General features: G+C 72.4%; 46 protein-coding genes, 1 pseudogene and 1 riboswitch (1 of these 48 running past the window's edge). Of the genes and pseudogenes, 12 read left to right on the plus strand and 35 right to left on the minus strand.

Annotated features, from left to right (window positions below; genetic code table 11):
• Nucleotides 1-35 precede the first annotated feature (35 nt).
• From IEY78_RS19675 to IEY78_RS19690, 4 genes are all read right to left on the minus strand, one after another.
• On the minus strand, nt 36-221 hold the full coding sequence (locus IEY78_RS19675) for a hypothetical protein (RefSeq protein ID WP_189100079.1): 186 nt from the start codon (nt 219-221) through the stop codon (nt 36-38).
• A 308-nt stretch (nt 222-529) separates the two neighbouring features.
• Nucleotides 530-1,204, minus strand: coding sequence for a hypothetical protein (locus tag IEY78_RS19680; protein WP_189100081.1), 675 nt, complete (start codon nt 1,202-1,204; stop codon nt 530-532).
• Nucleotides 1,205-1,320: 116 nt separating this feature from the next.
• On the minus strand, nt 1,321-3,570 hold the full coding sequence (locus IEY78_RS19685) for an MMPL family transporter (protein ID WP_189100083.1): 2,250 nt from the start codon (nt 3,568-3,570) through the stop codon (nt 1,321-1,323).
• Between the two features lie 300 nt (nt 3,571-3,870).
• The gene (locus IEY78_RS19690) at nt 3,871-5,973 is read right to left on the minus strand and encodes a phosphocholine-specific phospholipase C (protein ID WP_189100085.1); all 2,103 of its coding nucleotides are present in this window, start codon (nt 5,971-5,973) and stop codon (nt 3,871-3,873) included.
• A 322-nt stretch (nt 5,974-6,295) separates the two neighbouring features.
• On the opposite strand from IEY78_RS19690, the gene IEY78_RS19695 reads away from it, so the two are divergent.
• Entirely contained in the window at nt 6,296-8,008 is a 1,713-nt protein-coding gene (locus IEY78_RS19695) for a chitinase (protein ID WP_189100087.1), read from the plus strand.
• A 46-nt stretch (nt 8,009-8,054) separates the two neighbouring features.
• Here IEY78_RS19695 and IEY78_RS19700 read toward each other — a convergent pair whose 3' ends face one another.
• Nucleotides 8,055-8,732, minus strand: coding sequence for a DsbA family protein (locus IEY78_RS19700; RefSeq protein ID WP_229700059.1), 678 nt, complete (start codon nt 8,730-8,732; stop codon nt 8,055-8,057).
• Between the two features lie 489 nt (nt 8,733-9,221).
• Here IEY78_RS19700 and IEY78_RS19705 point away from each other — a divergent pair, with 489 nt between their 5' ends.
• Nucleotides 9,222-10,043 (plus strand): COG4705 family protein, encoded by an 822-nt coding sequence (locus IEY78_RS19705; protein ID WP_189100089.1) that lies wholly within the window; start codon nt 9,222-9,224, stop codon nt 10,041-10,043.
• 45 nt (nt 10,044-10,088) lie between these two features.
• Here IEY78_RS19705 and IEY78_RS19710 read toward each other — a convergent pair whose 3' ends face one another.
• The 13 genes from IEY78_RS19710 to IEY78_RS19770 all read right to left on the minus strand — a co-directional run bounded on the left by IEY78_RS19710 (nt 10,089) and on the right by IEY78_RS19770 (nt 25,640).
• Nucleotides 10,089-10,991, minus strand: a complete 903-nt coding sequence (locus IEY78_RS19710) for an LLM class F420-dependent oxidoreductase (RefSeq protein WP_189100091.1) — start codon at nt 10,989-10,991, stop codon at nt 10,089-10,091.
• 227 nt (nt 10,992-11,218) lie between these two features.
• Nucleotides 11,219-12,727 (minus strand): Asp-tRNA(Asn)/Glu-tRNA(Gln) amidotransferase subunit GatB, encoded by a 1,509-nt coding sequence (gene gatB / locus IEY78_RS19715; protein ID WP_189100093.1) that lies wholly within the window; start codon nt 12,725-12,727, stop codon nt 11,219-11,221.
• A 16-nt stretch (nt 12,728-12,743) separates the two neighbouring features.
• On the minus strand, nt 12,744-12,977 hold the full coding sequence (locus IEY78_RS19720; RefSeq protein WP_168484043.1) for a hypothetical protein: 234 nt from the start codon (nt 12,975-12,977) through the stop codon (nt 12,744-12,746).
• 5 nt (nt 12,978-12,982) lie between these two features.
• Nucleotides 12,983-14,476, minus strand: coding sequence for an Asp-tRNA(Asn)/Glu-tRNA(Gln) amidotransferase subunit GatA (gene gatA / locus IEY78_RS19725; RefSeq protein WP_189100095.1), 1,494 nt, complete (start codon nt 14,474-14,476; stop codon nt 12,983-12,985).
• A gap of 98 nt (nt 14,477-14,574) precedes the next feature.
• Entirely contained in the window at nt 14,575-14,871 is a 297-nt protein-coding gene (gene gatC / locus IEY78_RS19730) for an Asp-tRNA(Asn)/Glu-tRNA(Gln) amidotransferase subunit GatC (protein ID WP_189100097.1), read from the minus strand.
• A gap of 557 nt (nt 14,872-15,428) precedes the next feature.
• A complete protein-coding gene (locus tag IEY78_RS19735; protein WP_189100099.1) occupies nt 15,429-17,537 on the minus strand; it encodes a putative bifunctional diguanylate cyclase/phosphodiesterase in 2,109 nt (702 codons plus the stop codon).
• A 156-nt stretch (nt 17,538-17,693) separates the two neighbouring features.
• A complete protein-coding gene (gene ligA, locus IEY78_RS19740; protein ID WP_189100101.1) occupies nt 17,694-19,910 on the minus strand; it encodes an NAD-dependent DNA ligase LigA in 2,217 nt (738 codons plus the stop codon).
• A 31-nt stretch (nt 19,911-19,941) separates the two neighbouring features.
• Nucleotides 19,942-20,955 (minus strand): methionine synthase, encoded by a 1,014-nt coding sequence (locus IEY78_RS19745; protein WP_189100103.1) that lies wholly within the window; start codon nt 20,953-20,955, stop codon nt 19,942-19,944.
• A gap of 231 nt (nt 20,956-21,186) precedes the next feature.
• Complete coding sequence (locus IEY78_RS19750) at nt 21,187-21,876, minus strand: SDR family oxidoreductase (RefSeq protein WP_189100105.1); 690 nt, start codon at nt 21,874-21,876, stop codon at nt 21,187-21,189.
• A 160-nt stretch (nt 21,877-22,036) separates the two neighbouring features.
• Nucleotides 22,037-22,579, minus strand: coding sequence for an LOG family protein (locus tag IEY78_RS19755; protein WP_189100107.1), 543 nt, complete (start codon nt 22,577-22,579; stop codon nt 22,037-22,039).
• Nucleotides 22,580-22,709: 130 nt separating this feature from the next.
• Nucleotides 22,710-24,086, minus strand: coding sequence for an NADP-specific glutamate dehydrogenase (gdhA, locus tag IEY78_RS19760; RefSeq protein WP_189100109.1), 1,377 nt, complete (start codon nt 24,084-24,086; stop codon nt 22,710-22,712).
• A 383-nt stretch (nt 24,087-24,469) separates the two neighbouring features.
• Nucleotides 24,470-25,162, minus strand: coding sequence for a VC0807 family protein (locus IEY78_RS19765; protein ID WP_189100313.1), 693 nt, complete (start codon nt 25,160-25,162; stop codon nt 24,470-24,472).
• Between the two features lie 232 nt (nt 25,163-25,394).
• Nucleotides 25,395-25,640 carry a hypothetical protein gene (locus IEY78_RS19770; RefSeq protein ID WP_308426928.1) on the minus strand — a complete coding sequence of 82 codons (246 nt, stop codon included), beginning with the start codon at nt 25,638-25,640 and terminating at the stop codon, nt 25,395-25,397.
• Between the two features lie 183 nt (nt 25,641-25,823).
• Between IEY78_RS19770 and IEY78_RS19775 the strand changes: the two genes are divergently transcribed.
• From IEY78_RS19775 to IEY78_RS19790, 4 genes and pseudogenes are all read left to right on the plus strand, one after another.
• Nucleotides 25,824-26,639 carry a helix-turn-helix domain-containing protein gene (locus IEY78_RS19775; RefSeq protein ID WP_189100111.1) on the plus strand — a complete coding sequence of 272 codons (816 nt, stop codon included), beginning with the start codon at nt 25,824-25,826 and terminating at the stop codon, nt 26,637-26,639.
• On the plus strand, nt 26,636-26,890 hold the full coding sequence (locus tag IEY78_RS19780; RefSeq protein ID WP_189100113.1) for a DUF397 domain-containing protein: 255 nt from the start codon (nt 26,636-26,638) through the stop codon (nt 26,888-26,890). The genes IEY78_RS19775 and IEY78_RS19780 overlap by 4 nt, the downstream gene beginning before the upstream one ends.
• A gap of 293 nt (nt 26,891-27,183) precedes the next feature.
• A complete protein-coding gene (locus IEY78_RS19785) occupies nt 27,184-28,041 on the plus strand; it encodes a hypothetical protein (RefSeq protein ID WP_189100115.1) in 858 nt (285 codons plus the stop codon).
• 42 nt (nt 28,042-28,083) lie between these two features.
• Nucleotides 28,084-28,293: pseudogene (locus IEY78_RS19790) on the plus strand (Uma2 family endonuclease); the annotation flags it as partial.
• Nucleotides 28,294-28,299: 6 nt separating this feature from the next.
• On the opposite strand, the gene mnmA reads toward IEY78_RS19790, so the two are convergent.
• The gene (mnmA, locus tag IEY78_RS19795) at nt 28,300-29,430 is read right to left on the minus strand and encodes a tRNA 2-thiouridine(34) synthase MnmA (protein ID WP_189100119.1); all 1,131 of its coding nucleotides are present in this window, start codon (nt 29,428-29,430) and stop codon (nt 28,300-28,302) included.
• A gap of 54 nt (nt 29,431-29,484) precedes the next feature.
• On the opposite strand from mnmA, the gene IEY78_RS19800 reads away from it, so the two are divergent.
• Entirely contained in the window at nt 29,485-30,237 is a 753-nt protein-coding gene (locus IEY78_RS19800; RefSeq protein ID WP_229700060.1) for an N-acetylmuramoyl-L-alanine amidase, read from the plus strand.
• 23 nt (nt 30,238-30,260) lie between these two features.
• On the opposite strand, the gene IEY78_RS19805 is transcribed toward IEY78_RS19800, so the two are convergent.
• The 6 genes from IEY78_RS19805 to IEY78_RS19830 form a co-directional block, all read right to left on the minus strand.
• Complete coding sequence (locus tag IEY78_RS19805) at nt 30,261-31,430, minus strand: cysteine desulfurase family protein (RefSeq protein ID WP_189100121.1); 1,170 nt, start codon at nt 31,428-31,430, stop codon at nt 30,261-30,263.
• A gap of 233 nt (nt 31,431-31,663) precedes the next feature.
• On the minus strand, nt 31,664-35,242 hold the full coding sequence (locus IEY78_RS19810; protein ID WP_189100123.1) for an SAV_2336 N-terminal domain-related protein: 3,579 nt from the start codon (nt 35,240-35,242) through the stop codon (nt 31,664-31,666).
• A complete protein-coding gene (locus IEY78_RS19815; protein WP_189100125.1) occupies nt 35,239-36,255 on the minus strand; it encodes an AAA family ATPase in 1,017 nt (338 codons plus the stop codon). The genes IEY78_RS19810 and IEY78_RS19815 overlap by 4 nt, the downstream gene beginning before the upstream one ends.
• A gap of 72 nt (nt 36,256-36,327) precedes the next feature.
• Nucleotides 36,328-38,493: a VMAP-C domain-containing protein gene (locus IEY78_RS19820; protein ID WP_189100127.1), complete on the minus strand. Its 2,166-nt coding sequence runs from the start codon at nt 38,491-38,493 to the stop codon at nt 36,328-36,330.
• On the minus strand, nt 38,490-38,960 hold the full coding sequence (locus tag IEY78_RS19825; RefSeq protein ID WP_189100129.1) for a CU044_2847 family protein: 471 nt from the start codon (nt 38,958-38,960) through the stop codon (nt 38,490-38,492). Before IEY78_RS19825 ends, IEY78_RS19820 begins: the two co-directional genes overlap by 4 nt.
• Nucleotides 38,961-39,083: 123 nt before the next feature.
• Nucleotides 39,084-39,932 (minus strand): thioesterase family protein, encoded by an 849-nt coding sequence (locus IEY78_RS19830; protein ID WP_189100131.1) that lies wholly within the window; start codon nt 39,930-39,932, stop codon nt 39,084-39,086.
• A 96-nt stretch (nt 39,933-40,028) separates the two neighbouring features.
• Here IEY78_RS19830 and IEY78_RS19835 point away from each other — a divergent pair, with 96 nt between their 5' ends.
• The gene (locus tag IEY78_RS19835) at nt 40,029-40,664 is read left to right on the plus strand and encodes a trimeric intracellular cation channel family protein (RefSeq protein WP_189100133.1); all 636 of its coding nucleotides are present in this window, start codon (nt 40,029-40,031) and stop codon (nt 40,662-40,664) included.
• Between the two features lie 16 nt (nt 40,665-40,680).
• Here the strand turns inward: IEY78_RS19835 and IEY78_RS19840 are convergent, their stop codons facing one another.
• The 9 genes from IEY78_RS19840 to IEY78_RS19880 form a co-directional block, all read right to left on the minus strand.
• On the minus strand, nt 40,681-42,090 hold the full coding sequence (locus IEY78_RS19840; protein WP_189100135.1) for a M1 family metallopeptidase: 1,410 nt from the start codon (nt 42,088-42,090) through the stop codon (nt 40,681-40,683).
• Between the two features lie 97 nt (nt 42,091-42,187).
• Nucleotides 42,188-43,267 carry an ABC transporter ATP-binding protein gene (locus tag IEY78_RS19845; RefSeq protein ID WP_189100318.1) on the minus strand — a complete coding sequence of 360 codons (1,080 nt, stop codon included), beginning with the start codon at nt 43,265-43,267 and terminating at the stop codon, nt 42,188-42,190.
• A 29-nt stretch (nt 43,268-43,296) separates the two neighbouring features.
• A complete protein-coding gene (locus IEY78_RS19850) occupies nt 43,297-44,412 on the minus strand; it encodes an ABC transporter ATP-binding protein (protein WP_189100137.1) in 1,116 nt (371 codons plus the stop codon).
• The gene (locus tag IEY78_RS19855; protein WP_189100139.1) at nt 44,409-45,419 is read right to left on the minus strand and encodes an ABC transporter permease; all 1,011 of its coding nucleotides are present in this window, start codon (nt 45,417-45,419) and stop codon (nt 44,409-44,411) included. Before IEY78_RS19855 ends, IEY78_RS19850 begins: the two co-directional genes overlap by 4 nt.
• 72 nt (nt 45,420-45,491) lie before the next feature.
• A complete protein-coding gene (locus IEY78_RS19860) occupies nt 45,492-47,243 on the minus strand; it encodes an ABC transporter substrate-binding protein (RefSeq protein ID WP_189100141.1) in 1,752 nt (583 codons plus the stop codon).
• Between the two features lie 84 nt (nt 47,244-47,327).
• Nucleotides 47,328-48,326 carry an ABC transporter permease gene (locus IEY78_RS19865; RefSeq protein WP_189100143.1) on the minus strand — a complete coding sequence of 333 codons (999 nt, stop codon included), beginning with the start codon at nt 48,324-48,326 and terminating at the stop codon, nt 47,328-47,330.
• Between the two features lie 399 nt (nt 48,327-48,725).
• Nucleotides 48,726-49,517, minus strand: a complete 792-nt coding sequence (locus tag IEY78_RS19870; protein WP_189100144.1) for an enhanced serine sensitivity protein SseB C-terminal domain-containing protein — start codon at nt 49,515-49,517, stop codon at nt 48,726-48,728.
• 62 nt (nt 49,518-49,579) lie between these two features.
• Nucleotides 49,580-50,377 carry an enhanced serine sensitivity protein SseB gene (locus IEY78_RS19875; RefSeq protein WP_189100146.1) on the minus strand — a complete coding sequence of 266 codons (798 nt, stop codon included), beginning with the start codon at nt 50,375-50,377 and terminating at the stop codon, nt 49,580-49,582.
• A gap of 99 nt (nt 50,378-50,476) precedes the next feature.
• Nucleotides 50,477-51,169, minus strand: coding sequence for an AAA family ATPase (locus IEY78_RS19880; RefSeq protein ID WP_189100148.1), 693 nt, complete (start codon nt 51,167-51,169; stop codon nt 50,477-50,479).
• A gap of 275 nt (nt 51,170-51,444) precedes the next feature.
• Nucleotides 51,445-51,541: riboswitch (glycine riboswitch) on the plus strand.
• Between the two features lie 151 nt (nt 51,542-51,692).
• Between IEY78_RS19880 and gcvT the strand changes: the two genes are divergently transcribed.
• The 4 genes from gcvT (at nt 51,693) to IEY78_RS19900 (ending at nt 56,505) form a co-directional block, all read left to right on the plus strand.
• Nucleotides 51,693-52,820: a glycine cleavage system aminomethyltransferase GcvT gene (gene gcvT / locus IEY78_RS19885; RefSeq protein ID WP_189100150.1), complete on the plus strand. Its 1,128-nt coding sequence runs from the start codon at nt 51,693-51,695 to the stop codon at nt 52,818-52,820.
• Nucleotides 52,821-52,951: 131 nt separating this feature from the next.
• A complete protein-coding gene (gene gcvH, locus IEY78_RS19890) occupies nt 52,952-53,329 on the plus strand; it encodes a glycine cleavage system protein GcvH (protein ID WP_189100152.1) in 378 nt (125 codons plus the stop codon).
• A gap of 98 nt (nt 53,330-53,427) precedes the next feature.
• Nucleotides 53,428-54,687, plus strand: coding sequence for a serine hydroxymethyltransferase (gene glyA, locus IEY78_RS19895; protein WP_189100154.1), 1,260 nt, complete (start codon nt 53,428-53,430; stop codon nt 54,685-54,687).
• 432 nt (nt 54,688-55,119) lie between these two features.
• A complete protein-coding gene (locus IEY78_RS19900; RefSeq protein ID WP_189100156.1) occupies nt 55,120-56,505 on the plus strand; it encodes an L-serine ammonia-lyase in 1,386 nt (461 codons plus the stop codon).
• A gap of 1,037 nt (nt 56,506-57,542) precedes the next feature.
• Here IEY78_RS19900 and IEY78_RS19905 read toward each other — a convergent pair.
• Nucleotides 57,543-57,671: the 3' end of a hypothetical protein gene (locus IEY78_RS19905; protein ID WP_189100158.1), read on the minus strand. Its footprint extends 411 nt past the window's final position; the window shows 129 of its 540 coding nt (coding positions 412-540); its start codon lies off the right edge, out of view; the stop codon is at nt 57,543-57,545.

Raw genomic sequence — 57,671 nt, forward strand, 5'->3', positions numbered from 1 at the left:
CGGCCGGCGCGGTGGGCGTCACGGGCGGCGCCGGGTCAGGCGGTGGCGCGGCGGATCCGCGCCCACCGGTCCCGTGCCCTCACCGGCCGTTCGGGTTCGTCGCCCCCGGGGCGGGCGGCGGTGTCCCGGCCGGCCACCGCCGAGCGCGCCAGGCGCTGCCGGTCGGCCGCGCGGCGCAGCTCTTCGTGACGGACCCGGATCTCCAGCTCGGAGCGGTACATGGTGTCTCCCTGACGACGGTGAGGTGCTGGGGTGCTGCCTCGACGGCTTGCCGAGGTACCCCCAGCCTCGTCGCCAAGGGGGGCCCGCCACATCGGGAAGGTTCCCGATCTCCGCGCCGGCACGGTCCTTAGAATCCGGCGCCGGGAGCCGCGGGGATGCCTAGGGAGGACGGGTGCGTGCCCTAGGGCGCCCGGGAACCGATGGCGGGCGCGGCCTGCGGGCCACTGGCGCCGACCCCCGGAAAACGGCGAAGACCCACCGGCAGAACCGGTGGGTCTTCCGTCGGCGGCCCGTGGGCCATGGCTCCTTACGGGGCCGCGGGGCCGCCGCCGGCTCCGGCTCCTGCTCCGGCGCCCTGCGGGACGGCGGGCATGCCGGCGAACAGGTCGAAGTACATGCCGGCGGAGATCAGGATCCCCAGGACGCCGAGCGCCAGCCCGCCCCAGGCCACGGCCCGCACCCAGGTGGCGCGGCGGCCGGTGAGCACCACCACGGCGGCGATCACGGCGAGCAGCGCGAAGAGGCCGTTGACCAGCGCGGTGGTGTGCCAGGGCGTGCCGTACATGGCGGCGATCTGGTCCCTGGTCTTGCCGGCCTGGAGGTTGATCTGGCCCATCACGTTCTGCCGCTCGGCCATGAGGGTGCCCAGCCAGGTGCCGGTCACGGAGGCGAGGCCGAGCCCCGCGGCGACCACGGCACCGGCGCCGGCGGCAACCGTGCCGGTGGCCCCGGCGGGCGCGGCCTTCCCGTCCACGCCCCCGTCGGCCTCCTCGTCGTCCCGCTCGCTGTCCTCGTCCTGCTCGGCGAGGGCCGCGTTGTCATCGGGCTCTTCGTCCGCCTTGGCGGCGGCCTTCGCGGCCGCTTCCGCCTCGGTGGTCTCCGGGATCGCAGCAGTGTCCGTCGCCGCGTCGGTCCCCGTGGCCGTCTGGGCCGGCACGGTCGTCTCGTCGGTTCGCTTTTCGGTCGTCCTGGTCGTTCCCATGGGCGCGACCGTAGGTGCCGTGTCTGAGAGTCGGATGAGAACGGCTCCGGGAGGCGGCCGACGGGCGGCGGCGCGCCGTCCGGGCGGTCCGCCGCGGCGCGGCCGGCGGCCCTGATTCAGGCTTCCACCAGCGGCTTCTCGCCGTCCCGCGGGTGCCCGGCGGCGGCCTGCTCCGGCGGTGGCTCGATGCTGATCCGGGGCAGCCACCGGCCGAGCCAGGACGGCAGCCACCAGTTCGCGCCGCCCAGCAGATGCATCAGGGCGGGCACCAGCAGCGTACGGAGCACGAAGGCGTCCAGGGCGACGGCGGCGGCCAGGCCGATGCCGAACATGGCGATGGTGCGGTCACCGCTGAGGATGAAGGCCCCGAACACCGCGATCATGATGACCGCCGCCGAGTTGATCACCCGGCTGGTCTCGGTGAGGCCGACCCGTACCGCCCGCCGGTTGTCGCCGGTCAGCTGCCACTCCTCGTACATCCGGGAGACCAGGAAGACCTGGTAGTCCATGGACAGCCCGAAGAGCACCGAGACCATGATGACCGGCAGGAACGGTTCGATCGGCCCGGCGCTGCCCAGCCCCAGCAGCTCGCTGCCCCAGCCCCACTGGAAGACCGCGACGACGATCCCGAACGACGAGGCGACCGCGGCGATGTTCATCAGCGCGGCCTTCACCGGGACGCCGATGCTGCGGAAGGCGAACAGCAGCAGCACCGAGCCCAGGGCGATGACCATGCCGATGAACAGCGGCAGCTTGCCGACGATGATCCCGGCGAAGTCGTCGTAGCTGGCGGTGATGCCGCCGACCCGCACCTGGAGCGTGGTCCCGCGCGCCGCCTCCGGGAGCACCTCGCCGCGCAGCCGGGCCACCAGGTCGGAGGTCTGCCGCGACTGCGGCGAGCTGTCCGGCACGACGGTGATCACGCCGGTGCCGCGGCCGCCGTTGAACTCGGGGCCGCTGACCTGGGCGACGCCGGGCACCTCGCGCAGCCGGTGCGGCAGCTTGTCGAAGGCGATCCGGTCCTTGGCGCCGTCCAGGGTGCCGACGAGCGTCAGCGGCCCGTTGAACCCGGGGCCGAAGCCGCTGCCCGCGTGCGCGCCGGGACCGCCGCCCGCCAGCAGGTCGTACGCCTTGCGGGTGGTGGAGGTGGCCGGGTTGTTGCCCTGGTCGGAGGTGCCCAGATGCAGGCCGAAGGCGGGCAGCGCCAGGACCAGCATGACGACGGCCGCGGTCAGGCCCAGTAGCTTGGGGTGCCGTTCGACGAAGCCGGACCAGCGGGCGGCGATGCCGGAGGCCTTCTCGCGGCGCGGTCCGTGCGCGGCCAGCTGCCGGCGCTCGCGGCGGCTCAGCGCCCGCGTCCCGATCAGCCCGAGCAGCGCCGGCAGCAGGGTGACGGAGGCGGCCACGGTCAGGACGACGGTGAGCGAGGCGGCGAGCGCGACGCCGTTGAGGAAGCTCAGCCGCAGGACCAGCATGCCCAGCAGGGCGATGCAGACCGTGGCCCCGGCGAAGACGACCGCGCGCCCGGACGAGGCGGCGGCGCGGGTGGCGGCCTCGTCGACGGACAGGCCCGCCCGCAGGCCCTTGCGGTGCCGGGTGACGATGAAGAGCGCGTAGTCGATGCCGACGCCCAGGCCGATCAGCATCCCGAGCATCGGGGCGAAGTCGGCGACGGTCATCGCATGGCTGAGCAGCGCGATGCCGGCCGAGGCGGTGCCGACGGCGGCCACCGCGGTGAGGATCGGCAGGAAGGTCGCGGCGAGCGATCCGAAGGCGAGGAAGAGCACCACGGCCGCGGCGCACAGCCCGATGATCTCCGGCAGCTGGGCGTGCGGCGCCTCGGTCACCGCGATCCCGGCGCCGCCCAGTTCGACCCGCAGGCCGTCGCCGGACGCGCGCCGCGCGGTGTCGACGACCGTGCGGACCTGCCCGGCGTCCAGCTCGTCGGTGGACCGGTCGAAGACCACGGAGGCATAGGCGGTGCGCCCGTCCTTGCTGATCTGCCGCCCGCCCGCCGCGTGGGAGGCGCCCGCCGCGGGCCGGTCGTAGGGGCTGCGCACCTCGGCGACGCCGGGCAGCCGGGCGACCTTCTCCAGAGTGTGCGTCATCGTCTTGGTGACCGCGCCGGAGCGCACCGTCCCGGAGTCCGTGTGCCACACGATGGTATCGCTGTCGCCGGACCGCCCGGGGAACTCCTTGGCCAGCAGCGCGGAGGCCTGGCTGGACTCGGTCCCGGGCACCTCGTAGTTGTTGGAGTACGCGGACCCCGTCAGCCCCGCTGCGACGGCGACCCCCGCGAACGCGGCGAGCCACAGCAGCAGCACCACGATGCGGCGCCGGAGGCACCACCGAGCCAGAGCGGTCACGGACCTCGTCTGCTTCCCGGGTCGTGCGTCGATCTCTCCCGAGGACGGGTGGTGCCGAGCGCGGATGAACGATGAAGTGAAAGAGCGGCAAAGAGCAGCGGTGAACGGCGGGGCGGCAGCGGCCTGCCGGGCGCCTCCGGAGAGGGCCCGTCCCACCTGTTCGGACCTGTTCCGAGCAGGGTCGCAGCCCGAAAAGATCCTTTGACGGCTTTGTGGACTTCCCCACAGACGGGGAAAGCGGGAACTCTTCGCCGCGTCCGGGCCTGCCGGGCAGCCACTCGCCCGGCAGGCACCCGCCCCTCAGCCGGTGACCGACTCCTCCCCGTTCTCCAGGTGCCCCATCAGCCGCCGGTGGAAGGACGCGTCCTCGGCGACCGTGAGGCCGAGGTCGTACCAGCCGTGCGCGTCCCGGGTGTCGTGGGCGACGGTGCGCACGGCGCCGGCCCGCACCGTCACGGTGCGCGGCGCCGCCTCCCCGTACGCCAGCGGGCCGAGCGTGAGGGTCAGCGCGGCGCGGCCGGGGTTGGTGACGGTCAGGTGGAGGGTGCGCCGCGCGGCGTCGATCCGGGTGGCGATGCCCAGGGCCGCGGCCGCGCCCCGCGCCGTCCCGGCGAACTCCCGCCGGAAGCCGTTCGGTCCGGTCACGGTGAACTGGTAGGTACCACCCTTTACCGGGACATCCCACTCGCCCGCGCCGTGCACCTCGCGATGCTGCGGCGCGTCCCACTCCTTCGCGTACGGATAGAGCGCCAGGTGCGCCGAGGCCCGCCCGGCGTTGCGCACGGCCAGCCGGAAGACCGCCGCGCCCGGGTCGAAGCCGCCGTCGGCGTCCGGCTGGTAGGGCAGCGCCCTGGCCGGCCGGCTGCCGGGCTCCTGCCGGGGCAGCGCTTGGTGCAGCGGCGGCCACGGCGACCAGCGCCCGGTGAACTCGGGGACCGCGCCCGGCCGGTGCACCGCCGGCTGCCGGCGCCCGCGCGAGAAGTCGAAGGCGGTGGTCAGATCCCCGCAGACGGTACGCCGCCAGGCGCTGATGTTCGGCTCCGCGATCCCCGTCCAGCGCTCCAGGAACCGGGTGATCGAGGTGTGGTCGAAGACCTGCGAGCAGGCGTAGCCGCCCACCGACCAAGGCGAGATGACCAGCATCGGCACCCGGATGCCCAGCCCGGTCGGCAGCCCCTGCCAGAACTCCCCGTCCGTGCCGGGCGGCGGCACCGGCGGCGGCACATGGTCGAAGAACCCGTCGTTCTCGTCGTAGGTCAGGAAGAGGGCGGTGTGCCGCCAGACGTCCGGGTGTCCGCCGAGGGCGTCCAGCACCCGGTAGACGAGGGTGGCGCTCGCGGCCGGGGAGGACGCCCCGGGGTGCTCGGAATCGGCGGCGGACGGGACGAGGTAGGACACCTCGGGCAGCGTGCCGGCCGCCACGTCGGCGGCGAAGGCGGTGGCGGTGCTGCCCGGCGCGCCGCGCCGCAGCGCCCGCTCGAACAGGCTCCGCTCGCCGCGGTCCAGGCCCGCCACGCCCTCCTCCAGCAGCGCCTGGAGACGGGCCCGCCCGGCCTCGTCCGCGCCGGCCGCCTTGGCATAGAAGGCGGTCATGGTGTGCACCCCGTCCGCCTTCCCCAGGGCCTTCCTCGCGACCGCCTTGAAGCCGGCGAAGAACTCCAGGTTGTTGTCGGTGAAGTTGTCCCACTCCTGGTAGACCCGCCAACTGCGGCCGGCCTTCTCCAGTCGCTCGGGGTAGGTGGTCCAGGTGTAGCCGGTGTGGGTGTCCTCCTCGTAGGCGTCGTTGCCCACCGCCCGTGCGCCGCTGGGCTCGAAGCCCGTCCAGCCGCTCACCAGGTGGTTGCGGTTGGGGCTGGTGGAGGAGTGGATGGCGGAGTGGTAGGCGTCGCAGACGGTGAAGGTGTCGGCCAGTTCGTGGTGGAGCGGGATGTCCTGCCGGTCGTAATGCGCCATCGTGGCGGCCGTCTTGGCGGTGACCCAGCCGTTCATCCAGCCGCCGTGCCAGGCCACCGCCCCGCCGAGCCAGCTGTGGTCCAGCGCCCCGATGTACTGGAGGTCCTTCTTCTGCGCGGCGGCCGCCGCGCGCACCGGGAAGGGCAGCACGGTGCCCAGGCCCAGCAGCCCCGGCTGCTCGTACACGCTGCGGCCGCCGGGAAGTTCGACGGCGTTGCGGTCGGCGTAGCCGCGGACGCCGCGCAGCGTCCCGAAGTAGTGGTCGAAGGAACGGTTCTCCTGCATCAGCACGACGACGTGCCGGATGTCCGCCGGACCTTCCCCGCCCCGCGCCGGCCGTGCCGCGTCGGCCGCCAGCGCCCGCTGCAACGACGGCGGCAGCAGCGAGCCGGCCACCGCCGCCCCCGCCGCCGCTCCCAGTACCCGTCTACGAGACCACTCCGCTGCCACTCCCGACCTCCCAGTCGACGGCCCGCGCCGCGCACCCGCCCGTCCCGGTGCGACGCGGCGACGGGGACGGTAGCGGACGGACCCGCCGGAGGACAGGCATACGGGAGGCCAACTTTGCTTCTTTCAGGGCCTGTTGCACCGGATACCGGATATGGCCGATTCCGCGCGGCCCAGAGGGAGGACGGCGGCGCACCACCCAAGTCCCCCGCGCGCCGGACCCCTTGACCGCCCAATTGGTCTGAACCATTCTGTGGCCAGAAGCGGTGGCCACCGTCTCGCAGCAGCTCTCCCCGTGTTTCCCCCTTCGGCACTGGAGACCGCCATGCCTCGCACCGCGCACCCCCGCCCACCCCGCCGCAGACGCCTGCTCACGGCGGCGCTGACCGCCCTCGCCGCCGCCGCGGCCACCCTCGCCGGCTCCGCCCCGGCCACCGCCGCCGAGGTCAACGCCGCCCGGAACGCGGGCTACGAATCCGGCCTGAGCGACTGGACCTGTTCCGCGGGCAGCGGCAGCACCGTCGGCTCACCCGTCCACAGCGGCAGCGGCGCCCTCCGGGCCACCCCCACCGCCGCCGACAACGCCACCTGCTCCCAGACCGTCGCCGTCCGCCCCGGCTCGACCTACACCCTCAGCGCCTACGTCCAGGGTTCCTACGTCTACCTGGGCGCCTCCGGCACCGGCAGCACGGACGTCTCCACCTGGACCCCGTCGGCCACCGGCTGGCAGCAGCTCAGCACCACCTTTACCACCGGCCCCGGGACCACCTCGGTCACCGTCTACACCCACGGCTGGTACGGGCAACCCGCCTATTTTGCCGACGACTTCAGCGTCCTGGGGCCCGACGGCGGGGGCGGCACCGACCCCGGGCCACAGGTCCCGGACGCGCCCGGCGGCCTCACCGCCGGCGCGGTGACCCCGTCCTCCGTGGCGCTGTCCTGGACCCCGGTCCCCGGCGCCACCGGTTACACCGTCTACCGCGACGGCACCCGGTACGCGGCGGTGAGCGGGGCGTCCGCGACGGTCACCGGCCTGGCCGCCGCCACCTCCTACCGCTTCCAGGTGTCGGCCACCAACGCCGCCGGAGAATCGGCCCGTTCGGCGCAGATCACGGCCACCACGGCCCCCTCCGGAAGCGGCGGCTCCCCGTCCGTCCCCCGGCACGCGGTCACCGGCTACTGGCAGAACTTCAACAACGGCGCGACCGTCCAGAAGATCAGCGACGTGCCCTCCGGGTACGACATCATCGCGGTGGCCTTCGCGGACGCGACGAGCACCCCGGGCGCCGTGACGTTCTCCCTCGACTCGGCCGGCCTCGGCGGCTACACGGTCGACCAGTTCAAGGCCGACATCAAGGCCAAGCAGGCGGCGGGGAAGTCGGTGGTCCTCTCCATCGGCGGCGAGCGCGGCACCATCTCCGTCAACGACGCCGCCTCGGCGGCCCACTTCGCCGACAGCGCCTACGCCCTCATGCAGGAGTACGGCTTCGACGGCGTCGACATCGACCTGGAGAACGGCCTCGACCCGACCTATATGAGCCAGGCGCTGCGTTCGCTCTCCCAGAAGGCGGGCGGCCACCTCGTCCTCACCATGGCACCCCAGACCCTCGACATGCAGTCCACCTCGGCCGGCTACTTCCGGACCGCGCTGAACGTGAAGGACATCCTCACCGTCGTCAACATGCAGTACTACAACAGCGGTTCGATGCTCGGCTGCGACGGCAAGGTCTACGCGCAGGGCACCGTCGACTTCCTCACCGCCCTGGCCTGCATCCAGCTGGAGGGCGGCCTCGCCCCCTCCCAGGTGGGCCTGGGCCTGCCCGCCTCCCCCCGGGGCGCGGGCAGCGGCTATGTCGCCCCGTCCGTCGTCAATGCCGCCCTGGACTGCCTCACCCAGGGCACCTCCTGCGGCTCCTTCAAGCCGGCCAGGACCTACCCGGACCTGCGGGGCGCGATGACCTGGTCGACCAACTGGGACGCGGCGAACGGCAACGCCTGGTCGAACGCGGTCGGCCCGCACGTGCACGGCCTGCCGTAGCGGCCCGCCCCGCGCGCGGCCGTCCCCGGAGGCCGGGGCGTGCGGATCACGGCGCGGCCGCCGCGGCGACGCGCCGTGCCTCCGCGTTCACCAGGGAGGTCAGCTTGCCGGGCGTCAGTTGGGCAGTGGGGACGGGAAGAGGGCGGCCGTTGATCCGGACGACCGGAACCTCCCCCAGGCCCGCGGCGGCGAACGCGGACTGCGACTCCGCGACCCAGCCCTTTCGCTCGTTGCGGTCGACACACAGCTCAAAGGTGTCGTGATTGATCTTGCCGGCCTTCTTCGCCAGGTCCGACAGCAGCTTGCGGTCCTTCAGCGCGTCATGGGCGGGAGCGGGCTGGTGCTGCCATATCTGCTCCATGAACGGGGCCAGCCGACCCTGGTCCTGCGCGCAGGCGGCCGCCGCGGCCGCTTCCGCCGCCCCGCTCCCGCCGTACTGCTTGTCGCTCTGCGTGACGAGGTGGTGGTTGATCTGGAGCTGGCCGGACGCGAGGAGCCGGGCGAACGTGTCCGCGTACCGCTGGGCGAATTCCCGGGACTGCGGGCTGCGCGGGTCCTCGTACACCGTGAGCGTCACCGGCACGGTCGGCCGGTCCGGCAGGTCGAGCTTCGTCCCGCCGCTCGGCCCCACCGCGCCCTTCGGCGCGTTCACCGCGGTCCCCTCATGGGCGCGGGCGACCTGGCCGACCGCCGCCGCCACCGCGCAGACCAACCCGAAGCCCACGGCGGTGATCCCGTAAAGGCGCCAGTTCCTCCGCGGCCCGCCAGCACCCTTCCGAGTCGCCTTGCCGCCGTCTTCGCTCATCCCCGCAGAGGACAAAATGCGCCCTTCATCCCTTACCTCCGACGTGCGCGACAAGCCCCTGCCGTCCGCACCGCCGGTCTTCATCAGCAGCCACTGCACCAACAGTCGCCACTCCGGTCACCCGTCGAGTGTGCCAACGGGAAGCCCCGCGACCGCTTGAAGTGTCGCGCGCGACGACATCCCCGGATGCGGACCGCGGCGGGCCACCCCCGAGGCGACGGACGGCCCTTGCGCACACACACTCCGTCACGACGCGACCCTCCCTCCATCACCCCCGCCTCATCGTCTACAGTCCTGTAGACGAAAGCCGGGCGATGTCGCGGCCGCTCACGCGTGGCCGGCTGCCCGGCATCCGACATGCAGAAGGTTGCCGACACGGCGCACCGCGCCGGGAGGGCGGACAGGACGATGGCGCAGCCGAGCAGCGAGGCGCTGACACGGCCGGTGGGCGGGGAGGGGTCCCGCACCCCCGTGCCCGAGGGTGGACCCGGTCCGGGCTGGAGCAAGGTACCGCAGGTCACGGCCCTGTTCTGGGGAGTGAAGGTACTCACCACGGGCATGGGCGAGACCGCCTCGGACTACCTCGGCCGGACGCTCGGGCCGATACCGGCAGGCACCCTCGGACTGGCCGGGCTGGTGGCCCTGCTGGTCCTCCAGTTCCGGACCACCCGCTACCGGCCCTGGGTCTACTGGTCGGCCATCGTCATGGTCAGCGTCTTCGGCACGATGGCCGCCGATGTCGTGCACGTCATGGCCGGCATCCCCTACACGGTCTCGGTCATCGCCTTCTCCCTCGGCCTCGCCGCGCTCCTGACGGCCTGGTACGTGTCGGAGGGAACCCTGTCCATCCACAGCGTCCGCACCCGCCGCCGCGAGACCTTCTACTGGGCGACGGTGCTCACCACCTTCGCCCTCGGCACCGCGGTCGGCGACCTCACCGCGGGCACCCTGGGCTGGGGCTACCTGCCCTCCGGCATCCTGTTCACCGCCCTCATCGCGGTCCCCGCACTCGCCGGCCGCTTCCTCGGCCTCAACGCCGTCGCCGCCTTCTGGTGGGCCTACGTACTGACCCGTCCCCTGGGCGCCTCCTTCGCCGACTGGATGGGCGTCTCCACCACCCACGGCGGCCTCGGCTGGGGCACCGGCCCGGTCACCCTGGCCCTCATCGCCCCGATCGCCCTCCTCGTCGGCTACCTGGCCATCAGCCACAAGGACACGCCGCCCGAGTAACGCACAACGGGCAGCGCCCCTCCAACCGAACCCGTCCGTCCGCCGTCAGGATTCGAGCAACACCGGTGCCAGTTCCCGCAGTTGCTCGATCCCCAGGCCTCCGTCCGCCGCCAAGGGCTGGAGGGCGACGTGGTCCGCTCCGGCGTCGTGGTGTTCCTGAACGCGTCGTCGTACGGCGTCCACGTCGCCCCATGCCACGATCGCGTCCACCAGCCGGTCGCTGCCGCCGTCCGCGAAGTCCTCGTCACCGAAGCCGAGTCGGCGCAGATTGCCGGTGTAGTTCGGCAGCTGGAGGTAGAACCGGGTGTGGTGTGCGCGGGCCAGCGCGCGGGCCGTCGCGGGGTCGGACTCCAGCAGTACGGCCTGTTCGGGCGCGAGCAGCGGGCCGGCGCCGAGGATCTCCCGGGCGCGGGCGGTGTGTTCGGGGGTGACGAAGTACGGGTGGGCGCCGGCCGTCCGGTCCCGGGCCAGTTCCAGCATCTTCGGGCCGAGGGCCGCCAGCACACGCCCCGGCGCCGCAGCGGCCGTCGGGCCGTCGTCCGGGGCCTCGTCCATCGCGTCGAGGTAGGCCCGCATCGCCGCCAGCGGCTTGGCGTAGTCGTGCCCGCGCGCACCCACCAGCGGCGCGTGGCTCGCCCCCAGGCCGAGCAGGAAGCGCCCGTCGTACGCCTCGGCCAGGGCCCGCGCCCCGGCGTGCGCGGCGGAGGCGTCCCGGACCCAGATGTTGGCGATGCCGGTGGCGACGGTGATCCGCTCGGTCGCGGCCAGCAACAGGGCTGCCTGGCTCATCGACTCGTTGACCGGCGTCTCCGCGAACCACAGGGCGCCATACCCCAGTTGCTCGATCTCGGCCGCGGCCCGTCGCGCGACGGCGGCCGGCACCCGGCCGAGCCCACCGTGCCAGACCCCGACCCGCCCGATCCGCGCGGCGAGAGATTCGTGCTGCACCGTTCCTCCCTGAAAAGTGAGGGCGAGGCCCCGGCCGCATCCGGACGGCGGACGGGGCTGCCTGTAGATCACAGCACGGCGACCCGCCCCGGCATTCCCCGGCCGGGCCGACCGGGTGGGCCCCTCGACCGGGCCACTCAGCCGGGCCACTCGGGTGGCCGTACGACGAAACGGCCGCCCCTCCGAAGAGGGACGACCGTTTCGGTACTGCCGGGAGGTGGTGGGGGTCAGCCCTCGACGCCCAGCTTTTCCAGAATCAGTTCGCGGACGCGGGCCGCGTCCGCCTGGCCCCGGGTGGCCTTCATGACCGCGCCGACCAAGGCGCCGGCCGCGGCCACCTTGCCGCCGCGGATCTTGTCGGCGATGGCGGCGTTGGCGGCGATGGCCTCGTCGACGGCGGTGCCCAGGGCACCCTCGTCGGAGACGACCTTCAGGCCGCGCTTCTCGACGACGGTGTCCGGGTCGCCCTCGCCGGCCAGCACGCCCTCGATGGTCTGGCGGGCCAGCTTGTCGTTGAGCGAGCCGTCGGCGACCAGCGCGGTGACCCGGGCCACCTGCGCGGGGGCGATCGGCAGGGCGGCCAGGTCGATGCCGTCCTCGTTGGCGCGGCGGGCCAGTTCGCCCATCCACCACTTACGGGCCGAGGCGGAGTCCGCGCCGGCGTCGACGGTGGCGGTGATCAGGTCGACCGCGCCCGCGTTGAGGATCGACTGCATGTCGTGCTCGGAGATGCCCCACTCCTCGCGCAGCCGGTTGCGGCGCAGCCGCGGCAGCTCGGGGAGCGCGGCGCGCAGTTCCTCGACCCACTCGCGCGCGGGGGCCACCGGCACCAGGTCCGGCTCGGGGAAGTAGCGGTAGTCCTCGGCGTTGTCCTTGATGCGGCCGGCCGTGGTGGAGCCGTCCTCCTCGTGGAAGTGCCGGGTCTCCTGGAGGATCGTGCCGCCGGACGAGAGCACCGCGGCATGCCGCTGGATCTCGAAGCGGGCCGCACGCTCCACGGAGCGCAGGGAGTTGACGTTCTTGGTCTCCGACCGGGTACCGAACGTCTCGGTCCCCTGCGGGCGCAGCGACAGGTTCACGTCGCAGCGCATCTGGCCCTGTTCCATCCGGGCCTCGGAGACGCCGAGCGCCTTGATGAGTTCGCGCAGCTCGGCGACGTACGCCTTGGCGACCTCGGGGGCCCGCGACCCCGCTCCTTCGATGGGCTTGGTGACGATCTCGATGAGCGGGATGCCGGCGCGGTTGTAGTCCAGGAGGGAGTGCCGGGCGCCGTGGATGCGGCCGGTGGCACCGCCGATGTGGGTGGACTTGCCGGTGTCCTCCTCCATGTGGGCGCGCTCGATGTGCACCCGGAAGATCTCCCCGTCCTCCAGCTGCACGTCGAGGTAGCCGTCGAAGGCGATCGGCTCGTCGTACTGGGAGGTCTGGAAGTTCTTCGGCATGTCCGGATAGAAGTAGTTCTTCCGGGCGAAGCGGCACCATTCGGCGATGGAGCAGTTCAGCGCCAGGCCGATCTTGATCGCGGACTCGACGCCGATCGCGTTGACGACCGGCAGCGAGCCGGGCAGGCCCAGGCAGGTGGGGCAGGTCTGCGAGTTGGCGTCCGCGCCGAGGGTCGTGGAGCACCCGCAGAACATCTTGGTCTTGGTGCCGAGCTCGACATGGACCTCCAGGCCCATGACGGGGTCGTACGTCGCGAGGGCGTCCTCGTACGACACCAGGTCAGTGACAGTCACGGTGAAACTTTCCCTCTCAGCCCAGCAGGACGTCGTCGTCGCCCAGGCGCTTCAGTTCGCGGTAGAGGATCGCCAGGCCGGTGACGATCGCCGCGGCCGAGACGGCGGCGTCGACCAGCCGCAGCGTGTCGCTCTCCTGACGGGCCAGCTTCGCCTGCTTCGCGACGCTGATGGCGCCGAACGCGGTGCTGCCGATCGACAGGTACAGACCGCCCTTGGACTTCTTGAAGTTCTTGGCCTTCTTGGTCATGGCGCTCACAGTGCAGGTGCCTCCTCTAGCAGCGGGTGACCCCACTTGTCGGTGAACGCGGCCTCGACCGCGGCACCGACCTTGTAGAGCCGGTCGTCGGCCATGGCGGGGGCGATGATCTGCAGGCCCACCGGCATCCCGTCCTCGGGCGCCAGGCCGCAGGGCAGCGACATCGCCGCGTTGCCCGCCAGGTTGGTGGGGATCGTGCACAGGTCGGCGAGGTACATCGCCATCGGGTCGTCGGCGCGCTCGCCGATCGGGAAGGCGGTGGTCGGCGTGGTCGGCGAGACGATCACGTCGACCTGCTCGAAGGCCTTCTCGAAGTCGCGGGTGATCAGCGTCCGCACCTTCTGGGCGGAGCCGTAGTACGCGTCGTAGTAGCCGGAGCTGAGCGCGTACGTGCCGAGGATGATCCGGCGCTTGACCTCGGCGCCGAAGCCGGCCTCACGGGTGAGGGCGGTGACGTCCTCGGCGGACTTGCTGCCGTCGTCGCCGACCCGCAGGCCGTAGCGCATGGCGTCGAAGCGGGCCAGGTTGGAGGAGCACTCCGAGGGCGCGATCAGGTAGTACGCGGACAGCGCCAGGTCGAAGGACGGGCAGTCCAGCTCGACGATCTCGGCGCCCAGCTCCTTCAGCAGCGCCACGGACTCGTCGAAGCGCTGGATGACACCGGCCTGGTAGCCCTCGCCGCGGAACTGCTTGACGACGCCGACCCGCATGCCCTCGACGCTGCCGTTGCGGGCCGCCTCGACGACCGGCGGGACCGGCGCGTCGATGGAGGTGGAGTCCAGCGGGTCGTGGCCGGCGATGACCTCGTGGAGCAGCGCCGCGTCCAGGACCGTACGGGCACAGGGGCCGCCCTGGTCCAGGGAGCTGGAGAACGCCACCATGCCGTAGCGGGAGACGCCGCCGTAGGTGGGCTTGACGCCGACCGTGCCGGTGACGGACGCGGGCTGGCGGATGGAACCGCCGGTGTCCGTGCCGATGGCGAGCGGGGCCTCGTACGAGGCGAGGGCGGCGCTGGAGCCGCCGCCGGAGCCGCCGGGGATCTTGGTGAGGTCCCAGGGGTTGCCGGTCGGGCCGTAGGCGCTGTTCTCCGTCGACGACCCCATGGCGAACTCGTCCATGTTGGTCTTGCCGAGGATGACGACGTCGGCGGCCTTGAGCTTCTTGGTCAGCGTCGCGTCGTACGGCGGCAGCCAGCCTTCGAGGATCTTCGAGCCGACGGTGGTGGGCATGCCCTCCGTCGTGAAGATGTCCTTGAGCGCGAGCGGGACGCCGGCCAGTGGGCCGAGCTGCTCGCCGCGGGCGCGCTTGTCGTCCACGGCGCGGGCCTGGGCGAGCGCGCCCTCGCGGTCGACGTGCAGGAAGGCGTGCACCTTCTCGTCGACGGCCTCGATACGGGCCAGGTGGGCCTCGGTCACCTCGACGGCGGTGACCTCGCCGGCGGCGATCTTCGCCGCGATCTCGGCGGCGGTGAGCTTGATCAGGTCTGCCATGGCCCTTGCTTCTTCGTTCGCTTCTCCGCCCGCGCGGCGCAGAGGTGCGGCTTTCGCGGTCGAGTGCGGCCCGGCGGCCGCGCGCGCGTCGCTCACGGTCACTCCTCCCCCAGGATCTGCGGCACCTTGAAACGCTGCTGCTCCTGGGCCGGGGCGCCGGACAGCGCCTGCTCGGGGGTCAGCGACGGACGGACCTCGTCCGGCCGCATGACGTTGGTCAGGGGCAGCGGGTGGGAGGTCGGCGGTACGTCTTGGTCGGCGACCTCGGAGACGCGGGCGACCGCGCCGATGATGTCGTCGAGCTGTCCGGCGAAGTGGTCGAGCTCTTCGGCCTGCAGCTCCAGACGTGCCAGCCGGGCGAGGTGGGCGACCTCCTCGCGCGTGATGCCAGGCATGCAGCGATCCTCTGCTGGGTTCTCGGAGTGTTTCTTGGCTGTGGCGATAGTGCTGTAGCGGTATACGCGGGCCAATCCTATTGCGTACCGCAGGGGAATCGCGCAGGGCTTTCCCGCGGGGCGGGCGGGGCCGCCGCGGCGCGGGTGGTGGCCGCCGTCCGGGGCAGGGCACGGCCGGGCTCCGGGCCGGTGTGCCCGCGGCCCGGGCGGCGTCCTCGTCGGGCTCGTCCGCTGCGGGGCCGTGGCCGCCGCCATGCCGCCGGGTGGGGCGGTCTACGGTCGGCCGTCCTCGGGATCGTCGGCCCCGGGATCGTCGGGGACGGACTCGTCACGGGCGGGCTCGGTGGGCTCGGCAGGCTCAGCGGGCTCGGTGGGCTCGGTGGGCTGATCGCTTCGGCCGGGCGGGAGCTGCGGCAGCGGGTGCGGCGGCGCCGGGTGCGGCGGCGGACCCTCCGTGGGGGCTTCCACGGGGGCTTCGGCGGGGGCTTCCACGGGGGCGTCGGCGGTGGTTTCGGGGTGTTCTTCGGAGCGGGGAAGTGGGACGGCCGGTGGCCGGGTCAGTTCAGGACCTGTCCCGAAGGGCGCTCGGCGGCCTTCTCCGCCGCAAGGGCGGCCGTCTCCGATTCACGCTGCCAGCCGCGTTCACCGCGGGCTCTGAGCCAGGCCGTGGTTTCGTCCGGTGGCATCGCGGCGGCCACCAGCCAGCCCTGTACGGCGTCGCAGCCGAGGTCGCGCAGCCGCTCCCAGGTCTCGTCGTCCTCGACGCCCTCCGCGACGACCAGGAGGCCGAGGGAGTGGGCGAGGTCGAGGGTGCAGCGGACGATCTCGGCGTCCTCGGTGTCGACCGCCAGCCGGGCCACGAAGGAGCGGTCGATCTTCAGCTCGCTGACCGGCAGGCGCCGCAGATGGACCAGGGAGGAGTAGCCGGTGCCGAAGTCGTCGAGGGACATCTTCACGCCGTGCGCGGTGAGCCCGGCGAGGGTGTCGGCGGCCCGCTGCGGATCCTCCAGCAGGACATGCTCGGTGATCTCCAGTTGGAGGGCGCCCGGTGGGACGCGGTGCCGGGCGAGCCGGGCGGCGACCGCGCCGGCGAAGCCCGGGGAGTGCACATCGCGCGGGGAGACGTTGACCGCGACCGGCACCTCCAGCCCCATCGCGCGCCAGCGCGCCACCTGGGCGAGCGCGGTCTCCAGGACGTATTCGGTCAGCCGCGGCATCAGCCCGGAGGACTCGGCTATGGCGATGAACTCGTCCGGTGGGACCCTGCCGCGGTCCGGGTGCACCCAGCGGACCAGTGCCTCCAGCCCGGCGACATGGCCGTCGAAACCGACCTTGGGCTGGTAGTGCAGCTCGACGTCGCCGGCGTCCAGGGCGCGCCGCAGATCGCCCAACAGGCCGAGCCGGTCGGGGGTGTTGCCGTCCCGCTTGGCCTCGTACAGCTCGACGCCGCTGCGGTCCCGCTTGGCCTGATACATCGCCACATCGGCGCGGCGCAACAGGCCTTCGGCGTCCAGAGCGTGGTCGGGGAAGACCGCGACGCCCGCACTGGCCTCCAGCACGAGGGTCAGCCCGTCGAGGTCCAGCGGCGAGCCCAGGGCGGCGACGAGATGGCGGGCGACCCGCTGGGCGCTGGTGAGGGAGTCGGTGGTGGGCAGCAGGACGGCGAACTCGTCGCCGCCGAGCCGGGCGGCCTCGGCGCCGCGCGGCAGGGCGTGCCGCAGCCGGTCCGCGATCTGAAGCAGCAGGCGGTCGCCGGCGAGGTGGCCGAGGGTGTCGTTGACGGAGCGGAAGCGGTCCAGGTCGATCAGCACCAGCGCGGAGCGGGCGTTGACGCGCTCGGCGTCGTCCAGCGCGGTCCAGGTGCGCTCCAGCAGCCACTGGCGGTTGGGCAGGCCGGTGAGCGGGTCGCGCAGCTGCTCCTCGGCGCGGGCGCGGGCTATCCACAGGGTGGAGTCCAGCGCGATCAGCGGGACCGCGAACAGCGGCAGCAGCAGCGGGGCGTGGACGGCGCAGACGGCGATCAGCGGGGAGATGCCGAGCAGCGCGATGCCGACGAGTGCCTGGCGTACGACGGCCGTCCGGGGGATGGCGGGCAGCTGGCCGGTGCGCGGGGTGAGGCTGAGCCAGAGCAGCCCGCGGCTGACGGCGAGATAGCTCGCGGCGGTGACGACGACCTCGGGGAGGACGGAGAGGTTCCAGGACGCCGGCGACCACGGGTGGCGGACGCTGGAGGCCACCCCGAACGCGGCGAGGCCGAGCGCCGCGGCGCCGATGCCGAGGACGTCCACGGCGCCGTGCACCACGGCCTGCCGCCAGCGGTGGCGGCGCGCGGCGCCGACCAGGACGACGACGGAGAGGCTGACGAGGGCAGCGGGCACCCAGCCGAACAGCAGCAGGACGGCGAGGGCGAGCGCGGCGCCGGAGCCCGTGCCGCCCCACCAGCGGTCCCGGCCGAGGGCGACCAGATGGCCCACGATGATGCCGGTGAGGAGCGCCAGCGACCAGCCTATGGAGCCGCCGGGGAACAGTGCGTCGCCTTCACCGAGGTTGACGAGGACGCCCGCGGCGAGCGCGAGGCCCGCCGCGGTGACGATGGTCGCGGGCAGCGCGGGCACGACGAGCAGCCGGAGCCGCGACGCCGGAGCGGCGCTGTCGGTCGGTTTCATTCCGATCCCTCTCACAGCCGGCTGTGCCCGCGCCACGGCAGGCGCACTCCTCAACAGTAGGCCGCGGAAGGCCGCCTCGGGCAGCGATCGGTGACGGTTGCCCGAATGCGACCAGGCGTCGCGGATCAATCTGGTATGCGCCGATGGAATGACACCTCACTCCTCCTCAGGCGGAGTGACAGCTACCGCTCGTGCCGCGTCGGGACCCTGTTCCAGCAGCACCGCGAAGCCGTCATCGTCCAGCACGGGGACCTTCAACTGCATGGCCTTGTCGTACTTCGAACCCGGGTTGTCGCCCACCACTACGAATCCGGTCTTCTTCGAAACGGAACCGGTCACCTTCGCTCCGAGGTTCTGGAGGGCCTCTTTCGCGCCATCTCTGGTGTGTGACTGAAGTGTGCCCGTTACGACGACGGTGACGCCTTCGAGGGGCCGCGGACCCTCGTCGCCCTTGTGTTCCTCCTCCATCCGGACACCGGCGGCGCGCCAGCTCTCGATGATCTGCTGGTGCCAGTCCACGGCGAACCACTGCTTCAGGGAGGCGGCGATGGTGGCCCCGACGCCGTCCACGGCGGCCAGCTCCGTCTCGTCGGCGTCCCTGATGCGGTCGAGGGAGCGGAACTCCCGGGCCAGCGCCTCGGCGGCCACCGGACCCACGTGCCGGATCGACAGGCCGGTGATGACGCGGGCCAGCGGGCGCTGCTTGGCCGCCTCGATGTTCTTCAGCATGGCCAGCGCGTTCTTTTTCGGCTCGCCCTTCTGATTGGCGAAAAAGGTGACAACCTTTTCCTCGCCGGTCTTCGGATCCCGCTTGGGCAGACCCGAATCGGGGTCCAGGACATAGGACTTGATGGGCAGCAGCTGCTCGATGTCGAGGCCGAAAAGATCTCCCTCGTCCTTCAGCGGCGGCTCCGCGGGCTCCAGCGGCTGGCTGAGGGCCGTGGCCGCGACATAGCCGAAGTTCTCGATGTCCAGGCACTTGCGGCCGGCGAGGTAGAACAGCCGCTCGCGGATCTGGGCGGGGCAGGCGCGGGCGTTGGGGCACCGCAGGTCGATGTCCCCCTCCTTGGCGGGCTGCAGCGCCGTCCCGCACTCGGGGCACTCGGCCGGCATCACGAACTCCCGCTCGCTGCCGTCCCGCAGATCCACCACCGGGCCGAGGATCTCCGGGATGACGTCACCGGCCTTGCGGATCACGACGGTGTCGCCGATGAACACGCCCTTGGCCTTGACCACGTCCTGGTTGTGCAGCGTGGCGAACTCCACCTCGGAGCCCGCCACCGTCACCGGTTCGACCACGGCGTATGGCGTGACCCGGCCCGTACGGCCGACGCCGACGCGGATGTCGACCAGCTTGGTGTTGACCTCCTCCGGCGGGTACTTCCAGGCGATGGCCCAGCGCGGGGCGCGCGAGGTGGAGCCCAGCCGCCCCTGGAGCCGGATCTCGTCCAGCTTGACGACCACGCCGTCGATCTCGTGCTCGACGGCCGTACGGCGGGTTTCGGCGTCGCCGTAGTGGGCGATGAACGCGCGTACCGCCGCCAGGGAGTCGACGACCTCGTTGTGCGTGGCCGTCGGCAGGCCCCACTCCTTGAGCAGGTCGTAGGCCTGCGACTGGCGGTCGATCTCCAGGCCCTGGCGGGCGCCGACGCCGTGGACGACCATGTGCAGCGGGCGGCCGGCGGTGACCTTGGGGTCCTTCTGCCGCAGCGAACCGGCCGCGGCGTTACGGGGGTTGGCGAACGGCGGCTTGCCCTCGGCGACCAGCCGCTCGTTGAGCTCCAGGAACTTCTCCATCGGGAAGAAGACCTCCCCGCGCACCTCGACCAGCTCCGGGACCCGCTCGCCCGTCAGACGGTGCGGGATCTCGGCGATCGTGCGGACGTTGGGGGTGATGTCCTCGCCCGTCCGGCCGTCCCCGCGGGTGGCGGCGCGGGTCAGCCGGCCCTGCTCGTAGGTGAGATTGACCGCCAGGCCGTCGACCTTCAGCTCGCACAGGAAGTGGTAGCCGGCGCTCCGGGGGTCGCCGCCCAGCTCACCGGCGAGCCGCTCGGCCCAGGCGGCCAACTCCTCGTCGTCGAAGGCGTTGTCCAGCGAGAGCATCCGCTCGCGGTGCTCGACCTCGGTGAACTCCGTGGCGTACGCGCCGGCGACCTTCTGGGTCGGGGAATCAGGGGTGCGCAGCGAGGGATGCTCGTCCTCCAGGGCCTCCAGGGAGCGCAGCAGCCGGTCGAACTCCGCGTCGCTGACGACCGGGGCGTCCTTCACGTAATACCGGAAGCGGTGCTCCTCGATCTGCTCAGCGAGCTGCGCGTGCTTCTCCCGCGCCGCCGCGGGCACGTCGGATTCCGCTGCGTGCTGTTCGCCAGCCACCGTCTTGTCCTCCCGTGGTCCTTGAGTGCGGTCACTCAGGGTTGTCTGCGAGTGATCTCGCCGCCCGGACGCAGTGCGCAAGCGCGGAGCGGGCATAAGCGGGCGAAGCGCCCGCGAGCCCGCACGCGGGAGTGATCACCACGGACTCGCTCAGAGTCCCCGGCGTCAGCCCCAGCCTGCGCCACAGCGTCCTGACACCCATGACGCTACCGGCAGGGTCTGACAATGGACCGTCCACGCCCGGCACCACGCCAGCGAACAGCCGCGTCCCGCCCTCGACGGCCTCCCCGACCGCCTCCCCCTCACGCTCGGTGAGCAGCGAGAAATCGAACGAGATCCCCGCGACACCGGCGCGCCGCAGCAGCCCGAAGGGCACCTCGGGGGCGCACGAATGGACGACCACGGGGCCGCCGTCCGCCACCGCGACCAGATCGCGCAGCGCGCCCTCGACGATCGAGCGGTCCACGGCCCGGTGGGTGCGGTAGCCGCTGGCGGTCTTCACCCGCCCCTGGAGCACCGCCGTCAGCGACGGCTCGTCGAGCTGCAGCACGACCTGGGCGCCCGGCACCCGCCGCCGTACGTCCGCGAGATGGCCGCGCAGCCCCTCCGCCAGGGACGCCGCGAGATCCCGGCAGGCCCCGGGGTCGCCGACCGCCGCCTCGCCGCCCCGCAGTTCCAGGGCGGTGGCCAGGGTCCACGGGCCGACCGCGGAGACCTTCAGCGCCCCCTCGTACCCCTGGGTGAACTCCTCCAGGGCGTCGAGATCCTCCCCCAGCCAGGAGTGGGCGCGCCGGGTGTCGCGGCCCGGCCGGTCGCTGATCCGCCAGCCGCTGGGCTCCACATGGCCGTAGACCTCGACGAGCATCCCGAGGGTCCGCCCGATCATGTCGGCGCCGGGCCCCCGGGCCGGGAGTTCCGGCAGGTGGGGGAAGGCCTCCAGCGACCCGGTGACGGTCTTCGCCGCTTCCCGCGCGTCACCGCCCGGCATCGATCCGACCCCGGTCGCCGCGCCCGCGGCCCACTTCTGCGTGCTGTTCTCACTCACCCAGGCAGGGTATGCGGCGACGCACCGGCCGCAGTGCGGCGGGACGGGCGGCGCGGGGCCGCGGCCGCCCTGCGGGCCCGGTCTTCACGCCCGCCCTTCACGGCCGGTGCACGTGCCGGTCCGGTTCACGGCCGGGTGCGCGTGCCGGTCCGATTCACGCACGGGTGCGCGTGCCGGTCCGGCCGGTCATCGCTGCTCCGGTCTGCGGCACCCCGGCCCCGAACGCGGCGGCTAGCGGCCCGGCCGCACCGACACGTCGTTGAGCTCCGCGTCCCGCGGCAGATCGAGGGCCGTGAGGATGGCCGTCGCCACCGACTCCGGGTCGATCCAGCGGGACGCGTCGTACTCCTTGCCCTCCTGCCGGTGGGTGCTCTCCTGCATTGGCGTGGCCGTGCGCCCCGGGTAGACCGACGTCACCCGGATCCCGTTGTCGTGCTCCTCCGCGCGCAGCGAGTCGGCCAGCGCCTTCAGACCGTGCTTGCTCGCCGCGTAGGCGCCCCACTCGGCGCGCGCGCTCAGCCCGGCACCGGAGTTGACGAAGACGACATGGCCCTTGGCGACGCGCACCAGCGGCAGCAGCATCCGGGTCAGCTCGGCGGGCGCGACCAGATTGGCGGCCAGCTGCCGCTGCCAGGCCTTGGCCGGCAGATCGCCGACCGCGCCCAGCTCGATCACGCCGGCGCTGTGCACCAGGGAGTCGATACGGTCCGGCAGCGGCTGCTGCCCGAAGGCCCACGACAGCTTCTCGGGGTGCGCGAGGTCACCGACGAGCGTGCGGGCGCCGGGGAACTGCTCGGCCAGCTCCTTCGCCCGGACCGCGTTGCGCGCCAGCAGCCACAGGTCCTCCCCGCGCTCCGCGAGCCGCCGTGCGACCGCCGCTCCGATGCCCGACCCTGCGCCCGTGATCAAGTGCGTACCCATGGGGTGATCCTAACGAGCGGGGGACGGGACGCCGCGGAGTGGAGGGAGACCGGACGGAGAGCGGAGCGAGAGCGGGCGGACAGTGGAGCGGGAGCGGGCCGGATAGGGGAGTGGGAGCGGCCGGGGCCAGGGGAGCGCGGGGGTCGTCGGAACGGCGCGTTCAAGCACCGTCGCCCGCGCGCTCCGCCAGGTACGCCAGCGCGCCGGCGCCGTCCGCCGCGAAGAAGACCAGGTCGACGAGCGGCATCGGCAAGAACCCCTCCGACTCCATCCGCCGGAACTGCTCCTGCAACCCGTCATAGAAACCGGCGGTGTTCAGCAGCACCACGGGCTTGGTGTGCAGTCCGTGCTTGCGCAGCTCCAGGATCTCGGTGGCCTCGTCCAGGGTGCCCATCCCGCCGACCATGACGACGATGGCGTCGGCGCGCGCCAGCATCTGCGCCTTCCGCTCGGCGAGATCCTTGGTGACGACCATCTCGTCGGCCCCCGCACGCGCCTTGTGCGCCAGGAACTCCACGGAGACGCCGATCAGCTTCCCGCCGGCCTGCTGCACCCCGTCGGCCATGACCTTCATCAGGCCGGTGTCCGAACCGCCCCAGACCAGCGCATGCCCGCCCTCACCCATCAACTCGGCGAACCGGCGGGCGGGAAGGACATAGCGGTCGTCGAGGTCGGCGGCGGAACAGAAGACGCAGATGTTCATGCGGCCACGATACGAGCCGGGCGGCGGGGGTGCCGGGGGCTGTGGATAACCGGGGCTCGTCGTCGAGGCCGCGGAGTGGGCGGGGCGCCTCGCAGGGCGCTCCGAGCTCCGCCCCGCCCACTCCCCCGGATCAGATCAATCCCTGGTCCAGCATCGCGTCCGCCACCCGCTCGAAGCCCGCGATGTTGGCGCCCGCGACGTAGTCACCGGGCAGGCCGAAGCGCTCCGCGGTCTCGTAGCAGCGCTGGTGGATCCCGCGCATGATCGTCGCGAGTTCGCCCTCCGTGCGCTCGAAGGCCCATGCCTCCCGGGAGGAGTTCTGCCGCATCTCCAGCGCGCTGGTCGCCACGCCGCCCGCGTTGGCGGCCTTACCGGGGCCGAAGGCCACCCCGGCCGCCTTCAGGAGCGACACCGCCTCGGGCGTCGTCGGCATGTTGGCGCCCTCGGAGACGGCCTTGACGCCGTTGCGGACCAGGATCCGGGCGGCGTCCTCGTCCAGCTCGTTCTGGGTCGCCGACGGGAGCGCCACATCGCAGGCCACGTCCCACACCCGCCCACCGGGCACATAGGTGGCCGACACCCCGCGCCGCTGGGCGTACTCGCTGATCCGGCCGCGCTCGACCTCCTTGATCTGCCGCAGCAGGGCCAGGTCGATGCCCTTCTCGTCGACGACGTAGCCGCCGGAGTCCGAGCAGGTCAGCACGTTGGCGCCGAGCGCCTGGGCCTTCTCGATGGTGTAGATCGCGACGTTGCCGGACCCCGAGACCACCACCTGCTGCCCGTCCAGCTCCTCGCCGCGCTGCCGGAGCATCTCCTCGGTGAACAGCACGTTCCCGTAGCCGGTGGCCTCGGTGCGGGCCTTGGAGCCGCCCCAGGCCAGCCCCTTGCCGGTGAGGACACCGGCCTCCCAGCGGTTGGTGATCTTCCGGTACTGGCCGAAGAGGTAGCCGATCTCGCGGCCGCCGACGCCGATGTCGCCCGCCGGTACGTCGGTGTGCTCCCCGAGGTGGCGGTACAGCTCCGTCATGAACGACTGGCAGAAGCGCATGACTTCGGCGTCGGACCTGCCGTGCGGGTCGAAGTCGCTGCCGCCCTTGCCGCCGCCGATGTTCAGCCCGGTCAGGGAGTTCTTGAAAATCTGTTCGAAGCCGAGGAACTTCACGATCCCCAGGTTCACCGACGCGTGGAAGCGCAGACCGCCCTTGTACGGGCCGAGCGCGCTGTTGAATTCCACCCGGAAGCCCCGGTTGACGTGGATCGCCCCGGAATCGTCCTGCCAGGGGACGCGGAACATGATCTGCCGCTCGGGCTCGCAGATCCGCTCCAGGATCTTCGCCTCGGCGAGCTCCGGGCGGGCCGCCAGCGCGGGGGCCAGCGTCTCCAGGACCTCCAGAGCCGCCTGGTGGAACTCGGGCTCCCCGGGATTGCGCCGGACCAGCTCGGCGTACAGGGATGCCGGCCCGGCCTGATGAGCGCCGGGCTTGACCTCAGATTGCACAGTCGACATGACTTCCGTTCCCTTCGTGGCCGCGGAAAGGCCGTCTGCGGTCCGGAAACCTGACGACCCATCACACGCACGGAAACGTCTGTGCGCGCATGTCGTCACCAGTCCTCGCCCGGCAGCCGCCGACGCCCTGTCGCACCGCCGACACTATGGGGCAACATCGCGCCGATCGACTGTGGGATGCGCGACACGTCGATCACGTACGCCCTTGGCAGGCTCCCCGGCCGCGCCCCGGCACCGCCCCATGCCCGCAGGTCAACGCGTCGCCGCCGGTCACCGGGGACCGCACGGCGCCCCCGCGCGCTGTGCGGGACCTCACAGTTGACCGCCCCCCACTCGGCCGACCCCGCACCGGTTGACGAGGCGGTCGCCGAACCCCGGTCCGCTCAGCCCGCGGCGCCGGCCGCCGGGGCCGCGGAGGTGACGGCTCCCGCGTCACCGGTCGCGGTCCCCGCCACCCGCTCCACCTCGGCCTTGACCATCTTCTCCATCGGGTCCGCGCAGCTGCCGCCCCCGACGACCATCGCCACCAGGATGGCCACCACCGTCAGCACGGTCCCCAGCCAGACCATCGTGTGCACCGGGACCGTGTACGCGCCGATCCCCTTCACCACGCACTCGGTCAGCAGCACGATCCCCCAGATCAGCGAGAACCTCCGCTCGGCCCGGCGGAACGGTACGGACCCGGCCGCCAGCCGGTCCCAGGCGGCCTCGCCGGCCGGGGCGCCCTTGGTGGCGAAGGGCTTGAGCCCCGCGGTCATCAGCGGCTTCCCCAGGTACACGGAGACGATGATCGAGATCGCGATGACGCTGCTCGTCACGCTGTCCTTGGCGAGCATCAGCCGCGGATCACCGGTCACCGTGCTGGTGGCCAGGCCCACGACGTTGACGACGAGGATCAGCAGCGCGAGGCCGTTGACGCCGGTGCGCCGCACCAGGCTCCAGACCGTGCGCAGCGCCGGCACCACACTGCTCCAGGCCAGCGCGGCCACCTCGCTCAGCCCGAACCCGTCGCTCAGGAGGTAGTACGAGGCCATCGGAACGCCGACGTCCACCACCAGCGGCAGCAGGCTCTGCACCAGCGGATTGGGCTGCTTGCCGCCCCCGGCGCCGTTGCTCTCGCTCTGCTTCCGGCTCTCGCTCTGACTCACGATGGCTCCCCCGAGTTGGTTTCCTACTGCGTGTTCCCTCTACGCCTTCAGCTTCGGGCACGGCCGCCGCCCGCAACAGACTCGACCGTCCTGGCTTCCGCATGACATTTGTCAGTACGCGGATGTCGGGACGCGGGTGTCGGCGCACGGCGGTCCGGGATCAGTTCCGCGCCACGCGCAGCGCATCGCTCAGCGCCTCGGCCAGCCGCCGCGAAAGGAAGCGGAACTCGCGGTCCGGCACCTTCGGATCGGCGTGCATCGCCCGTGCGTGGCGCAGTAGTTCCTCGCCGATGTCGAGCTGCATCTCCTCGATGCCGTCGGCGAGATCGGAGACCGGGCCGCCCTCACCGTCCGTGATGAGGAGGCAGGGCCGGTCGTCCGTCGTGGTCCACGGCAGCAACCTCACCTGCGTCGCGGAAGGCGCAGAAGGCGCAGAAGGCACAGAGGGTTCGGCAGGTGCCGAAGATTCGGGACATTCGCATCGCGGTGGTTCATTCATCATGCGGACAAGCCTCGCCGTACGGATCTAGCCTGGCCATCGAACGGCGCCTACTGTGCGCTACCACTCCGCAACTGTGCGAGGTGTGCAATGCCCCACAACAACGAACCGCCCGTCAGCCTCAAGATCTTCGGGAAGCAGTCCCGCTTCCTGCGCGAGCAACGCGGCATGACCCGCCGTGAACTGGCCGCGCTCATCCCCTACTCCGACTCCCAGATCGCCATGGTCGAACGCGGCGAGCGGCCGCCCAAGCCGGGATACGTCGACGCGGTGGACGCGGCGCTCGGCGCGGGCGGCGTGCTGCGCGTACTGATCCCCGACGTGGCGGAGAAGCACCACCCGGCGTGGGCCGAGGAGTACGTGAAGCTGCAGGCGGAGGCGTTGGCGCTGCATTCCTACTGCACGCACTTCCTCCATGGGTTGTTGCAGACGGAGGAGTACGCGGACGCGGTGTTCCGGTCCGTGCGGCCGAGCATGGACGGCGACGAGATCGAGCGGTCCGTACAGGCCCGCCTGGCAACGCAGATGCTGCTGACCCGCAAGCCCGCCTGCCGGATGACGTTCGTCCTGGAGGAGCCCGTACTCGGACGGAAGATGGGCGGACAGGACGTATGGGAGGGCCAGTTGAGGAACCTCCTCAAGCTCTCCGAGCTGCACAATCTCCAGCTCCAGATCATGCCGCTCGCCCGCGAGACCCACGCGGGCATGGATGGCCCGATGACACTGCTGGAGACGCCGGACCATCACACCATCGGTTACGTGGAAGGCCACCGGGGCAGCTACTTCCTCACCGAGGCCGATGACGTCAGCGTGATGAGCCACGTCTACGGCACACTGCGATCACAGGCCCTCGACGCCGAGGCGTCGCGAGCCCTCATTCAGCGTCTGCTGACAGGAGAGGCATGAACACCCAACTTGCGTGGTTCAAGAGCAGCTACAGCGGCGGAACGGGCGAAGCCTGCGTCGAAGTAGCCGTTGCCTGGCGGAAGTCCAGCTACAGCGGGGGCGAAGGCGAGGCCTGCGTCGAGATATCCGCCTGCCCCCACACCGTCCACATCCGCGACTCCAAGGACACCTCGTTGCCCTCCCTCGCGGTCAACCCCACCACCTGGGCGTCGTTCCTCGCATTCGCCCAGGTCGCGCCGGAAGCCGGCTGACCGGACACCGGTGGGGCGGCACCAGGTTCCGCCCCACCGTCCGGCGGTGATCCGGCCGACCAACCAAAGAACCCGGGAAGAGAAACCCACCCACCTACCGGCGTCCCACAACTCCTCACCCCATCGGGTGACTTGGGCGCGAGAGCGTCCGGAATGCGGTTACGCTGACCGCAGTTCCACTGCGACGGCGGCAGCCCAGCCGCTGCCGACACCACAACCGCACACAGAACGGCCCCCGGCGGGACGGCAATCCCGATCCGAGGGCCTGATCACAAGGAAGCAAGACCTTCCCCATGACTTCAGCGCATTCTAACGCGCCCTCCTCCGCGCTCTCGCGCGTTTCCGGCGGCGTCATCCACATCCGTACGCGCCAGACCTCCCACTTCACCGTCCTCGCCAACCGCCTCGCGCAGCGCGCCGGTAGCGCCGTCACGGTCGGTGTCGCGGCGTACATCCTGTCCCTCCCCGATGGTGCCCCGATCACCATCGACGCGCTCTGCGCGCACTTCGCCGAGGGCAAGACCGCCCTCGCCGGGGCGCTGCGCGAGCTGGAGGCCGAGGGCTGGCTGGAGCGCCGCATCGAACGCGGGCCGCGGGGCCGGATCGTCACCCGTACGTTCGTCTACGACCTGCCGGGGGCGGCGACGGGGCCCGTCGGCGCTCCCGCTCCTGAGCACGGGGCCTCCGGCGAGCCCGGGCACGGGGCCGGCGGCGGGCCGGAGCAGGGGGCCACCGGCGGGCCTGAGCCAGCCGACTCCTCGCGGCCGACGCCGGAGCCCGTCCCGGAGGCTGTCGACCTGCTCGCCCGCCTCCCCCACCGCGACCGCCGCCTGCTCCTCTCCGAGCGGGAGATCACCGCGCTCGCCCCGGCCGTCACGGACTGGCTCGGCCGAGGGGCGGCCCCGCAGGAGATCACCGAGGCTCTGACCAGCGGCCTGCCCGCGCGCCTCGTCCGCCGTCCGGCCCGCCTGCTCGCCCACCGCCTGACCGCCCTGTGCCCACCGTCCCGCCCGGCCCCGCCCCCACGCCCAGACCGGCCCCTCGTCGTCCCCCTCCAGAACTGCGACGGCTGCGACCGCGCCTTCCGCGCGGACCACCCGGGACGCTGCCGGGGCTGTCGAACCGTCGAAAGGACTCGTTGTGCCGCATGAGCTTCGCGCGGCGGGGCTGCCTTCTCGGAATCCAACCCCGAGAACGACACCGACAGGAAGGTGAAGAAGTACGCGCAGGCGGGAATCCCGTACTACCTGATCGTCAACCCCATAGAGGGCAAGTGCCTGCTCTACTCGCTGCCGAGCGGTGCGCACTACCGGGCGTCGCTGGAGGCCGACTTCGGTGAGCCCGTGCCGATCGGTGCCCCGATCGACGCCACGCTCGACACGACGGCGCTCTATACGTACTGATGCCCCCTACGCCTCCGCCCGGGCCCGGCGCTCCGTGGTGGCGATGGTTGCCGAGCCGACCACGCGGGTGCCGTCGTAGAGGACGATGGCCTGGCCGGGGGCCACGCCGCGGACCGGTTCGGTGAAGGAGACGCGGAGTTCCGTGCCCTCGACGAGGTCGGCGGTGACCTCGGTCTCGCCGCCGTGGGCGCGCAGCTGGGCGGTGTACGTGGCGGGGCCGGCCGCCGGGGGGCGGCCGCACCAGCGGGGGCGGATGGCGGTCAGGGCCGTGACGTCGAGGGCTTCGACGGGGCCGACGGTGACGGTGTTGTCGACCGGGGAGATGTCGAGGACGTAGCGCGGCTTGCCGTCGGCGGCCGGGTGGCCGATGCGCAGGCCCTTGCGCTGGCCGATGGTGAAGCCGTAGGCGCCCTCGTGGGTGCCGAGGCGGTTGCCGGACTCGTCGACGATGTCGCCCTCGGCCGTGCCGAGCCGCTTGGCGAGGAAGCCCTGGGTGTCGCCGTCGGCGATGAAACAGATGTCGTGGCTGTCGGGCTTCTTGGCGACGAACAGGCCGCGGCGGGCGGCCTCTTCGCGGATTTCGGCCTTGGTGGTGAGGGTGTCGCCGAGCGGGAACATGGCGTGCGCCAGCTGGCGGTCGTCGAGGACGCCGAGGACGTAGGACTGGTCCTTGGCCATGTCGGAGGCGCGGTGCAGCTCGCGGGCGCCGTCCTCGCGCAGGACGACCGTGGCGTAGTGGCCGGTGCAGACGGCGTCGAAGCCCAGGGCCAGGGCCTTGTCCAGGAGCGCGGCGAACTTGATCTTCTCGTTGCAGCGCAGGCAGGGGTTCGGGGTGCGGCCGGCCTCGTACTCGGCGATGAAGTCGTCGACGACGTCCTCACGGAAGCGTTCGGCGAGGTCCCAGACGTAGAAGGGGATGCCGATGACATCGGCGGCGCGGCGGGCGTCGTGCGAGTCCTCGATCGTGCAGCAGCCGCGGGCGCCGGTGCGGAACGACTTGGGGTTCTCGGAGAGCGCGAGATGCACGCCGGTCACGTCATGGCCGGCCTCGGCGGCGCGAGCGGCGGCGACGGCGGAGTCGACGCCGCCGGACATGGCGGCGAGTACGCGGAGGCGGCGGGGGGCGTCATCAGTCATAACCCGTCCAGGGTAGACGGAACCTCTGACCGGGCGGAAAGCGTTGAGGAGCGCATGGGGAAAAGTGGCGGGGAGCAGGGTGACGGGGAGCACACCGACAGGGCACACGCCGACGGCGGCGGGGAGGCCGCGGCCGGGGTGACGCGGCGGCGGGCGCTGTGGATCGGGGGCGGCTCCGTGGTGGCCGCCGGAGCCGCGGCCTTCGCGGCGCGGGACGAGCTGGCGCGGTGGTGGTGGCGGCTGCCGGGGAACGACAAGCCGCGGGCGGCGGGCGAGGTCGACTTCCGGGGCGCGCGGTGGGTCGCGGCGTCCCCGGCGAACTACCGGCGGGCCGACCGGCCGGCGGACTACCCGATAGACCGGGTGGTGATCCATGTCGTCCAGGGCAGCTTCGCGACCGCGCTGCGGGTCTTCCAGGACCCGGATCATGAGGCGGCCGCCCATTACGTCGTCCGCAAGGACGGATACCTCGCCCAGACGATCCGGGAGCTGGATGTGGCGTTCCATTCCGGGAACCGCGGCTACAACGAGCGCAGCATCGGGATTGAGCACGAGGGGTTCGTGGACCGGCCGGAATCCTTCACCACTGCCATGTACGCGTCGTCGGCGCGGCTGACGGCGGCGATCTGCCGGCGCTACGGCTTCCCGGCCGACCGGGAGCACATCGTGGGGCATGTGGAGGTGCCCGGGACGGATCACACCGACCCGGGGCCGCACTGGGACTGGGACAGCTATCTGCGGCTGGTCCGGGCCGAGCTGCGCCGGACCGCACGGGCGACGGAGGGGCCGCCCGAGCGGAACGCCTAGAACCCCCTCGTAGGGAGCAGGTCCTAGCTCAGGCCGGCCGTCCTGGCCCGTTCGACGGCCGGGCCGATGGCCTGGGCCAGGGCCGCCACGTCGTCCGCCGTGGAGGTGTGGCCCAGGGAGAACCGCAGGGTGCCGCGGGCCAGCTGGGGGGACATGCCGGCGGCGAGCAGGACGTGGCTGGGCTGGGCGACGCCGGCGGTGCAGGCGGAGCCCGTGGAGCAGGCGATGCCCTGGGCGTCCAGGAGGAGCAGCAGGGAGTCGCCCTCGCAGCCGGGGAAGGAGAAGTGGGCGTTGGCGGGGAGCCGGCCGGCCGGGTCGGGGTCGCCGCCGAGGACGGCGTCCGGGGCGGCCGCGCGCACCGCCTTGACCAGGTCGTCGCGCAGTGCGCCGATGTCGCGGGCGAAGTCCGCGCGGCGGCCGACGGCGCTCTGGGCGGCGGCGGCGAAGGCGGCGATGGCGGGGGTGTCGAGGGTGCCGGAGCGCACCTGCCGCTCCTGGCCGCCGCCGTGCAGCACCGGCACCGGGGCGTACTCACGACCCAGCAGCAGGGCGCCGATGCCGTACGGGCCGCCGATCTTGTGGCCGGAGACCGTCATCGCGGCGAGCCCGGAGGCGGCGAAGTCCACCTCCAGCTGGCCGATGGCCTGCACCGCGTCCGCATGCAGCGGAATCCGGAACTCCGCGGCCACGTCGGCGAGTTCACGGACCGGCTGGACGGTGCCGATCTCGTTGTTGGCCCACATGACCGTGGCGAGCGCGACATCACCGGGGTCGCGGGCGATGGCCTCGCGCAGCGCGTCGGCGTGCACCCGGCCGTGGCCGTCGACCGGCAGCCATTCGACCCGGGCGCCCTCGTGCTCGGCGAGCCACTCCACGGCGTCGAGGACGGCGTGGTGCTCGACAGGGCTGGCGAGGACGCGGGTACGGGAGGCGTCGGCGGCCCGGCGCGCCCAGTACAGGCCCTTGACCGCGAGGTTGTCGGCCTCGGTGCCGCCCGCGGTGAAGACGATCTCGCTCGGGCGGGCGCCGAGGGAGGCGGCGAGGGATTCGCGCGCCTCCTCGACGGTGCGCCGGGCCCGCCGGCCGTCGGCGTGCAGCGAGGATGCGTTGCCGGTGACGGTCAGCTGGGCGGTCATCGCCTGCACCGCCTCCGGGAGCATCGGGGTGGTGGCGGCGTGGTCGAGGTAAACCATGGTGCGCACGATTCTACGAGCCGCCGCGCCGGGCTCCGGGGGCGCATCCGCAGCGCGCGGAAGCTTCGGGTGCCGACCCTGTCCGTATCGCTCCCGTGCAGCCCTCCGCCGAGGCCCTTCGTCCACCCCTCGTCTCGCCTCGACACCCGTGTAAGGAGTCACTGGCCCGACGGTCATGACGCCCGGCTTCTGGGGCCCACGCTCCGCACGGCATCGGCCGGGCCGCGTCCCTCCTACGGGATGAGGCGGCGGCCGAGGGCGCGGAGGGCGGCGACCGCCTCGGCTTGCGTCTCGACCGACTGCGCTTGCCCCTCGGCCGCCCCTGCCTCCGGCTCCGCCGTCGTGAGGGCGGCGGAGGTGGTGAGCGACTCCAGGGCGGCGTGCAGGCGGGGCAGGGCGGTGCGGGGGGTCCGGCCCGTCCGTTCCATCTCGCGGACGTGGCCGTCGAGTTCGGCGGCCAGGGCGTCGAGGGCGTCCAGGGTGTCCGGGGCGCACGGCGTGTCCGGGGCGCCCGGCGCGTCGGGCTGCTCGGCCGCCGGGGGGCGCAGCCGCAGTTGGTCGCCGAGTGTCCGGACGGCCGCCGTCAGGTCGCGCAGTGCCGTGCCGGTGCGGGCGGTCTCCGCGGCGCGCGAGAGGCCCGGGCGGTACGCAGCGGCCGCCGGCGGGTCCGGCTTCTCCCGGAGCAGGGTGCGCAGTTCGGCGGTGTGCGGGGCGGCGAAGTCCTCCAGGACGGCGAGCGCCTCCTGCCACTGCGCCCGGGCGCCCTTCTTGTGCCCCAGGGCGGTGTGCGCGTGTCCCGCCGCGGTCAGGGCGGCCGCCCGCCACCGTTCGCCGCCCGGTACGAGCAGCCGTTCCGCCGCGTCCTCGGCGGCCGATACCGCCTCTGCGGGCCGGACCAGGGCCACCATCGCCTCGGCCATCCGGCAGCGGGTGCGGCCCGCCCACAGGCGCTGGTGGTCCGCGTCGAACAGGGGCAGTGCCCGGGACAGCTCGCGGAGCGCGCCGGCGGGGCGGCCGGCCGACGACAGTGCCACGGCGAGGGCGTAGTGGCCGTGCGCGAGCCGCGGGGAGCCGGCGGCGGCGTCGCGGTGCAGGCCGACGCCCCGCTCGGCGAACAGCACGGCCTCGTAGCTGTTGCCGGTCGCCGCCCAGAGCCGGGCCAGCGCGCCGAGCACCAGGGCCTCGCCGACTCCGTCGCCGCGGCGCCCGCACTGCTCCCAGGCCGCGGTGAGATGCCGTTCGGTGTCGTCGTACCGCGCCTGGAGCAGGGCGGTGAGCCCGCGCACGTACGGTGCCCGGAAGCGGGTCAGCGGGTCCGCGCAGCGGTCGGCCAGCGCCGCGGCCCGGCGCGCGGCGGCCTCGGCCTCGTCGGCCCGGCCCAGCGCGAGGTACGCCTCGGCAAGCGCCAGCCGGGCCCGGCCCTCGGCCCGGGCGTCGCCCGGCCCCGCCGCCCGCGCCGCCGCAGTCCGGGCGGCCGGCTCGAAGGCGGCGGAGAGCGCCCCGCAGTCCGCCGTCGTCCCGGCGAGCAGCAGCAGGTCGGCGGCGGTGCGGACGGTGCGCGGGGAGGCGAGCACGGCGCGGCGGACGACGGCGAGCAGCTGCGGCAGCTCCTCGGCCCAGGCGGCCGGGGACGCGGCGCGGTCCTTCGTCGTGGGCAGCGGACCGGGCGAGGAGGCCCGGGCCAGGTACTGGAGCATGCGCTCCCCCGGGTACCGCAGGGCGTACATCTCCCGGCCGGCGGCCAGGTACCAGGCCAGCAGCCGCGACAGCGCCGCGTCCCGCTCCGCCGCGGGCAGCTCGCGCCCGGCGGCCTCGCGGGCCGGGTCCCGCACCTCGCCCGCGAGGGAGTGCCGGTCGCCGTCCGTCCGCCGCAGGGCGCCGGCCGCCACCAGCTCGTCCAGCAGGGCCCGGGTCCGGGGTGCGGTGTCGTCCAGCAGCGCCACCGCGGCGCCGAACGGGAGGCCCGCGGGCGGGGTGTCCGCGAGGTCCGCCAGGGCGAGCAGGCGCACGGCGCGGCGCGCGGGCGCGGAGAGCCGCCCGTCGAGCGGCGGGAGCACGGGTTCGGGGCGGCACTGCGAGGGCACCACCCCGTCCGGCGGGCCGGGCGCCGCGCCCCCCAGCCGCTCCAGCACCGGGCTGGCCAGGACGGCGAAGGCCCGCGCCGAGGCCCGCAGCCGCAGCTCCCCGTCCGCGTCGCCCATCAGGACGGGGAAGTCGGGCAGCCGTCCCATGTACGGCTCCAGCGACCGGCCGACGGCCTCGACGACCTCCACGGCCGCCTCCGCGCCCAGCCCGCTGAACAGCAACTCCCGTACGCCGGGCCGGAAGTCGTAGACGGGCTCGGCGCCCGGGGCCGGTGGCGGTGCGCCCAGGGCGCGGTCGAGGGTGTGGGCGGCGGAGGTATCCCGGGGCCGGTCGGTGCGCTCCAGGAGGCCGCCGAGGAGGATCTCCGCCACATGGGTGGGGCCGGCGTCGGGCATCGTGGCGGCGCGCACCAGGTGCATCAGCGGGGTGGTCAGGGGGCGGACGGCGGAGAGGCGGACCGCGAGCCGGTAGGCCTCGGGGGAGAACGCGCCGCGGAAGTGCGCGAGCAGCTCCTCGGCGCTGCCCTCGGGCCGGGCCGGCTCCCGGTGTCCGGGGAGTTCGTCCAGCAGCACGGTGTCGATCAGATGCGGCACCCCGGGGCGGGTGAGCAGCCCGGCCCACTGCTCCAGCGCGGACGCGGTCGGATGCAGCACGGGCAGCGCGAGCACGCCCGCCGCCTCCGGGTCGCGCTCGCCGCTGAGCGGATCGCAGACGAGGAGGCGCCCGAGGCCGTCGAACTCGCCGGGGGCGGCCAGCAGTCGGGGCCGGGCGTCCAGGGCGGTGCCGCGCCACAGCCGCCGGGGCAGCGGGTTCAGGACGGCCAGCGGGCCGCCGCTGCCCCAGGCGGCCAGCGCGCGGACGGTCTGCGGGCTGCGCCAGCCCGGACTGGTGCCGTCGGTGAGCAGGAAGGTCACGGCGGCGCCCGCGGACCGCCGGCGGTGCAGCGGGCCGCTCGGGTTCCGGGGGTCGATCCGCTGGATCCGGACGGAGCGGAAGACGGTGCTCCGGGCGAGCAGCGCGCGCAGTTCGGCGGCGAGCGGCCCCCACACCTGCATGGCGGCCGAGCTGTCCACCAACAGCACGGCCGACCAGCGCCGTTCCTGCTCCGGGCGGGCCACGACATCGAGGAAGCCGGTCTCGGCGGCGAGCCGGACGGTGGCCTCGACATCGGTGACGGTGCGGTGCGGGTGGTCGCGTGTCCTGCGCAGCGGGCGCAGCGCCCGGCCCAGCTGCTGGGCGTCGGGCAGCGCCCGCCCACCGGGCACCCGCGCGGGCCGGGCCCGCTCCGCGCCGTGCCCACCGCCCTCGCTCCCCCAGGCGTAGAGGGCACGGCGGGGCGGCGGGACGGGCGTCAACGGGCTTGCGGGGGCGGGTGGTTGGTCAGCACGAGTGGGAGTGGAAGTGTCGGCCGGGTCGTCGGGGGCGTCGGCGGCCGTCGGGGGCGTCGCGTCCGCGGATCGCTCGTCGGATGCCGTGCGTGCGGGGGCCGTTACGTCGTCAACGCCCCCTGCTTTCGCACCCGCCGGGCCGACCTCCCCGCCGCCCCTGTCCCCGTCCCCGTCCCCGCCCACACACTCCCCCGCATCCCCCGGCTCCCCCATATCCGACGACACCCCGGCCGCCGCGTTCCCCGCCATCGCCCGGGCGAGCCACAGCACGTCGAGGAGTTCGGTGGCGCCGAGGTCGTAGCCGGCGGCCGACATCGCCTGTCGCAGTCGGTCGATCATGGCGCCATGGGCTCGTCGAGGCGGTGGAGTACGGCGCCGAGCAGCTCGTCCTTGGTGAGGTCGGCGCCGCTGATGCGCAGGTGGACGGCGGCCAGCAGCTGATCGGTGGCCAGGGTCTGGGTCTTCGCGCGCTGGTGGAAGACCTCGATGAGGTCCTCCGCGGCGGCGACCGCCCGCTCGCCCAGGTTGTGTTCGATGATCTTCCGCAGCCGGTCGCCGGTCGGCTCCGGCAGGTCCAGCCGCACGCACCGGCGCAGGAAGGCGGGCGGGAAGTCCCGTTCGCCGTTGCTGGTCATCACGACCACCGGGAAGTGGGTGCAGCGCACCATTCCGCGGTGGATCGCGACCCGCTCCCGGCTTCCGCTCATCAGCACCTGCACGTCCTGCTGGTGCTCGGGCAGCCGAGCCAGCTCCGGGATCTCGAACGCCCCCTCCTCCAGGACCACCAGCAGGTCGTTGGGCAGGTCGATGTCGGCCTTGTCGAGTTCGTCGACGAGCAGGACCCGGGGGCGGCCGGCGGCCAGCGCGCTGCCGAGCGGGCCGAGGCGCAGATACTGGCCGATGTCCCCGGCGGCCGTGGTGCGCGGGGTCCTGGGGCGGCGCACCGGGCCGTGGGACGCCTCGTGCTCCCGGCGCAGCGAGGCCTCCCGGAGGCGGCCCACGGCGTCGTAGCGGTAGAGGGCGTCCTGGAGCGTGGAGCGGCTGTTGACCGACCAGCGCAGTACGTCGCCGAGCCCGAGTTCCTCGGCGACGGCATGGGCCAGCGAGCTCTTGCCGGCGCCGGGGCGGCCGGTGACCAGCAGCGGGCGGTGCAGATGCAGCGCCGCGTTGACCACGGAGATCTCGTTGCGCTCCAGGAGGTAGGGCGCGCGGGAGGCCGCCGTGCCCCCTTCGGCCGGGAAGCGCCGCCAGGGCGGTGGCGCGGGCAGGTCCGCCGGGCCGCGGAACACCCACCAGGCTTCCGGCGCCGCCTCCGGGTCGTGGGGGGCGCCTGCTGCGCTCTGTCCGGTCACCGCACGTTCTCCTCGTTCTTCGCTGTGTACTGCCGCCCGCGGGCGACGGGTCCTCGGCCCGCGCGCGGGCGTTCAGGGCTGGGTCAGCACCCAGGCGTCCGGGGCGAGTTGCGGGGGACGGTGGTCGGGTGCGTCGTAGAGCAGGGACAGCCGGCGGCCGTGGTGGGCGGTGCTCTCCGGCTCGGCGATCGCCTTGGCCCGCTCCAGGCGCACCACCTCGGGGACCTCGGTGTGGTCGGCGCCGTCCACCAGGTCCAGCAGGTCGCGGGCGAGTTGGGCGCCGTGTTCGTCGCGGTGCCACAGGACGGTGTGGACGCCCGCCTGGACGCACTGCCGCAGCAGCGTGCCGTGGTGGTCGGGCGGGCAGCACACGATGACCGTCCCGGCGTCGCGGTGCACCTCCAGCTGGGCGCGGGCCACCCTCCGGTCGGTGTGCCGCTCGTCGAGGACCAGGTGCTTGGCGTGCGGCAGGGCCGCGGTGCGCTGCTTCCATCCGGCGTAGCTCTCCCGGGAGCGCTCGGTGGTGCGCACCACGACCCGGCGGGTGATCCCCGGGACGAACGGCCCGTCCTCGTCGCCGTCGGGCGATTCCCACGAGTCGACGTCCAGCCCGAGCCAGGCGGACGGCAGGAAATACTCCACGAGGGCGGTCTCCGGGTCCTCGCGGACCTCGGTGCGCAGCACCCGGCGGATGTCGTCGACCACCTGCTCGCTGCCCGCCTCGGCGTCGCGGACCAGCGCGAGGCGGTGCGTGCGGGGGTCGGCGAGGGTCCAGATCTGGTAGGTGAAGCGGCGGCCGGTGGCGGTGGGCAGCAGCTCCACCTGCACCCGCGGGGCGGCTCCTCCCGTCGGTCCCGGTGCCGGGGTGTGCACGGGGGCGGCGGCCGCGACCACGTCGGCGCGGAACTGGCTGACCGCCGCCTCGTCGACGCCCGAGCGGGCACCCACGCGCTCGACCCAGGCGTCGAGGTCCTCGGACGGGTAGGCGCCGGCCGCGCGCTCCTCGACGCTGATCCGCACCACGCCTTGCAGCAGCGGTGGCACGGGCGCGCCGGTCAGGGAGCTGAAGCCCTCCAGGGCGTCCATCACGTCGGCCAGGCCGGCGACGGCGGGCAGTTCCGGGGCGTGCGGCAGGACCCGTTCGAGGAGGGTGCGCGGGTCGGTGCGGGTGCAGTGGGCCAGCAGGCCGGACAGGTCGCGGCGTTGGCGGGTGGTGAGGTATTCGCCGGGGCGGACCGTGCGGGCGGCGCGGCGCAGGCGCTCCCAGTCCTCGCGGGCGCCGTGGTGGCCGGGCCGGGGGTGCGGGTCGTAGGGGCCGGCGGCGGGCTGGTGCGCGTGGTCGCGTACCAGGTCGAGGAGTTCGGGGATGCCGCGGCGGACGCCCACCGCGAGGCCCACCAGCCGTTCGAGGTCGGCCGCCGGGCCCGCCGAGGGCCTGCCCAGCCGGGCGGCGAGGCGCTCCTCGCAGTCCTGCACCGCCTCGTGGCCCTGGAGGACCCGCTCCAGTGCGGTGAGCAGTTGCTGCACCCCGCGCCGGGCGGTGGGCACCGCCGGGGGCGGCAGCGCGGGGAGTTCGGCCTCGATGGCCGGGACGCTGATGGCGTACATCGTCGTCGGCGGGGCCCCGGGGGCGGCCGGTTCCGGGGTGCGGTGGACGGCCGCGACCAGGCCGACGACGGCCTGCCGGGCGCGGTCCCACAGCGGCCCGCCGCTGAAGCCCTCGGTGACCTCGGCGCCGCCGAGCACGTCCAGCGCGATCCAGGGCGGGGCCGAGACCCGGGGCACGGCGCGCACCGCGGGCAGCGGGTTGCCGCTGGCCCATAAGGCGATGGTCTCGTTGGCGTAGCTGTGCTGGAGGAAGGGCGCGGGCTCGGCGCCGGCGGGCGGGGCCGCGTCCAGCTCCAGGACGGCCAGATCGCCGTGGTAGGGCACCTGCCCGGGGCGGACCGGGGTGCTCGCGGCGGCCGTGGCCCGCGGCGGGGACCACAGCTCCCGCACAACCCGCCCGGTCAGATCGCGGCCGGCCGCGACATGGGGCAGCCGGAGGGTGACCGGATCGCCCGGGCCCGGGGTGTCCTGGTCGAAACGGTCCCTGCCCAGGGCGCTGTTGACGACATGGGCGCAGGTCAGCACGAGCCGCTCGGCGACGAGGACGCCCGCGCCGACGGCCCGGCCGCCGTGCCGTAAGGAGACGAAGGACTGCTGGAGCGGGGTGTCCGGGCCTGCGCCTGCGATCACGGCGTCGCCGTCCCCCCGGGGCCGTCCGTGCCGCTGCCGAGGTTCCAGGTGGCGGACACCTTGAAGCTGGCCTCGCCGCTGCCGGAGAACACCCCGAGGCTCAGATCGGAGCCGAGCGTGACGCCGAACTCGACGGTGACCTCGTCGGGGCGGTGGGTGCCGGCCGCGATCGAGCGGTGGATCTGGCCGAGGACGCCGCCGAGCGGGCGCAGGGCCTCTTCCAGTGCCTCGCCGCCGCGGGTCAGCGCCCGGCTCATCCGGGCGTCCACGCTGACGGGCCGGGCGGCGCCGTAGCCGTCGGGCAGCTCCAGCCCGTCCTCGTCGCCGGGGTGCCGGCCCCGGCCCGCGTCCGCCGACTGCCGCTCGGCGGACCGCCCGTGGGTGCGGGGCCGCTGTTCCGCGGCCGGTTGGCCGTCCCGCAGCCACACCACGGTCGCGTCGTCGATTCTGAGCGCCACATCCCCCATGGCGATCAGTCTGGCATGCGCCGGTCGGCGGCGGCCTGCTCTTTGCGTCACACTTTTGCGCCAACACCCTTGGGAGCGGCCGCGGAACGGGACGGACGCGGCGCCGGGACGGGCGCCGGGCCCTCAGCCCTGGAGGATCGCGCGCGCCAACTGCCGGGACTGGGCGACCAGTCGGTCCTGGGAGTCCCAGACCTCCGCGTCCTCCTCCAGGAAGCCGCCGGCCATGTTGCGGGTGGTGATGGCGACCCGCAGCGGGCCGGGGGCGGGGCGGTGACGGACGTGGGCGGTCAGTTCGACGGTGGGCACCCAGCCGAGCAGGCCCATCTCGAAGGCGGTGGGCGGCAGTGCGTCGACGGTCAGCAGCAGGGAGAGCGGGTCGGGGTCGCGACCGTCGGCGAGGCCGAACCAGGCGCGCATCTCGCCATTGCCGGACGGGGCGCCGACCGCCCAGCCGGCGGTCTCCGGGTCCAGCCGGAGGTCGAGCCGCTCGGTGATGGCGGTGCTGCCGGGGATGGTGGTGCCCCCGCCGGGGGCGTCGTGCGCGCCGAGGCAGTGCTCGTACGGGGGGATGGCCGGGGGCTTGGCGGTGGTGCGGACGTCGTCGGGCAGGGCGTCGAGATCGCCGTACGAGGCGAGCACCCGCAGCCGCTCGACCTCGTTGCCCTCCGCGTCGGTCTGCAGGAGGCGGGCGGTGCCGGTGGACATCGTGCGGCCGGTGCGGACCACCTCGGTGCGGATGACGGCGGGGCCCGGGACCGAGGCCGTCAGGTAGTGCGCGGTGACCGACATCGGGTCGGGGTGCGGGAGGGCGTCGCCCAGGGCCCGGCCCATGAGGGCGAGGAGATAGCCGCCGTTGACCGCCTGGATGATCGTCCAGCCGGCGGAGAGGTGGGCGTCATAGACGCCCGGGGCGCGGCGGCTGACCGCCGTGTCACGGTCGAACTCGCTGTTGCCAAGGGTCACCAGAGCCATGGGTTGCACGCTACACCGGATAGTTACCGACCGGTAGTGTCAGTTTCCACGACCTCGGGCGGAAGCGGTCCTTCCGGGCCTGCGATGATGTGCGCCATGCTTCACGTCCTCTACCTGGTCGGTGTCGCGGCCTTCGCGGCGAGCGGGGTGCTGGCGGCCTTCCGCGCCAACATGGACCCCTTCGGCGGGCTGGTGCTCGCCTTCGCCGCCTCCATCTCCGGCGGCACGCTGCGCGATCTCATCCTCGACCGGCGGCCGCTGTACTGGACGCACGACTGGGTGCTGCTGACCGTGATCATCTGCGTCGGTGTCGGCACCATGGCCTATCTGCGGTTCCGGCAGCTGCCGCACAAGTCGCTGCTGGTGGTCGACGCGATCGGGCTGTCCGTCGTGACGGTGATCGGCGCGCGGGCCGCGATCGAGGCCGGCGCCACCCCGCTCGCCGTGATCATCCTGGCGGTGCTGACCGGCGTCACCGGCGAGGTCGTCCGCGATGTGCTGTGCGGGGAGTTCCCGCCGCTGCTGCTGCGCGAGGACGTCTACGCGATCGCCGCGCTGGCCGGCGCCTGCTGCTATCTGCTGCTGCACCACCTCGGAGTGGGCCCCACCCCCGCCGCGGGGATCTCGGCGGGGGTGGTGTTCGCCCTGCGGATGGGCGCGGTCTACCTCGGACTGCACCTGCCACGGCCGCAGCAGCTGCGGCCCCGGGGCGGCCGGCCGGACGCCGACTGACCCCGGGGCGGCGGGCTCACTCGCCGGGCAGGGCCGGCTTGGTGTCCGTGTCGAGCCAGGTGTGGAACAGGTCGTCCAGCTGCTGGCCGGAGATCTTCTCGGCGAGCGCGATGAACTGCGCGGTGTCGGCGTTGCCGTAGCGGTGCTGCGCGGTCCAGGCCGGCAGCAGCTTGAAGAACGCCGGGTCGCCGATCCGCTCGCGCAGCGCCTGGAGCGTCATCGCGCCCCGCTCGTAGACGGAGTCGGCGAACATGGTGTCCCGCTTCGGGTCGGCGATCTTCTGCTTCCAGAAGGAGTCGTCGGCGGGGATCTCGTTGTAGACCTTGCGGAAGGCGTCATGGGCGCTGAGCGTCCCGCGGTGCTCGGACCACAGCCACTGGGCGTAGGTGGCAAAGCCCTCGTTGAGCCAGATGTGCTTCCACTGCTTGACCGAGACCGAGTCGCCGAACCACTGGTGGGCCAGCTCGTGGACGATGGTGGACTCGCTGCGGACGGCCGAGTAGACCGGCTTGGACTGCACCTCCAGCGAGAAGCCGGCCTGCGGCATGTCGTCGACGATCGCCCCGGTCTCCTCGAAGGGGTACGGACCGAAGATCTTCGACCAGTAGTCGGTGGCCTCGGCGGTGACGCCGTAGACGTCGACCTTGCCGGTGGGCAGGGTGGGGTCGGTGGCGACGTACATCGGTATCCCGCCGGGGGTGGTACCCGTGCGGACGTCGAACTTGCCGATGGTGGCGGTGGCCAGGTACGTCGCCATCGGGCGGGTCTCGCGCCAGTGGGCGTAGGAGCGGCCGTGCGCCTCGCCCGAGCTGATGAGCCGGCCGTTGGAGACGCCGGTCAGGCCCTTGGGGGCGTCGATGCGGATGTCGTAGGTGGCCTTGTCGCCGGGGTGGTCGCTGGAGGGGAACCACGTCGAGGCGGCGTTGGGCTCGCAGGCGACGAAGACGCCGTCCTTGGTCTTCATCCAGCCGTAGTCGGAGCCGAAGACGATCGGCCCGCTCAGGGCCTTGGGCACCCCGTGGTAGGCGAGGGCGACGGTGAACCGGTGCCCGCGGCGCAGCGCGAAGTCGGGGCGGATGGTCATCTCGTCGCCGGATCTGGTGAAGTGCGCCCGGCGGCCGTTGACCTTCACCGAGTCGACCGTCAGCTTCTGCAGGTCGAGGTCGAAGGCGGAGAGGTTCTGGGTGGCCCTGGCGGTGAGCGTGGTGCGGCCGTCGAGGCGGCCGCTGGAAGGGTGGTAGCTGACGCCGAGGTCGTAATGCAGGGCGTCGAAGCCGCCGTTGCCCAGCTGGGGGAAGTACGGGTCCCCGGCACCGGCGGCACCGGCGGACGCGCCGGGCGCCGCGGCGATCGAGGCGGCCGAGGCCACCGCGGTGGCCAGGGCGAGCCACCTGGAGGTGCGGCGCGCAGAACGGGAGAGTGCCATGAGCCATCCCTTCGGACACACGGATGAAGATCGAACAACCGTGCTGACTCTGCACCCTCCCGTTGCCCTTTGCCCAGGACTTTGCCAACTCCAGGCGCTATTCGCCGGTTGCGGCCCCCTCGCCGGGCTCCGCCGGGGCGGCGGCCGGCCGGTCGCCGGCGTTCTCCGGGTGGTGGCAGGCCACTTGGTGCCCGGTGCGCAGCGCGACCAGCGGCGGCTCGGTGGTGGTGCACACCTCGGTCGCCTTCCAGCAGCGGGTGCGGAACCGGCAGCCGGAGGGCGGGTTGATCGGCGAGGGCACGTCGCCCTTGAGCAGGATCCGGTCGCGCTGGGTGCGCCGCTTGGGGTCGGGCACCGGCACCGCGGACAGCAGCGCCTTGGTGTACGGGTGCATCGGCGACTCGTAGAGCGCCTTGCGGTCGCTCAACTCCACGATCTTGCCGAGGTACATCACCGCGATCCGGTCCGAGACGTGCCGGATGACCGAGAGGTCGTGGGCGATGATGACGTAGGTCAGGCCCAGCTCCTCCTGGAGGTCGTCCATGAGGTTGACGACCTGCGCCTGGATCGACACGTCCAGCGCGGAGACCGGCTCGTCCGCGACCACCAGCTTGGGCTTGAGCGCCAGGGCGCGGGCGATGCCGATGCGCTGGCGCTGGCCGCCGGAGAACTCGTGCGGATAGCGGTTGTAGTGCTCCGGGCTCAGGCCCACCAGCTCCAGCAGCCGCTGCACCTCCTTCTTCAGCCCGCCCTCGGGCTCGACGCCCTGGAGGCGGAAGGGGGTGGAGACGATGCCGCCGATGGTGTGCCGCGGGTTCAGCGAACCGTACGGGTCCTGGAAGATCATCTGGACGTCGCGGCGCATCGGCCGCAGCCTGCCGGGCGACAGATGGGTGATGTCGCGGCCCTGGAACTCGATGGTGCCGCCGGTGGGTTCGTCGAGCCGGGTGATCAGCCGGCCCATGGTCGACTTGCCGCACCCGGACTCCCCGACGACGCCGAGCGTCTCCCCCGGCCGTACGTCGAAGTCGATGCCGTCGACCGCCTGCACCGCACCGGCCTGCCGCTTGAGCAGCCCCTTGGTGATCGGGAAGTGCCGCACCAGACCGCGCACCCGCAGCAGCGGCGCGGCCCCGTCGGAGGCCTTCGCGTCCTCGGTCCCCTTCTGGAGCGGGATCTTCTTGCTCTGGTCGTCCGTCGTCTCGGTCACAGCCTCGGCGCAATCTCTTCGGTCCAGATACGCTCCCGCTCCTCCTGCGGCAGGTGGCAGGCGGAGAAGTGTCCGCCGCCGGACTCGCGCAGCTCGGGACGGACCGTACGGGTCAGGTTGTCCTCGGGGAGGTCCGCGTACGGGCAGCGGGGGTTGAAGGCGCAGCCGGACGGGACGTTGATCAGGCTGGGCGGGGAGCCCTTCACCGGGATCAGCCGGTCCGTCTGGTCGCGGTCGATGCGCGGCATGGAGCCGAGCAGTCCCCAGGTGTAGGGGTGGCGGGGCGCGGAGAAGACCTTCTCGGCCGGGCCGCGCTCGACGCACCGCCCGCCGTACATCACCAGCAGGTCGTCGGCGAGTTCGGCGACCACCCCCAGGTCGTGGGTGATGATGATGACCGCCGAGCCGAACTCCTTCTGCAGGTCGCGGATCAGGTCCAGGATCTGCGCCTGGACGGTGACGTCCAGGGCCGTGGTGGGCTCGTCCGCGATCAGCAGCTCGGGGTTGTTGACCAGCGCCATCGCGATCATGGCGCGCTGGCGCATCCCGCCGGAGAACTGGTGCGGATGGTCGTCGACCCGCTTGTCGGGCTGCGGGATGCCGACCCGGTCGAGCATCTCGATCGCCCTGCGGCGCGCGGTCTTCCGGTCCACGTCGTGGTGGACGCGGTAGGCCTCGACGATCTGGTTGCCGACCGAGTAGAAGGGGTGCAGCGCGGACAGCGGATCCTGGAAGATCATCGCCATCTCGCGGCCGCGCAGCCGGCGCACCTCGTCCGGGTCGGCGGCCACCAGCTCCTTGCCGTCCAGCCAGATCTCGCCGGACATGGCCACCTTGCTGCGCTGCCGGCGCGAGGCGCGGTGCAGGCCCATGACGGCGAGCGAGGTCACCGACTTCCCGGAGCCGGACTCGCCGACGATCCCGAGTGTCCGGCCCTTCTCCAGGCTGAAGGTCAGCCCGTCGACGGACTTCACCAGCCCGTCGTCGGTGGGGAAGTGCACCTTCAGGTCGCGCACGTCGAGGAAGGCCGCGCCCCGCGGTGCCTTCCCGGGCGCTTCGGTGGCGGCCGGGGTGGCTTGGGCCCCGGCCCTGTCCTCGGAGGAATCGGTCACGAGAGCCTCACCCGCGGGTCGACGGCGGCGTACAGAACGTCCACCACCAGGTTGCATATGACGATGAAGAACGCGGCGAGCAGGGTGACGCCGAGGATGTTGGGCAGGTCGTTGGCGTTGATCGCCTCGACGGCGAAGGCGCCGACCCCCTTGAGCGAGAAGACCTGTTCGGTGATCAGCGCGCCGCCGAGCAGCAGGCCCAGGTCCATGCCGAAGACCGTGATGATCGGGGTGAGGGCGGCCCGCAGACCGTGCCGGACGACCACCGTGCGCTCCCGCAGGCCCTTGGCGCGGGCGGTGCGGATGTAGTCCTCGCTGAGCGTCTCCAGCATGCCGGCCCGGGTGAGCCGGGCGTAGAGCGCGGAGTAGAGGAAGGCCAGCGTCACCCAGGGCAGGACCAGGGTCCGGGCCCACAGGAACGGGTCCTGGAGCAGCGGCACGTAGTCGCTGCGCTCGAAGACCGGCCACTGGTAGGTGAACAGGGCCAGCGCCAGGGCGCCGGTGAAGAACATCGGGAGGGAGACGCCCGCCAGCGCCACGGTCATGGCCATCCGGTCGAAGAACGAGCCGGGGCGCAGCGCGGAGAGCACACCGGTGGCGACGCCGGAGACCACCCACAGCACGGCCGCGCCGGCGGCCAGCGAGAGGGTCACCGGGAGCCGGTTCTGGATCTCCGGCCAGACCTCGATATGGGTCTTGAAGGAGTAGCCGAAGCACGGCACATGGCACTTGGCAGCTTCCGGGCCGAACTTGTAGTCGACGCCGGCGAAGATGCCCTTGAGGAAGTCCCAGTACTGCTCGAAGACGGGCTTGTCCAGGCCGAGGTTCTTCTTCACCGCCGCGATGTCCGCGGGCGTGGGGGCCTTCCCGATGTACTGCTGGGCCAGCTGGTCGGTGGTCTGCCCGGCCAGCTTCGGCAGCAGGAAGAAGATGCCGAAGGTGACCGCGCTGACGATCAGCAGCAGGACCACTGCGCTGATCAACCTGCGGATGAGGTACGAGAACACGGGGCGCGGCGTCGGTGCCGCGGGCCGGACCGGCCCGCGGACACCAATGCCTTCACCTGCCTTCCGGGGCTGCTACTTCTTGACGCCGATGTTGAGGTAGTCGTACTGACCGCTGAAGGCCGAGGTGGACACCAGGTTGGTGGCCTTGGGCGAGCGGTACATCAGGACCTTGAAGTAGGTGAGCGGGACCAGCGCCGCCTGCTCCATCGTCTTCTTGTCGATCTCGGCGTAGGCCTTCTCGCGGGCCGCCTTGTCGGGGTTGGCGATGGCGCTGTCGAGCAGCTTGTTGATCGCCGGGTCGTCGAGCTCCGACAGGTTGGTGTTGCCGGACTGGCTGATGGCCTTGCCGTTCAGGATCTGCTGGAGGTAGCCGTAGCCGGTCGGGAAGTCCGAGCCCCACTGCATCATGATCAGGCCGACGTTGTTCTTCTTGTTGAACTTCGGCACGCCGGCGTAGTCCGAGAAGTACTTGCTGGTGGGGTACGACTGGATCTTGGCGGTGACGCCGATCTTCTTCAGCGACTCGATGATCGAGGTGGCCGCGTCGACCTCGTCCTGGCGGTCGTTGCGGGCCAGGATCGTGGTCGTGGTGTTGCCCGCGCCGCAGGCGGCCCAGTGCTTCTTGGCGTCCGCGAGGTCCAGCTTGTCGCCGGTGTACTTCTGCGGGTAGAGGTCGTACTTCTGGTAGCCGTCGATGTCGGTCGGCAGGACCGTGGAGGCCACGTCACCGCGGATCGGGCCGCCGAGCGAGGTCTGGACGGCCTTCTTGTCGATCGCGTACTCGACGGCCTTGCGGCACTCCAGCTTGTCGAACGGCTTCACCTTGGTGTTGATCGCCGTGTAGACGAGGCGCTGGCCGAGCGCGTTGTCGGTGTTGGCCTTCTCCTTGGGGTCGGTCGTCAGCTGGGCCTGCGTCTGCCCGTCGACCCCGCGGCCGGCCAGGTCCACCATGGTGTTGCCCGACTGGAGGTCCTTGTCGATGGTCGACTGGGCGACCTTCAGGTTCAGGACGATCTTGTCCGGCAGCTGCTTGCGCAGCGGGTCGGTCTTGGCCGACCACTGCGGGTTGCGCACCAGGGTGAGCTGCTTGCCCTCGTCGTAGCTCTGGAACTTGTACGAACCGGTGGACAGCACCGCCTTGGTGTAGTCCGCGCCCTTGTCCTTGGCCTGCGGGACCGGCGCGGTCTGCGGGGCGCTGACCAGGTAGTCGAACTCGGCGAACGGCTTCTTGAGGTGGAAGACGACCGTCTGCGGGTCCGGGGTCTCGATGGACTTCAGCCCGGCCTTGCCCTTGTCCTTGTAGGGGCCCTTGTAGCCGCCGTCGTTGTCCTTGAGGAACTGCTGGAAGTAGTTCGGGCCCAGCGAGAGGGTGTCGCGCGCGAAGTTGCTGCGCTCGACGGCGTACTTGACGTCCTGCGAGGTGACCTCGGTGCCGTCCTCGTACTTGACGCCCTTGCGGAGCTTGTACGTCCAGGTCTTGCCGCCGTCGCTGGACTTGCCCATCGACTCGGCGAGGTCCGGGGCCAGCTCGTTGCCCTTGGCTCCGGGGCCCGGCTTGAAGGTGGTCAGCGGGCGCGCGTAGAGCCGGCTGAAGTTGTAGATGAAGGCGTAGTAGGTGTTGCCCGGGTCGAACGACTCGGGGGCGTCGCTGAGGGCGTAGGTGACCGTGCCGCCCTTCGCGTTCGAGGCGTTGACGACGCCCTTGGTGGCGGCGTTCGCCTCCCCGGATCCGCCTGCCGAGTCCTTGCCCCCGCTGCAGCCGGCCAGCAACAGGCCCGCACTGGTGATGGCCGCAACCGCCGCGACCGGAACTGACCTTCGCATGATGGTCGGTGCCCCTTCGTTCGTCGAGAAAGGTCAAAACATCAAAAACGCAGGTGATATCTGGGCGGGCGCCCCGTGCCGCCGTCAGCGGCTGCGCGGGTCCAGCGCGTCCCGCAGGCCGTCACCGAGCAGATTGAAGGCGAGCACGGTGACGAAGATCGCGAGGCCGGGGACGATCATGTACTGGGGGTCGACCTCGTAGTACTTGACCGCCTGGTTGAGCATGCCGCCCCAGGACGCCTGGGGCGGCTGGATGCCGACGCCCAGGAAGCTCAGGGCCGCCTCGAAGAGGATGTTGGAGGGGATCAGCAGGGTGGAGTAGACGATGATCGGGCCCACCAGGTTGGGCAGCAGCTCCCGGAAGAGGATGAACGGCCCGCGGGCGCCCATGCCGCGGGCGGCGTCGACGAACTCACGCTCCCGCAGCGAGAGCGTCTGGGACCGCACGATGCGCCCCATGTACGGCCAGTTGAAGAAGCCGATCACGAAGATCAGCACCGAGATGTGCAGCGGCAGGCCCTCCAGGCCGAAGGCGCCGCCCTGCAGCGAGGCGGAGATCGCGATGGCGAACAGCAGCAGCGGGAAGGCCAGGAAGACGTCCATCATCCGGCTGATGACGGCGTCCACCCGCCCGCGGTAGAAGCCGGCGACGACCCCGAGGACGGCGCCGAGGGCGACCGACAGCAGGGTCGCGCCGAACGCCACGATCAGCGACACCCAGGAGCCCTCCAGGATCCGGGCGAGCAGATCGCGGCCGAACTTCGGGTCCACGCCGAGCGGGTGGTCCGCGCTCATCCCGCCCAAGTCCCCTTTGGGAAGGGTGGTGTTGGGGTCGATCAGCGACTGGTTGGGGTTGTCGGGGTCCAGCCCCAGCAGGGCCTGGAGGGGCCGGGAGAAGGCCGCGACGAGGACGAGCAGGATGACAACGATGGCACCGGCCACGGCGACCTTGTCCCGCCGGAAGCGCAACCAGGCGATCTGACCGAGCGAACGCCCCTCGATCCGCTTGCCCTCCACGCCCTGCAGCACCGCTTCCGGCTGCGCCTGGGCAGCCGCCCCGGTGGTCTCGATCGGTGCGGTCACGGTGCCTTGACCCCTCTCGGCCGGCGTGCCGGCCCACATCCCTGCCGCGAGAGCGGCCTGCCTCACATCACTGGTGCAAGTCCTGCGGAAGTCCCGGAAGTTCGCGCGGCGGATTTCGGGGATTCGCGTGACGTCGTGCGGGATGACACTCGTACAAGGAACCGAGGCCCTCTGCTGCCGGAGTCTTCATCCGAGTTGCGATCACTCACCAGACCCGGTCGGGAAAGGATGCGTAACTGTGATGTGGTCCGCGGCCTTCCGTTATACGGACATTCGCGCGGCCTGAGCGGGGCGCACCACCGCGCGAAAGGGCCTCAATCGCGGGGCATACCGGGAGAATTCACCCGGGAAAGCGCCGGTGCCGACGCCGGGTGGAGCCGTCGGGAGGGCCCGGGGAGGTCAGTACGGGCGCGGGTAGCCGTAGCCGGGGGACGGGGCCGTGGGCTGCTGCTGGGCATAGCCGTCGCGGTCGAAGAAGGGGCGCGTGGAGGCCCGCATCCACAGGGCGACCGGGTCGTAGTCGTCGTTCATCGCGACCGTGGAGACCGGCAGGCCGTCCGGCACCGCGCCGATCGACTGCTGGATCATCAACCGCACCGAGTCCACCGCCTGCTGACCGGTGTCGTACAGATCCAGACCGACCGCCAGATACGGGGCGCCGAGCGCGGGCTGCACCCAGGCCCGGCGCAGCGACCGGACGGCGGGCGTGCGGTGCGCGTTCTGCGCGAGCAGCGCGTAGAACTGCGGGATGTCGATGACCGGTTCGGTGATCCGCAGCGGCCCGGCGGGCAGCCGGTCGAGGCCGCCGGCGATCCGGCGCAGGTCCAGCCAGGGGATGCCGACGCCGCCCCCGGGGGCGTGCGGGTTCAGCCACAGGCCCCAGCGGTCGGGGAAGAGCGCGGCGGCGATCTCGGGGCCGGTGACCACCTCGTGGTCGCGGTTCCAGCCGGAGGCGGCGAGTTCGGGCGCCGAGGTCACACAGGGGGCGTAACCGAGGCCGTCGACCTCCATGTTGCCGTACTGCGCGTCGGGCGCACCGGCCCGGCCCTGCCAGAGCAGCATCCAGACCTGGCCCGCGGCGAGCGCGTGCAGCAGCGCCTCATAGGCGTCGTAACGGCCGGGCGAGACCTGCTGGAGCAGCTGCTCCAGCGCTCCGGCCGCCGTCGGCCCCTGATGCGCACCCGCGCTCACGTGGTCCGTCCCTTCTGTCAGCAGGGCACGTTAGGGGTGCGCCCGCCCGTCATCCAACCAGCTTACGAGTGGTCCCGGGAGTAGAAGGGCCGCACACGCTCCAGCATCCAGTCGGCGACCGGGTCCCCCTGGGCGAGATCGAGCATCACGAGCTGCACGGGCCAGGGCACCGGCACGGCGCCGAGCGCACGTCCAAGGGCTGACAGTACCGCCTCGCGGGCCGTGCCGTCGTGCAGTGCGGAGGCGTCGGCGGCGACCTGGACGCCGACGAACAACGCGGGCGTGTCGCCCTCGACACTGGCCAGGGCACGCCGGGCACTCAGGATAATTCCGGCGGCGGAGAACTCCAGTCCGGCGGAGGCCAGGAAGTCCACCGGCTCCTCCTGCCAGTCCGGCTCGAAGAGCCGCACCCGGCCGCCGCTCGGCAGGCCGTCCACGCCCTGCGCCCCGCCGCGGCACAGCTCGAAGACCGCGGCCGGCGGCAGCGGTACCCCTATCGTGCCCTCGGGGTTGACGACGATCCCGACCTGCGGCGGCAGCCCGCGGGCGAACTCCTGGGCCGGGGCGACGGTGAAGGACATGTGCACGCCGACCACCCGCAGGAACTCCTGCTCGGAGCTGTAGACCGGGACGTACGGCGCACCGCCCAGCTCGACGGTGGGCAGATCGAGTCCGCGGGTTCCGGGGCCCGCGCTCTGCGGGCCGCCGCCGTTGGGCAGCGGCACCCACACCCGGCTGCGCCCCAGCACCTCGACGATCCGGCCGCCCGCACCCGGATGCCCGACCGCGGCGGCCAGGACCTCTTCGAGTTCGTTCGCCGGCCACGCCAGCTGCGGTATCCCCTGTTCCGGAAATGTCATGTCAACCCACCCGTTCCCAACCGCGCCTTCGGTCAGACCCTAGACGAGAAGGCGGGCGGTGAAACCTGCGGGGCGGGTCCGGTCTCGGGGACGCCGCGCTCAGCCGAAGCCGATCGCCTCCAGGGCGTTCGCCGCCCGCCGGTCGAGCAGGACCGCCGAGCCGACCCCGGCGGGCAGCCGGGCCGCCTCCGCCGCGCCGACCAGCCGGCCCACCGCCCCGCGGTGGCGGGCGAACGCGTACCCCGACACCCCGCGCCCGCGGGCCTCCTGGCCGGAGCGCGCGACCTCCGGCGGCACGTCGAGCAGCACCAGATGCAGCCCGCGGCCGCCGCGCACCGCGGTCCGGGCGAGCCAGCCGCGCACCCACGCCAGCGTCCCGCAGTCGTGCACCACCACGCTGTGGCCGGAGCGCAGCGCGCGGCGCAGCGCCAGATAGTGGGCGGCCCGCACCAGCGGGCGGTAGAGGGCGTAGGGCAGCCGGCGCAGCCGGCCGCGCTCCCACCGCTCGCGGGCGTCCTGCGAGTCGATGCGGTGCACCAGGGCGCCGCGGCCGTCCAGCGGCGGCACCACCCGGTGCATCAGCGTGCTCTTGCCGCTGCCCGGCAGCCCGGAGACCACCACCAGATCGCCCGCCGGGAAGCGCAGTTCCACCGCGCCCCGCGCCCGCCCCGCGCCCCGCAGGTCCACGACCCCGGCGCGGCGGCCGGGCCGCAGGACCCTGCGTCGCGCCCGCCCGCCGCGCGTTCGGCCGGCGGGCCGCGCGACGCCGGGGCGCACGGCCCCGGTCGGCACGGCCCCGGCGGACACGACCCCCGAAGTGGCACCGCATGCCGCTTCTCCGTGCACCGTGATCACCCTCCCCGTCCGGATCTGCTCCGGTTCGAGTCCGTCCCGTACCCGCAGAGTGTCAAGAAAAGGTAATGTCCATCAAGGTGCGCCGCCGATCCGCCCACGTCATGGGCGGGGTGTCCACAGGGGCTCCTGTATCCGGCGATCCCGTGCAATGATGTGGCCGCCAGGTGCACCACGCGTCTCACTTGTGCACCGCCAACTCCATACCGGCCGTTTGAACCCGCGCGGGAGAGTCCCCGGCCGCCATGGGCGGGGCGCCGAAGGAGCAAGTCCTCCCTTGAATCTCTCAGGCCCCTATACCGCGCGGGCTAGGCAGATCTGAAAAGCGAGCCGCCGCCCGGTTTCGGGGTCGGCTCCACCCAAGGTGCAAACCGGGTCCGTTCGCGGGATCCCGGTGAACCTCTCAGGTTCCGATGACAGATGGGGAGAACGTCCTCTCACCCATGCCTGGGAGCCCAGAACCATGACTGATGCCCCCCGCCGCACCGCGCTGGATGCCACCCACCGCGCGCTCGGTGCGACCATGACCGACTTCGCCGGCTGGGACATGCCGCTGCGCTACAGCAGCGAGCGCGACGAGCACCTCGCCGTCCGTACCCGCGCCGGCCTCTTCGACCTCTCCCACATGGGCGAGATCACCGTCACCGGCCCGCAGGCCGCCGACCTCCTCGACTACGCCCTGGTGGGCAACATCGGCGGGGTCAAGACGGGCCGCGCCCGCTACACCATGATCTGCGAGGACGGCGGCGGCATCCTGGACGACCTGATCGTCTACCGCCTGGCCGACCAGGAGTACATGGTCGTCGCCAACGCCTCCAACGCCCAGGTGGTGCTGGACGCGCTGACCGCCCGGGCCGGCGGCTTCGACGCCGCGATCCGCGACGACCGGGACGCCTACGCGCTGCTCGCGGTGCAGGGACCGGAGTCCCCCGGCATCCTCAAGGCGCTGACCGACGCCGACCTGGACGGCCTGAAGTACTACGCGGGCCTGCCCGGCACGGTCGCCGGCGTCCAGGCGCTGATCGCCCGCACCGGCTACACCGGCGAGGACGGCTTCGAGCTGTTCGTGCGCCCGGCCGACGCGGTCGCCCTCTGGGAGGCGCTGACCGAGGCCGGCAAGGACGCGGGCCTGGTGCCGTGCGGCCTGTCCTGCCGCGACACCCTGCGCCTGGAGGCGGGCATGCCGCTGTACGGGCACGAGCTGACCACCGCGACCACCCCGTTCGACGCGGGCCTGGGCCGGGTCGTGAAGTTCGAGAAGACCACCAACAACGGTGACTTCGTGGGCCGCGCCGCGCTGGCCGCGGCCGCCGAGCGCGCCGAGGCGAACCCGCCGCGCAAGCTGGTCGGCCTGCTCGCCGAGGGCCGCCGGGTGCCGCGCGCCGGGTACCGGGTCGTCCTCGCCGACGGCACGGTCATCGGCGAGGTCACCTCCGGGGCGCCCTCCCCCACCCTGGGCAAGCCGGTCGCGATCGCCTATGTCGACGCGGCCCACGCCGCTCCGGGCACCGAGGGTGTCTGCGTGGACATCCGTGGAAGCCATGAGCCGTACGAGGTCACCGCGCTGCCGTTCTACAAGCGGCAGAAGTAGCGGCGCGCTCCCCCCGGGAGCCGGCCGCGGCGCGCGCCCGCGCGTCTCACTGTGCAAGACACTTCCCCCGGCTCCGCGCCAGGGGCGACCCCCTTCCACGACCACACCCTCGCGTACAGGAGAATCGAGCCATGAGCAACCCCCAGCAGCTGCGCTACAGCAAGGAGCACGAGTGGCTGTCGGGCGCCGAGGAAGGCGTCTCGACGGTCGGCATCACCGAGCACGCGGCCAACGCGCTCGGCGACGTCGTCTTCGTGCAGCTCCCCGAGGTCGGTGCCACGGTCGCGGCGGGCGAGACCTGCGGCGAGCTGGAGTCGACCAAGTCGGTCAGCGACCTCTACTCGCCCGTCGACGGTGAGATCGCCGAGATCAACGAGGACGTCGTCAACGACCCCTCGCTGGTGAACTCCGCCCCGTTCGAGGGCGGCTGGCTGTTCAAGGTGAAGACCAGCGGTGAGCCGGCCGAGCTGCTCTCGGCCGACGAGTACGCCGCCTTCATCCAGAGCTGAGCCGCCGCTCCCCGTCCGCCTCCGCCCGGCGGAGGCGCCCCGGACTCCTCGGTCCGGCCGGACCCCGATCGCGCCCCCTGACTCCCCCAGGAAGACTCATGTCGCTTCTGAACAGCTCCCTCCATGAGCTCGACCCCGATGTCGCCGCCGCCGTCGACGCCGAACTCGACCGCCAGCAGTCCACCCTCGAAATGATCGCGTCGGAGAACTTCGCCCCCGTCGCCGTCATGGAGGCCCAGGGCTCCGTCCTGACCAACAAGTACGCCGAGGGCTACCCCGGCCGCCGCTACTACGGCGGCTGCGAGCACGTCGACGTGGTCGAGCAGATCGCCATCGACCGCATCAAGGCGCTCTTCGGCGCCGAGGCCGCGAACGTGCAGCCGCACTCCGGCGCGCAGGCCAACGCCGCCGCCATGTTCGCCCTGATCAAGCCGGGCGACACCATCCTGGGTCTCAACCTCGCCCACGGCGGGCACCTGACCCACGGCATGAAGATCAACTTCTCCGGCAAGCTCTACAACGTGGTGCCCTACCACGTCGACGAGAAGACCAACCTGGTCGACATGGAAGAGGTCGAGCGCCTCGCCAAGGAGCACCGCCCCAAGCTGATCGTGGCCGGCTGGTCCGCCTACCCGCGCCAGCTCGACTTCGCCGCGTTCCGCCGGATCGCCGACGAGGTCGGCGCCTACCTCATGGTCGACATGGCGCACTTCGCCGGCCTGGTCGCCGCCGGTCTGCACCCCAACCCGGTGCCGCACGCCCATGTGGTGACCACCACCACCCACAAGACCCTGGGCGGCCCGCGCGGCGGGGTCATCCTCTCCACCCAGGACCTGGCCAAGAAGATCAACTCCGCGGTCTTCCCCGGCCAGCAGGGCGGTCCGCTGGAGCACGTCATCGCGGCCAAGGCCGTCTCCTTCAAGGTCGCCGCGTCCGACGACTTCAAGGAGCGCCAGCAGCGCACCCTCGACGGCGCTCGGATCCTGGCCGAGCGCCTGGTCCAGGACGACGTCAGGCAGCACGGCGTCTCCGTCCTGTCCGGCGGCACCGATGTCCACCTCGTCCTGGTCGACCTGCGCGACAGCGAGTTGGACGGCCAGCAGGCCGAGGACCGCCTCCACGAGGTCGGCATCACCGTCAACCGCAACGCGATCCCCAACGACCCGCGGCCGCCGATGGTGACCTCGGGCCTGCGCATCGGCACCCCGGCGCTGGCCACCCGCGGCTTCCAGGCCGAGGACTTCCGCGAGGTCGCCGACATCATCGCCGAGGCTCTCAAGCCGGCCTACGACGCCGACGCCCTCAAGGCCCGGGTCACGGCCCTGGCCGGCAAGTACCCGCTCTACCCGTCGCTGTGACGCGTCTCATGCGCTGACCTCCCCGGCCCGCCACTTGCCGGCGGGCCGGGGCGACGGGACCAGGGGCCGGCGGCCCGGGGCACGCCCCCGGGCCCCTCACCGCCCCTCCTCCCCTTCCCCCTCTTCCGCGGAATTCCGGGGTGTCCGGCGCCTCGACCGGCCTGCCGGTCCTGCCCGCCCACCGGCCCCGCCTGCGCGTCCCGGCGGCCCGCGACCGCGGCCCCGAGGGCCGGAGGCCGTGCGGGGCCCGGCCTCCGCAGCGGCTCCGTATCCGCCCCGACACCGGCTGTTACCCCCGGCGACGGCCAACCGCCGGCTTCCGGGCGGAGGCAGCGCGTCCGGTCCGCGTTACGCTCGACAATCGGCGCAGAAACGTACCTGCTGCTCCATTGCTCCACCGTCCACCACGAGCAGACAAGGGAGTCCGCCCCCGTGGCCATCTCCGTCTTCGACCTCTTCTCCATCGGCATCGGCCCCTCCAGCTCCCACACCGTCGGCCCCATGCGCGCCGCGCGGATGTTCGTCGGACGGCTCAAGAAGGACGGCCTGCTGGCCGAGACGGTCAGCGTGCGCGCCGAGCTCTTCGGCTCCCTGGGCGCCACCGGCCACGGCCACGGCACCCCCAAGGCCGTCCTCCTCGGCCTGGAGGGCCACTCCCCCCGCTCCGTCGACGTCGAGACCGCCGACGACGAGGTGGAGCGCATCCGCACCACCAAGCGCCTGCGGCTGCTGGGCGCCGAAATAGGCGCCGCCCACGAGATCGACTTCGACGAGTCGTCCGAGCTGATCCTGCACCGCCGCCGCGCCCTGCCGTACCACGCCAACGGCATGACGCTCTTCGCCTACGACGGCACCGGCGCCCCGCTGCTGGAGAAGACGTACTACTCCGTGGGCGGCGGCTTCGTCGTCGACGAGGACGCGGTCGCGGGCGAGAACCCGATCGTGCCCGACGACACCGCCCTGACCCACCCCTTCCGCACCGGCGACGAGCTGCTGCGGCTCTCCCGCGACACCGGGCTGTCGATCTCCGCCCTGATGCTCCAGAACGAGAAGGCCTGGCGCACCGAGGACGAGATCCGCACCGGGCTGCTGGAGATCTGGCAGGTCATGCAGGCCTGTGTCAGCCGCGGGATGAGCCGTGAGGGCATCCTGCCCGGCGGCCTCAAGGTCCGCCGCCGCGCCGCCCACTCGGCCCGCCAGCTGCGCTCCGAGGGCGACGACAGCGCCCGCGCCATGGAGTGGACCACGCTCTACGCGATGGCCGTGAACGAGGAGAACGCGGCCGGCGGGCGGGTGGTGACCGCCCCCACCAACGGCGCGGCCGGCATCATCCCCGCCGTGCTGCACTACTACGTCAACTTCGTGCCGGGCGCCGACGAGGAGGGCGTCGTCCGCTTCCTGCTCGCGGCCGGCGCGATCGGCATGCTCTTCAAGGAGAACGCCTCGATCTCCGGCGCCGAGGTCGGCTGCCAGGGCGAGGTCGGCTCCGCCTGCTCGATGGCCGCCGGCGGCCTGGCCGAGGTCCTCGGCGGCTCGCCCGCCCAGGTGGAGAACGCCGCGGAGATCGGCATGGAGCACAACCTGGGCCTGACCTGCGACCCCGTCGGGGGCCTGGTCCAGATCCCGTGCATCGAGCGCAACGGCATGGCCGCCGTCAAGGCCGTCACCGCCGCCCGCATGGCCCTGCGCGGCGACGGCCAGCACCATGTCTCCCTCGACAAGGTCATCAAGACCATGAAGGACACCGGCGCCGACATGAGCGTCAAGTACAAGGAGACGGCCCGCGGCGGGCTCGCGGTGAACATCATCGAGTGCTAGGTAAACAGGCCCTGACCAGCGCGTTCGTGACTTTCAGCGCTGTCAGGGCCTTCCCTGCTTACCTGGCGGAAAGTCCCCGGAATGTCCCTGGGACAAGCTTGAAAGTCCCCGAAAAGTCCCCAGGATGTCCCCGCCCCAAGGCACGGAGCAGTTTGTGGTTGCGCACAGGCCGACTTGAGGTCCGACCGGGCGCTCCTGAGATCGACTCGGGGTGTGGAGCGGGCCCTTGTACTTCAGGTAGTGACCTACGCATTACAAGACCATGAGCAGTCATGTTGCCTGGTGCTACGTGGTGCCGCCTCGTGACGTTTCCGCTGATCAGAACAGGTGCACCAGGTTAAGGCGTGCCACCCCGTGCCGCACCGTCCAAAGGCATCTGTCCACCGGCTGTCCACCGGCACACGTCGGCGCTCACTACGTAGTGCCCACCTTCCAGCCTGCTGGGACCACGGAAGGTCGTCCGGTTCGCCCAGGCTCCCGCGCTTGTCGGGACCCGACAAGCACCCAATCCGTGGGCGCTCCGCCATAGGGGGACACCCCCTGCTGTATTGCCCAGTGCTCAAGGTGCCAACGGTGAGTGGGCAGAGTGGGCCTGGGCCGCGAGACCAGCTCGAACGCGTCAGCTAACCAGCGATCACGTCCACACCGCGACGAGCCCACTCCGGCACTCGGCAGTCCCTGCCGGCAGCGGCTCAGCACCCCCGGGAGAGCCGCAGTGCGCGACCCGGTTCCCCGCGGATGTGAAGGGTTCCGGCGTAATCGATGCGCACCGGAAGCTGCGCGGCGCTAAGGGTTACGACTCCAACGCCAAGGCAACGCGCCGCGTCCTTGGGGAATCCCGCCCGTCACGTCGGTCAATCAGAATTTCGCCCCACCTCGTCACTTGAGACGTCTCACAGTCTGCTGGGACGCTGCGCCAAATTCAATGAGTGCATTCGCCTCCCTCGCCCGCAGCCTCGTCTGCTGGATGACGTCGCCATAAGACCCGTCCGTGAACCTTCTACGCGCCCTAGAGATTCCCCTACTGGGCCTCGGCCTCAGCACCTGTGGCGGTGGGGCTGGCCAGATCTCAAGTCACAAGAAGAAGGATGAGTTGCGTTCTGTTGGACTCGCACTATGGCCCAGAGAATGCGTGACTCTTCGTTGCTAGGCTGGATGGTGATCAC

Origin of the sequence: Streptomyces kronopolitis (assembly GCF_014646275.1) — a bacterium.
Taxonomy (GTDB): domain Bacteria; phylum Actinomycetota; class Actinomycetes; order Streptomycetales; family Streptomycetaceae; genus Streptomyces; species Streptomyces kronopolitis.

Excerpts from the sequence above, each read along its gene's own strand:
- IEY78_RS19675 (WP_189100079.1), bottom strand. The coding sequence starts at position 221 with ATGTACCGCTCCGAGCTGGAGATCCGGGTCCGTCACGAAGAGCTGCGC.
- IEY78_RS19680 (WP_189100081.1), bottom strand. The coding sequence starts at position 1,204 with ATGGGAACGACCAGGACGACCGAAAAGCGAACCGACGAGACGACCGTG.
- IEY78_RS19695 (WP_189100087.1), top strand. The coding sequence starts at position 6,296 with ATGCCTCGCACCGCGCACCCCCGCCCACCCCGCCGCAGACGCCTGCTC.
- IEY78_RS19705 (WP_189100089.1), top strand. The coding sequence starts at position 9,222 with ATGGCGCAGCCGAGCAGCGAGGCGCTGACACGGCCGGTGGGCGGGGAG.
- IEY78_RS19720 (WP_168484043.1), bottom strand. The coding sequence starts at position 12,977 with ATGACCAAGAAGGCCAAGAACTTCAAGAAGTCCAAGGGCGGTCTGTAC.
- gatA (WP_189100095.1), bottom strand. The coding sequence starts at position 14,476 with ATGGCAGACCTGATCAAGCTCACCGCCGCCGAGATCGCGGCGAAGATC.
- gatC (WP_189100097.1), bottom strand. The coding sequence starts at position 14,871 with ATGCCTGGCATCACGCGCGAGGAGGTCGCCCACCTCGCCCGGCTGGCA.
- IEY78_RS19735 (WP_189100099.1), bottom strand. The coding sequence starts at position 17,537 with ATGAAACCGACCGACAGCGCCGCTCCGGCGTCGCGGCTCCGGCTGCTC.
- IEY78_RS19750 (WP_189100105.1), bottom strand. The coding sequence starts at position 21,876 with ATGGGTACGCACTTGATCACGGGCGCAGGGTCGGGCATCGGAGCGGCG.
- IEY78_RS19755 (WP_189100107.1), bottom strand. The coding sequence starts at position 22,579 with ATGAACATCTGCGTCTTCTGTTCCGCCGCCGACCTCGACGACCGCTAT.
- gdhA (WP_189100109.1), bottom strand. The coding sequence starts at position 24,086 with ATGTCGACTGTGCAATCTGAGGTCAAGCCCGGCGCTCATCAGGCCGGG.
- IEY78_RS19775 (WP_189100111.1), top strand. The coding sequence starts at position 25,824 with ATGCCCCACAACAACGAACCGCCCGTCAGCCTCAAGATCTTCGGGAAG.
- IEY78_RS19780 (WP_189100113.1), top strand. The coding sequence starts at position 26,636 with ATGAACACCCAACTTGCGTGGTTCAAGAGCAGCTACAGCGGCGGAACG.
- IEY78_RS19785 (WP_189100115.1), top strand. The coding sequence starts at position 27,184 with ATGACTTCAGCGCATTCTAACGCGCCCTCCTCCGCGCTCTCGCGCGTT.
- mnmA (WP_189100119.1), bottom strand. The coding sequence starts at position 29,430 with ATGACTGATGACGCCCCCCGCCGCCTCCGCGTACTCGCCGCCATGTCC.
- IEY78_RS19800 (WP_229700060.1), top strand. The coding sequence starts at position 29,485 with ATGGGGAAAAGTGGCGGGGAGCAGGGTGACGGGGAGCACACCGACAGG.
- IEY78_RS19805 (WP_189100121.1), bottom strand. The coding sequence starts at position 31,430 with ATGGTTTACCTCGACCACGCCGCCACCACCCCGATGCTCCCGGAGGCG.
- IEY78_RS19810 (WP_189100123.1), bottom strand. The coding sequence starts at position 35,242 with ATGATCGACCGACTGCGACAGGCGATGTCGGCCGCCGGCTACGACCTC.
- IEY78_RS19825 (WP_189100129.1), bottom strand. The coding sequence starts at position 38,960 with ATGGGGGATGTGGCGCTCAGAATCGACGACGCGACCGTGGTGTGGCTG.
- IEY78_RS19830 (WP_189100131.1), bottom strand. The coding sequence starts at position 39,932 with ATGGCTCTGGTGACCCTTGGCAACAGCGAGTTCGACCGTGACACGGCG.
- IEY78_RS19835 (WP_189100133.1), top strand. The coding sequence starts at position 40,029 with ATGCTTCACGTCCTCTACCTGGTCGGTGTCGCGGCCTTCGCGGCGAGC.
- IEY78_RS19840 (WP_189100135.1), bottom strand. The coding sequence starts at position 42,090 with ATGGCACTCTCCCGTTCTGCGCGCCGCACCTCCAGGTGGCTCGCCCTG.
- IEY78_RS19860 (WP_189100141.1), bottom strand. The coding sequence starts at position 47,243 with ATGCGAAGGTCAGTTCCGGTCGCGGCGGTTGCGGCCATCACCAGTGCG.
- IEY78_RS19875 (WP_189100146.1), bottom strand. The coding sequence starts at position 50,377 with ATGACATTTCCGGAACAGGGGATACCGCAGCTGGCGTGGCCGGCGAAC.
- gcvT (WP_189100150.1), top strand. The coding sequence starts at position 51,693 with ATGACTGATGCCCCCCGCCGCACCGCGCTGGATGCCACCCACCGCGCG.
- gcvH (WP_189100152.1), top strand. The coding sequence starts at position 52,952 with ATGAGCAACCCCCAGCAGCTGCGCTACAGCAAGGAGCACGAGTGGCTG.
- glyA (WP_189100154.1), top strand. The coding sequence starts at position 53,428 with ATGTCGCTTCTGAACAGCTCCCTCCATGAGCTCGACCCCGATGTCGCC.